We start from the raw sequence: 50,944 nt of genomic DNA, 5'->3' as shown, positions 1-50,944 counted from the left end.
GCCCGCGCCGCCCAGCCAGGACCATAGCGTGCGCGCGAACACCACGACCTCGTGCCGGAACTCTGTCTCGTCCTCCAGCACGGACAGCACCAGCGACGCGGGCCGCGCGCCGGCCTCCCAGTTCACGGCGTAGGTGGCGCCCATGTACGCGCGCCCGCCGCGCTCCACCATCTCGAACTGCCAGCGGCCGGTCTCCAGGCGGCGGCGGAACGGCGCGTCGATGCCCACGGTGGAGGAGGAGCGCCATTCCTCGTTGCGATCCACGTTGAAGATGCTGGCGTAGAGGCCGGAGCCGGGCAGCGTCAGCCGGGGCTCGGCGAAGCCCGCCGGCATCACCAGCGCGCCGGTCGCGTCGACTTCCGCGCGCGCCAGCAGCAGGTACACGGTGCCTTGCAGGCGGCCGTAGTGCACGGCCCGCACGCTGTCGGCATGCGCGCGCTGCACCGCGATGCCGGCGCCGGCCATGAAGAACAGCAGCACCACCGCGGCGCCGAGGAGCAGGCGGGCGCGGAGCGAATAGCCGGGCGTCATCCCAGCGTGAAACGGTAGCCGCGCCCGCGCAGGGTTTCGATGGGCGCGAGGCTGCCTTCTGGATCGAGCTTGCGGCGCAGGCGCCCGACCAGCACTTCCAGCACGTTGCTGTCGCGGTCGTCGCCGTGCGGATAGAGGTAATCCGACAGCTCCTGCTTGGTCACGACCCGGGCGCGTTCGCGCACCAGGTATTCCAGCAGGCGGTATTCGTAGGCGGTCAGTTCCAGCGCGTGTCCGTCCAGCTTCACCGCCTGGCCGGCGAAATCGATGCTGACCGGTCCCAGCGTCAGTACGTCGGTCGTCGCCTTGAGCGAGCGACGCAGCAGCGCCTTCACGCGGGCGGCCAGTTCGGGGTATTCGAAGGGCTTGACCAGGTAGTCGTCGGCGCCGGCTTCCAGGCCCACCACCTTGTCCTGCCAGGTGCTGCGCGCCGTCAGGATCAGGATCGGCGTCGCGCGCCCTTCGGAGCGCAGCTTCTGCACGATGGCCAGGCCGCCGAGCTTGGGCAGGCCGAGGTCGACGATGGCGAGGTCGAAGGGGTATTCCTGGGCCAGGAAGAGGCCCTCCTCGCCGTCGACGGCCACGTCCACGCGGTAGCCGTCGGCTTCGAGCTGGCGCTGGAGTGTCAGCCGCAGCGCGGCCTCGTCCTCGATCAGCAGCAGGCGCATGGCAGGCCTCCCCGCGTCAGAGGGGGCGGCCGGTCGCCATGTCGATCAGGACGACGCGCACGTCGCCGGCGGGCGTCACCACCTTGACGCGCCAGACGGGGCGGTTGCCCGCCTCCGACCGCTCCACGGCCAGCACCCGCCCCTGGCTCACGCGCTGCGCGATCGCGGCCGCGTCGTCCCGGCTGACGTCTGCCCAGGCGGGCAGGACGGCGGCCAGTGCGGCAGTGAGGATCAGCTTGCGGGCGAGGTGCATGGCGGGTGGCTGGAAAGGGTCGTCAACGTCGATGGTAATCCGGCTCGACCGGCGTCACGGACACGCGCACCGGGATCGTCGCGCCGGGCTGCTCGCGCAGGACCGTGCTGGCTTCCACGCCCCGGTAATCGTAGACGACACGATAGCCGGTCAGCCGGTTCTGCGCGTCGTAGACGGTGTGGCAGGAGCGCACCTCGCGCGCCTCCGGCGCCGGCGCGGCGACGGCGCCGTTGTTGGCGATGCGGTCGCCGGCGATCGCGCCGACAACGGCGCCGGCCGCGGTCGCCGCCTCCTTGCCATGGCCCTTGCCGACCTGGTTGCCCAGCAGGCCACCCGCCACGCCGCCGATGATGACGCCGCCGTAGCCGCCCATGGGGGCGGCCGCGCGCGGGGCGTCCTGCACCCACTGGCTGGTGCACTCCTGGCGCGGCACCTGGACGGTTTCGTACTGCGGTTCGACCGCCCGCACGCGGGCCTGGTCATTGAAGCTCTGGGCGTGCCCGGTGCCGGCCACGGTGGCCAGCAGGAGGGCGGTAGCAAGAGCGCTGCGGTTCATGGGGACTCCTTGAGAATCGTTGTGCTTGCAGCTTAGGGGGGCCTGCCTGAACGCAATATGAACGGACGTCAACTTGGGTGAACGGCGGGCGATCCCGACGCGGTGGCGCAACGGAAGCACGAACGGCTTCACTGTTACGCCTGCTCACGTGGGGTCGCCCGGCGCCCGCGGCGCGGGATCAGCGGCGCCAGCCGTAGGGACGCCCGTAGCCCTCGCCATAGTGGCCTTGCACGTCGAACTGCCAGGAGCGGCGCGCGAGGTTGCCGGCGCGGTCGCGCACCAGCACTTCCGCCACGTGGCGTCCGGGCGCCAGGTCGCTGTCGACGCGGATGTGGAGCGGGTCGATCCTGGCGTACCCGGTCACGTCCCGGCCGTCGAGGAGCAGGCGCACCGTGGAGAGGTCGATGCCGCTCATGGGGTCGGTGAAGCTGGCCGACACGCGCGTGGCGCGACGGTCGCCCATGAGCGCGCCGGGTTGCGGGGTCAGGTCGTCGATGATCGGGCCCTGCGCGTCGCGGCGCCAGCCGTTGCGCCAGCCGCGGTCGTGGTCGTCGTCGCGCACGTAGACCGTGGCCGGGGTGGCGGCCGGTTGCAGCACCACGTAGCGCTGCTCGCGGGCGAGGGCCGGCTGGGCCAGCAGGGCGGCGGCGGAAGACAGCAGCAAGGCTGCGGCGAGGGGCTTGCGGAGCGTGGATTGCATGGTGACCTCCTGGGGTTGACGGGCCAGTTCCTTTCCTGGCATGGAGGGCAGTTTGCGGGCGCGACGATGAATGCATCCTGAACCGATCGCACTTTCCCGGGTCCCTCGCGGCCGTGCTTGTCGGACGCCGCTGGCAGGCGCAGCCGGTCCCGGCTCGCACAGGCGTCCTCCTAGAATTTTTCGAATCACCTCCAGCCAAACATGCAAGGGAGAGACCCGATGAAGAAGCTCACGCTCGCCGCCACGGCCCTCGCGGTGGCCGCCGTCCTCACCGGCTGCGGACGCCACGACGACGACGCCGCCACGACCGCATCGACCTCCTCGTCCCCGTCGACGAGCGCGCCCTCGTCGAGCGACAACAACGCCAGCCTCGCCACCGCGCCGTCCTCCAGCGACAGCAGCAGCGCCAACGTGGCGAGCACGCCGTCCACGACCGGGTCCTCGGGCAGCCTGGCGTCGTCTTCGTCCGCCACCGGGTCCTCCATGGACGCCGGAGCGAGCAACACCGCCGCGATGGGCGCGGGCGGCAGCGGCCAGACGGTGTACAGCAGCACCTGCGCCATGTGCCACGCCGCCGGGGTGACCGGGGCGCCCAAGCCGGGCGACAAGGACGACTGGAAGCCGCGCATCGCGCAGGGCAAGGACACCCTCTACAAGCACGCCCTCGGCGGCTTCCAGGGCAAGAAGGGCACGATGCCGCCCAAGGGCGGCAACACCTCGCTGCCCGACGCCGACGTGAAGGCGGCGGTCGACTTCATGGTCGACCAGTCGAAGTAGGCGCCGGCCGCCACGCCGGCGGAGCGCATGCGGGACATGCACTCTGGCGGGCTGCGCCCCGCCTTATCATGGTCGCCCCCTCCCGGCGGCCGCGGGGCGCGGCCCGAACACCATGTCCAGACCCAGGCGCATCGGCATCCTCACCGGCGGCGGCGACAGCCCCGGCCTCAACGCGGTGATCCGCGCAGTCGCCAAGAGCCTGATGCAGGATGCCGGCGCCGAGGTGGTCGGCTTCGTCGACGGCTTCGCCGGCATGATCGAGCGGCAGTCGCGCGCGCTCGCCTACCGCGACGTGTCGGGCATCCTCACGCTCGGCGGCACCATTCTCGGCACCAGCAACAAGGCCAATCCCTTCGCCTACCACGCGCGCGGCAACGCGGACGTGTCGGCGCAGGTCGTGGCCTATGTGCGCGACGAACTGAAGCTCGATGCCGTGGTGGCGATCGGCGGCGACGGCACCATGTCGATGGCGCACCGGATGCACCAGCTCGGCATCCCGATGGTGGGCGTGCCCAAGACCATCGACAACGACCTGATGTACACCGACCGGACCTTCGGCTTCGACACCGCGGTGGCCATCGCGACCGACGCCATGGACCGGCTGCACACGACGGCGCAGAGCCATCACCGGGTCATGATCCTGGAGACCATGGGCCGCTACGCCGGGTGGATCGCGCTCTATGCGGGCGTGGCCGGCGGCGCCGACATCATCCTGATCCCGGAGTTCGAGTACGAGATCGAGGAGATCGCGCGCATCTGCCGCGAGCGCCAGCAGGGCGGCCAGCGCTTCACGCTGATCTGCGTGGCCGAGGGCGCCAAGGCCAAGGGCGGGGAATTGGCCGTGCGGCAGGTGGTCGCCGACAGCCCCGATCCGCTGCGCCTGGGCGGCGTCTGCAACGTGCTGGAGCACCACCTTTCGCAGAGGGTCGGCAGCGAGGTGCGCACCGCGATCCTGGGCCACGTGCAGCGCGGTGGCACGCCGACCGCCTTCGACCGGACGCTCGCCACCGCCTTCGGCGCCTATGCCGCCGCGCTGGTGGCCGACGAGCAGTACGGCCGCATGGCGGCCACGCAGCAGGGCCGCCTCACCAGCGTGGCGATCGCCGACGTGGCGAATCGCCAGCGCACCGTGGCGCCGGACGCGCCGATGGTGGCGACGGCGATGGCGGTGGGCAGTTCGTTCGGGGTGCCGGGGATGAAGCTGCGCTTCGACGGGAGGACGCCGTCGGCGTTCATGACCTGATCGCCTCGCGGTCGATGTTCTGCGCGATGCGCCACAGGACGCCGCTGGGATCGATCAGCGTGAAGTCGCGCATGCCCCAGGGACGATCTTCGGGCAGGCCCACCTTCACGCCGGCCTGGCTCGCGACCCCCGAGGCCTGGACTTGCGCATGCCAGTCGTCCACGTCCTCGACGAGCAAGTGCATCTGGAAGTTCTGCGCGAAGGCGGGCTCGTCGAAGGCCTGCAGCAGGAAGCTCGTCGCGCCGTGGCGCACGTAGGCCAGGTCGTCCGACGTCCATGCAATCTCGAATCCCAGTGCCAGGTAGAACTGCCTGGAGCGTTCGAAGTCCGTCGCGGGGACGAAGGCCTTGATTTCGACGGCGTTCAGGTTCATTGCCAGCCCTCCAGGTCTTCCAGCGGAAACTCCGCCGGATAACTGTATAAAATACCAGTGCGCCGACGGATACCTGTTCGACGCAGTTGCACTTGCGGTCACGGGGCGAAGGTTCGCGCCGTGACCTTTTTTCGTGCGCAGCCGGCTACGGACGCCCGGCTTCCTTCAGCAACCACTTCCGGAAGACGGTCACCGCGGCCCGCTCCGGCTGCTCCGGCTGCACCAGGTAATAGGCCCGGCGCGCGATCGCACCACTCTCGCACGCCGGCACCAGCGTCTTCGCGGCCAGTTCGCCCTGGATCAGGAGCGTGGGCACCAGGGCCACGCCCATGCCGCAGCTGGCGGCGGCCACCTGCATCGAGAACAGCTCGTAGCGCGGCCCGGCCATCGCCTTGGGCGCCTCCACGCTTTGTGCCGTGAACCAGTCGCGCCACGCGTCGGGGCGGGTCGACTGCTGCAGCAGCGGCAGGTTCGCCAGCGCGCGCGGCGTGACCGGCTGCCCGCCCTTCAGCAGCGCGGGGCTGCACACGGGCGCGACTTCCTCCTGCAGCAGCAGCGTGGCATGCGTGCCGGCCCACTGTTCCAGCTGCTGCGGCGTGCCCGCATAGATGGCGCCGTCGAACTCGTTCTCCGCGAACAGGAAGGGCCGCGTGCGCGCCGCGATGTGCACGTTGAGGTCCGGCTGCTCGCGCGCCAGTCGCGCCAGCCGCGGGATCAGCCAGCGCGTGGCGAAGGTCGGCACCGCCGCCAGCGTGACCGACTCGCCCTGGCCCTGCCGCCCCATCAGGTCCAGCGCGTCGCGCTCGATCGCGTCCAGCCGCAGTTGCACCTTGCGGGCGTAGTCGTCGCCCGCCGGCGTGAGCGCGATGCCGTGCTGGGCGCGCTTGAACAGCTTCACGCCGAGGAATTCCTCCAGCTGGCCGAGCTGGCGCGACACGGCGCCCTGCGTCAGCGCGAGCTCCTGCGCGGCCCGCGTCAGGCTGCGGTGGCGCGCGGCCGCCTCGAAGCAGGCCAGGGTCTGGGTGGAAGGCAGCTTGCGGCGCATGGCCTCGCATCCTCGTCAGTCATGAAGCCCAAGCATAACTGCTGCAGAAACTTTCGCTTTCGTCAGCTTGGGCGCGTCCTTTAACATCGCACCATCCATCAGCTTTCTTACGACTATGAGCAACCGAACCACTTTCTCCTGGGCCGATCCCTTCCTGCTGGATTCGCAGCTCACCGACGACGAGCGCCAGGTCCGCGACGCGGCCCGCACCTATTGCCAGGAACGGCTGCTGCCCCGCGTGCAGGAAGCCTTCCGCCACGAGAAGACCGACGCGTCCATCTTCCGTGAGATGGGCGAACTGGGCCTGCTGGGCCCGACCATCCCCGAGCAGTACGGCGGCGCCGGCCTGAACTACGTCTGCTACGGCCTGGTCGCGCGCGAAGTCGAGCGCGTGGACTCGGGCTACCGCTCGATGATGAGCGTGCAGTCCTCGCTCGTGATGGTGCCGATCAACGAGTTCGGCAACGAGCAGACCAAGCAGAAGTACCTGCCCAAGCTCGCCACCGGCGAGTGGATCGGCTGCTTCGGCCTGACCGAGCCCAACCACGGCTCTGACCCGGCCAGCATGATCACGCGCGCCCGCAAGGTCGACGGCGGCTACCGCCTCAGCGGCAGCAAGATGTGGATCACCAACAGCCCGATCGCCGACGTGTTCGTGGTCTGGGCCAAGGACGACGGCGGCCAGATCCGCGGCTTCGTGCTGGAGAAGGGCTGGAAGGGCCTCAGCGCCCCGGCCGTGCACGGCAAGGTGGGCCTGCGCGCCTCCATCACCGGCGAGGTCGTGATGGACGAAGTGTTCTGCCCCGAGGAGAACGCCTTCCCCGAGGTGCGCGGCCTCAAGGGCCCGTTCACCTGCCTCAACTCCGCCCGCTACGGCATCGCCTGGGGCGCCATGGGCGCCGCGGAGGACTGCTTCCATCGTGCCCGCCAGTACGTGCTGGACCGCAAGCAGTTCGGCCGCCCGCTGGCCGCCAACCAGCTGGTGCAGAAGAAGCTGGCCGACATGCTCACCGAGATCTCGCTGGGCCTGCAGGGCTGCCTGCGCCTGGGGCACATGAAGGACGAGGGCAACGCCCCGGTGGAGGTCACCTCCATCCTCAAGCGCAACAACTGCGGCAAGGCGCTCGACATCGCCCGCATGGCGCGCGACATGATGGGTGGCAACGGCATCAGCGACGAATTCGGCGTGGCGCGCCACCTCGTCAACCTCGAGGTGGTGAACACCTACGAGGGCACGCACGACATCCACGCGCTGATCCTCGGCCGCGCCATCACCGGCATCCAGGCCTTCAACTGAGCCCCCGGGGGGAATTGTCGTCGCGCGGGCCGCCCCCGCCATGACAAGCCCCCCTGCCGGTGGCATCATCGTTGCCCCCACTCGACGAGGAGGCGGCGATGGACCTGTCCCGCGTGACGCATGCCGGCGCGTCCGAGATCGCGGCGGCGGTGCGCAGGCGCGAGATCACCGCCGTCGCGGTGATGCACGCCTTCCTCGATCGCATCGAGCGGCTGGAGCCGCGCCTCAACACCTTCGCCACCCTCACCGCCGATGCGGCGCTGCAGGCCGCCCACCACGTCGACCGGCTGATCGCGGGCGCGCGCGATCCCGGCCCGCTGGCGGGCGTGCCGGTCAGCGTCAAGGACCTGATCGCCGTCGGCGGCGTGCGCCAGACCTTCGGTTCCAGGCTGCTGGCCGACAACGTCGCGCCGCACGATGCGCCCTCGGTCGAGCGCCTGCGCCATGCCGGCGCCTGCATCGTCGGCAAGAGCACCACCAGCGAGCTCGGATCCAAGGCGGTCGGCGACTCGCCCTTGACCGGCATCACGCGCAACCCGTGGAACCTCGAGCGCACCCCCGGCGGCTCCAGCGCCGGCGCGGCGGCCCAGGTCGCTGCCCGCATGCTGCCGGTGGCCCTGGGCACCGACGGCGGCGGCTCCATCCGCATCCCGGCCAGCTTCTGCGGCGTGTTCGGCATCAAGGCGCGCTTCGGCCGGGTGCCCGTTTGGCCGCCCTCGGCGGCGCCGGCGCTGGCGCATGTCGGGCCGATCACGCACAGCGTGCATGATGCGGCGCTCGTGCTGTCGGTGATCGCCGGCCACGACGCACGCGACGAGGCTTCGCTGCGCTTGCCGGTGCCCGACTACCTGGCGAGCCTCGGCCTCGGCATCGCCGGCCTGCGCATCGGCTGGTGCCCGTCCTTCGGTTACGGGAGCGCCGATTCCGACGTGGTGGAGGCCTGCCGGCAGGCCGTCGCGCAACTCGAGGCGGAGGGCGCGCGCGTGCGGACCATGGACCCGCCGTTCGCGCGCGATCCCGCGCCGGCCTGGAGCCGCCTCTTCTACGGCCGCATCGGCCAGCGGCTGGCGGAACTCGCGCCCACCCCGGAGCGGCTGGCGCTGGTCGACCCGCCGCTGCGGCGCGCGGTGGCGGACCAGCAGGCCTTCGCGGCCCCGCGCGAGGAGGAGCTCACCGCGCTGCAGGAGGAAACGCGCGTCCAGGCCGACGCGGTGTTCCGCACGGTGGACGTGCTGGTCACGCCCACCCTGCCCGTCACGGCCCTCCCCGTGGGGATCGACGCCCCGTCGGGACACGCCGGGAGCAATGCGGTCGACTGGTCCTTCTTCACCTATCCCTTCAACCTCACCGGGCATCCCGCCGCCTCCTTCCCGGTGGGCCTCGACCGCCAGGGCCTGCCGATCGGACTGCAGATCGTCGGCCCGCCGGACGGCGAGGCCGTGATCCTGCGGGTGGCGAGCGCGCTCGAACGGCTGCTTCCCATCGCGCAGCCGCCGCTGGCCTGATGCGAGCCGGCCTGCCCGATTTCACGCGCGTCGACGCCGCCCTGCGGCAGCGCGTCGACGACGGGGAACTGCCCGGCGTCTCGTACGCGGTGCTGTGCGGCACCGAACTCGTCGCGCGCAATTGCCTGGGCTGGGCCGACCGCGAGGCGCAGGTCCCGCTGCGCGAGGACCACCTGTTCCGCGTCTTCTCCAACACCAAGCTGGTCACGAGCTGCGCCGCGCTGCGGCTGGTGGCGCAGGGCCGCATCGGCCTGGACGACCCGGTCGGCGAGTACATCCCCGCGCTGCGCGCGCTGCGGGCCTTGCGCCCGGGCGCGCTTGCGCTCGATGACACGCAGCCGTTGCCCGAGCCGGTGCGGCTGCGCCACCTGCTCACGCACACCGCGGGCTTCACCTACGCCTTCCTGCATCCCGATACGCCGCTCGCGAAGGCGTACATGGCGGCGGGCATGGCCGATCCGGGCTTGTCGCTCGCGCAGATGATGGAAGCGCTCGGCCAGCTGCCGCTGCTGTTCCGGCCCGGGGCGGACTGGAACTACTCGGTGGCCACGGACGTCTTGGGCCGGGTGATCGAGGTGGCCAGCGGGGAGCCGCTGGACCGGCACCTGCAGCGCCATGTGTTCGAGCCGCTGGATCTGCACGACACCTTCTTCTTCGTGCCGCCCGGCAAGCAGGCGCGGCTCGCGCGCATGTACATCGGCGACCTGCGCGAGCCCTCGCGGCGGGCCCTGCGCCCGGCCGACCACCTGCCTTACGACGGCGCCTACCTGCAGCCGGTGCCGCGGCTGAATGCGGGCGGCGGCCTGGTGGCCAGCCTCGGCGACTTCGCGAAGCTGCTCGGCGTGCTGGCGAATGGCGGCGCGCCGCTGCTCGCGCCCGAGTCGCTGCCCTCCGTCTTCGACAACCAGCTGGCGCCCGGCCTGTGGATCGGCTTCCCGAACATGCCGCGCACGATCGGCCGCGGCCACAGCTTCGCGGCCTCGGTCACGGTGGAAGCTTCCGGCGCGGACCCGACCAGCATGCCCGGCGACCTGCAGTGGGGCGGGCTCGCGGGGACGAAGTGGTGGATCTGGCCTTCGCGCCGCGTGGCCGTGGCCCTCATGACGCAGCGCTACATGGGATCCGACCTGCCCTTCTGGCCCGAGTTCAAGGCCCTGGTGCGCGAAGCGCTCGAGCGCGACATGGAGCCGATCGCCTGAGGGCGGAATTCACGCTGCAGGGCCGCGGCAGCGGCGCCGCCAAGGACGGGCAACTGCTGCCGGTGTTCGACCCGGCGCGCCGGGCGGGCGACTAGGCTCTCGAGAGCCGGGCCTCGTTCACCAGCCGCGCGACGCGCCGCGGGCCACCCTCCACGGACTCGACCAGGTCCAGTCGCGCGTAACGAAACGCATCGAGGACGGCGAGCATGTCGTCGCCGACGTCGGCGTCGAGCCCGCGCAGCGTGTGGAGCGGCAACGGCCGGTTGCTCCAGACGGCCGCGACGAAGACGAGGATGTCGCGGCCGTGGCGCGCGTCGTGCTCCTCCGCCCGGCGCAGCAGCCGGTCGAAGGCCGCCAGCCCCTGCTCCGTCGCCTCGTGCGAGCGGATCTCCTGGGCCAGCATGCGGGCGCGCTCCAGCAGCGTGCCTTCGTGGTCCACGCGCATGCGATCGCCGCGCCCGACGACGAGCTGCACGCGGTTGATCTGCTCTAGGCTGGCGCGGTGCCGCCGTTCGCGTTCGACGCTGCCCATGGCCGCTTCCCCTTTCCGGCGGCGCCTTGGCGCGGCCGCGGATCCTGGGCTCCTTCTACTGCAGGAGCCCGGCGACTGTTAAGAGGAAATTCGCGGGTCGACGTGCCGCCGCCGCCACACTCGGGGCGCCGCCTGGGAGCTGGAACTGGTCAGTGGGCGCCAGCTCATGTACTGTGCACCCCTGCGCACCCGGAGTACCCCATGGAGTTCCTCAGCAACCTGCATCCCGATGTCAAACTGCTGCTCGTTGCCGGCGCCCTGGCGCTGCTCGGGGCGCTGTTCAGCGGCACCAAGAAGAACGAGCACCGCTACATGGCGCTGTTCACGATCGTGATGCTGGCGGCCGGCTGGCGCTTCCACGTGCACGACCAGGAGTCCGAGGTGCAGGCAACCGGGGCCACCCACGTGGTCCATTCCAAGGCCGCCAGCGTGCGCACCGGCACGCGCTGAAGCTCGCCTCCGGTGCAACGTAAAGGGCAGCCCGCGCTGCCCGCGCTCACAGTCCGTGGTGGCAGTGCCCCGCGCCGGCCTTCACGACATCGGTGCCGCTGGAGGGCACTCCGTCGTCCATCGGCAGCGAAGTCTGCTCGACTGCGCCACCCCCGGTGGTGGTCCGCGAAGGGCTCTGGGCCGCGACGGGCAGCACGGCACCCGATTCCCGCGCGCCCTGCAACTGCGGCGCCATCGAAGGCGTGGTCACCAGGGCCGCCGCGACGGCCAGGCCGCCGAGCAGGGTGAGGGCGGCGGCGCCGGCCCAGCGCGGCCGCGTGGCGTCGAATCCCCGGGGTTGCTGCGCCACCCCCCCGGCTTCCGCTTCCGGCTGCTGTTGACGAACGAGGTAGCACATCGCAAGCTCCTTCGACATCGGGCCGCTAGTATGGACCCGCCCGCCCCGGATGCAAGGACCTAGCTGTTGCAAACCATGAACCTTCCCGACTACGACGCCGTGCTCGCCGCGGCCGAGCGCATCCGCGGCCACGCGCACCGCACGCCCGTCCTCGCCTCGCGCACGCTCGACGACGAACTGGGCGCGCGCGTGTACTTCAAGTGCGAGAACCTGCAGCGCATGGGCGCGTTCAAGTTCCGCGGCGCCTTCAACGCGCTGTCGCGCTTCGATGCGGCGCAGCGGCGCGCCGGCGTGGTGACCTTCTCGTCGGGCAACCATGCGCAGGCCATCGCGCTGTCGGCGCGCATCCTCGGCATGCCCGCCACGATCGTGATGCCGAACGATGCGCCGGCCGCGAAGGTGGCCGCCACGCGCGGCTACGGGGGCAACGTGGTGCTCTACGACCGCTACAAGGAGGACCGCGAGCAGATCGGCCGCGATCTCGCGCGCAAGCACGGCCTCACGCTGGTGCCGCCGTTCGACCATGCGGACGTGATCGCCGGACAGGGCACGGCCGCGAAGGAACTGCTGGAAGAGGTGGGGCCGCTCGACGCGCTGTTCGTTCCGCTCGGCGGCGGCGGCCTGCTCGCGGGCACGGCGCTCGCCACGCGCGCGCTGGCGCCGCAGTGCAGGCTCTACGGGGTCGAGCCGGAGGCGGGCAACGATGGCCAGCAGTCGTTCCGCAGCGGCGCCATCGTCCACATCGAGACGCCGCGCACCATCGCCGACGGCGCGCAGACGGCGCATCTCGGCGAGCTCACGTTCGCGATCATCCGCAACGCCGTGGACGACATCCTCACGGCTTCCGATGCGGAACTGGTGGAGTGCATGCGCTTCGCGGCGGAGCGCATGAAGCTGGTCTTCGAGCCGACGGGTTGCCTCGGGTTCGCGGCGGCGCGCGCGCGGCGGGAGGCATTGCGCGGCGCCCGCGTGGGCGTGATCGTCAGCGGCGGGAACGTCGATCTCGCCCGCTTCTGCCAGCTCCTCGTGCAGTGAGTCTCAGCGCAGTTGCGCGGGGCGCGTGCGCTGCACGCGCGGCTCCGGCGGGAAGGTGAGCGTGGTCAGCTCGGACATCCGCAGGTCGTCCGAGCGGCGGCGGTCGGCGATCTCCTGCAGCAGGCGGCGCAGGCCGGCGACCAGGGCGGCCAGGACCAGCAGCATCGCCAGCGCCAGCAGGGGGCTGTGAAGCAGCCGGCCCACGCCCATCGTCGCGGCGGCCCACAGGCAGGCGAGGAGGCCCAGGGCCACCAGGCTGGCGAGCAGCTTCAGGATCGCGATGTCGGGGGTATGTCTGCTGTGGAACATCTGTACGGCCTCCGTTTCTTTTGTACCGGTGACGCTCGTTGGTGACAAGATGCCATTGGTGCCGTTGTGTTGGCCATAGGGGATCGGCGCAACACGGAATGGACAGTCGGCGTGACCGAGTTCACACGCACCATTCTGGCGCTGGGGATAAATCCGGGGCTGGTCATTGCATTTCGGTCTGCCTTACATTCCGCATCAGCTGGGAGGAGTGACCATGGCCAAGACCCTCTGTGCCTTGCTGCTTGCCGCACTGGCGGGCTGCGCCGGACTTCCTGCCTACGAGAGACCGCCGTCGCCCTGCGACGGAGGCGAATCCTCCTACGCCTGCCAGGTCCAGCGTTACCACGACGTGGCGATCTGAGGAACGCCATGGCCCTCGCCGAACTGGCGCAGGCTTCGCGCACGATCGGCTGGGCCGCCGGCGAGATCGCCGCGGCCGTGCGCAAGGGCGCGATCTCCCCCGTCGACGTGGTGCGGCAGCACCTGGAGCAGATCGCGCGGCGCGATCCGCGCATCGGCGCCTTCCAGCGCGTCCGCGGCGAGGCGGCGCTGCGGGAGGCGGCCGTGCTCGCCGCCCACCCCGCCCGCGACGCGTTGCCGCTGGCCGGCGTGCCGGTGGCGATCAAGGACAACGTGCCGGTCGCCGGCGAACCCTTGCGGGAGGGCTCGACGGCCACTTCGGACCGCGCCAGCCCCGTGGACCACGAGGTGGTGCACCGGCTGCGAGCCGCCGGCGCGATCGTGCTGGGGCTCACCCGGGTCCCGGAACTGTGCCTCTGGCCCTTCACCGACGGTGCGCTGGGCACCGCCCGCAACCCATGGGACCTCGCGCGCACGGCGGGCGGGTCTTCCGGCGGCAGCGCCGCGGCCGTCGCCGCGGGGCTGGTCCCCATCGCGCACGGGAGCGACGGGCTCGGGTCCATCCGCGTGCCCGCCGCGGCCTGCGGCGTGGTCGGCTGGAAGCCGGGCGACGGAGTCGTGCCCGCGGACATCGGCCAGGGCTCCTGGTTCGGCCTGTCCTGCAACGGCGTGCTGGCCGCGAGCGCCGCCGACGCGGCGCTGATGGCGAGCGTGCTGGCGGGGCGTCCCGGGCTCGCCACCCCGGCGTCGCCACCCTCGCTGCGCATCGCGCTGGCCACCGCGAGCCCGGTGGCGGGAGCGCGCACCGAACCCGGCGTGGCCGCCGTGCTGGAGGAACTGGCGCAGGTGCTGCGCGGCCTCGGCCACCGCGTCGACAACTTCCGCCTGCGCGCGCCAACCGGCATGGCGCTGTCCGTGTTTGCGCACTGGTTCGCGGGCGCAGCCGCCGACGCCGCCGCTCTGAAGGATCCCGAGCGCCTGTTGCCGCGTACGCGCCGGCACGTGGCCGCGGGGCGCATCGTCCGCACGCTGGGGCTGGTGCGCCCCAGCGCGCGGACGCACTGGGGCGAACGGCTGGACGCGATGCTGGCAGGCTTCGACCTGCTGCTGACGCCGACGACGGCGACGACCGCCCCGGCGGCGGAGGGCTGGGCCGAGCGGGGCTGGCTGGCGAACCTGCGCGCGTCGCTCGCCTTCGCGCCGTTCACGGCCGTCGCCAATTTCGCGGGCCTGCCCGCGATCTCCGTGCCGGCCGGATCGCTCGCGGGACTGCCGGTAGGGGCCCACTTCGTCGGGCGTGCGGGCAGCGAAGGACTTTTGTTGGGGCTGGCCGCGCAGCTGGAGTTCGCGCGGCCCTGGATGCGGTGCGTTCCGGGTGACTAGGTTCGTCAGCGGGTGCGCACGGGCGAGCGCGTGCTGGAGGCGAAAAGTTCGGAGGGCGAGACGCTGGGCTCCAGCGCCGCGGGCGCGGTGGCGGAAATGTCCATCTGCTTCGGCAGGGCCGGGAAGGCGCGGCGCAGGCCGTACCTTGACAGCAGTTGGTGGGATTTGCAGCGCACGCAGAAATAATGGCGACGACCGGGGACGAACCGCATCCAGAAGGAGCGGTTCAGGCGGACCAGGTAGGCCACGCCGCAATCACAAAGGGTCAGTCGCATGTCACACTCCATTGAGTCTTGTGAGAAATAGTACGCAGACGCCTGGCCTTCCCCAAGGGACCAAAGTGCCGTTTACATCTTACGAACGGCACCATGGCGCAATTGGCGGTGGGTGCCGCGGCCTGGAATAGTCGGCCGGGCGGCATTTGGATGACAGGAGCTTCGGCATGGTGACGAAAGTGTTCACGACCGGCCGCATCCGCAAGGCGGACTACGATCCGGCGTCGCGCCAGTTGGAGCTCCACTGGGAAAACAAGACCGTGCTCGCGTACAAGCACGTCCCGGAGGAAGTGTTCCGCCGCCTGTGCAGTGCGCCGAATCCCACGACCTATTGGGAGGACCGCATCGCGGAGGAATATCCCAAGGGCGCCGCTCGTGGCTCCGGCGCGCCGGAGGGCGGCAAGACCCTGCGGGATCTGTTCGGAGACGGCGAGCAGGAGCCAGGCTCCCAGGACCCAGGCTCCCAGGAACCAAAGGCCTAGCCACCCTCCGGCGCGTTACAGCGGCCCAACGCGATTCACTTCGCGTTGCAGGGCCGGCGGCACTTTCGTTCGTTCTGCCCCAAGTTCCGGCCGGGTACGCTCGCCCGATTCAGGGAGAGTCCCATGTCAGAAAACCGACGTACCGCGGCGATCGCACTTGCATTCGCGTTCCTGCCGGCGTCAGGACGGGGCGACGGGCCGGCGGACGACCTGCCGGTCTGCTGCAACGTCGTGGTGGACAGCTACCGCAACTACACGCGGCAGGCCCTGGACCGGTGCCGCCGTTCGGTCCGGCTGCGCCCGCACGAGCGCGTCGAGACGGATGACAGCGCGAAGATGCGCAACTGCATCGCGGCCGGCACGCGGGAGAGCCGCGCCCGGCTGACCCCGGCCCTGCGCGCGCTGCGCACCCGCGGGGCCCGCGACGCCCTGAAGCACTACCACGACATCTTCGAGACCACGCTGGCGGGCGTCGAGCCCACGCTGGAGGAGCCAGTGGCCGCCTACGAGCAGCGCCAGTCCTCGCTGCGCCACAGCCTGGCGCACGCCTGGACGCGCTTCGAGCTCGAGGAGAGGTAGCTCCTCCCCGCGAGGGCCCATGCCCCTGCTCCGGGCTGGGCGTTGCGCCTTGGGTAGCATCCCGGCGGTTGTCGAACATGCGAGGAGAGCACGGTGCCTGAACCGGACATCGGTCTTGCCATCCTGCGCGACATGCGCTGGCTGGGGGCCGCGGTCTTTCTGCTGGCGCTGCTGCTGGCCTGGCTGCTGCCGACCCGGCGCAGCCACCGCATGGCCGCGCTGGCGGGCGTGCTGGTGCTTCCGTTGCTCGGGCTGGGCTGGGAGGGATGGCGGGAGCACCTCTTCCGGTCGGCGCAGGCGCAGGCCCGGACCCTGTTCGAGGCGCACTGCCGCAGCGCCGGCGTGCAGATCCACCGCGCGGTCGACGGCGTGGAAGGCGTGCTGCTGATGAGGCGGCGCGCCCCGGCCACCGCCGTCTACAAGCAGTACGCGATGACCGATCCCTATGGCGACGACCTGAACGGCGACGGCTACGCCCTCAGCTTCCTGTGGGGCCGCAACGGCTCGGGCCGGGTGGAGTCCACCGCGACGAGCGCGATGGGCTACCGCTATGTGGTGATGGCCAACGAGGATGGCGTCGGCTACACCCGCTTCGAGCTGGGCGGCGGCACGCGGGACGAGGGCGGCGTGCTGCCCGTGCTGCGCTCGCCCGCGACCGAACTGCCGCGCTACGGCATCACCTGGGAGGACCTCTCGTCCCGCGAGGACCGCGACCACTGGATCGCCGGCAGCCGCCTCATGGCGGTGGACACCGCCACCGGCGAGGTGATCGCCGAGCGCATCGGCTGGATGTGGGACGCGTCGCTGGACACCGAGCCGGATGCGCGCCACGCCTGGACCTTCGCGGCCGCGCACGCCTGCCCGCCCTTTCCCGTGCTGGGCGGCCAGCCCTACCGGATCGGCCAGACCCGCACCTTCGCCGAGCAGGTCCTCAAGCCGGACCACTAGCGGCTGCTGCGCACCAGTTCCAGCACGGCATCCGCGAACACGCGCGGCACCTCCTGCGGCATGTTGTGCCCGACGCCCGGAACGATGCGATGCGAGCGCGCCCCGGTGAAGCGGTGCGCGAACGCCTCGGCCGGGGCCGGCTCCCGCACGCCGTCGTCGCCGCCGTCGAAGCTGATGGTGGGCACCGCGATCGGCGGCTGCGCCGCGAGCTGCCGCTCGATCGCCGCATAGGCAGGATCGCCCGGCACGAGGCCGAAGCGGTGCCGGTACGAATGGATCACCACCTCGACGAAGTCGGGGTTGTCGAAGGCGGCGGCCGAGCGCTCGAAGCTGGCGTCGTCGAACCGCCAGGAGGGGGACCACAGCTGCCACAGCAGCCGCGTCAGGGCGCGCCGGTGCTGCGCCAGGCCCGCGCGGCCGCGCTCCGAATGGAAGTAGTACTGGTACCAGAGCCGGTGCTCGTTGGCCGGCGTGTCCGGCTCCATGGCGCGCGCGATGTGCTGGAGGTTGTAGCTGTTGTAGGAGACCAGCCCGGCGCAGCGATCGGGCCACAGCGCCGCCACCACGCAGGCGGCTCGCCCGCCCCAGTCGTAGCCCGCCAGCACGGCGCGCGGCACGCGCAGCGCGTCCAGCAGCGCCAGCAGGTCGGCGCCGAGCGCGGCCTGCTCGCCCGAGCGCGGCGTGGCCGGGCTCAGGAAGCGCGTGGGACCGAAGCCGCGCAGGTAGGGCACGACGACGCGGCAACCGGCCTGCGCCAGCAGCGGCGAGACCTCGGCGTAGGCGTGGATGTCGTAGGGGAAACCGTGCATCAGGAACACCGGCGGGCCGTCGGCCGGCCCGCTCTGGTGGATGGCGACCTCGAGGACGCCGGCGCGGAGGGTGTGGAGCGGTTCCATGGCGGGCAAGCTTGCCACCACGCGGGCGGCAGCGAAAGGCCTTGTCCCCGGGGCGCCTTCGCCGCCATCATCCACCCATGGTCCTCCACGTGGAATGCGAACCCGGTGTGGGCGGGGCTCCGGAGCCGCACGTCGTCTGGTTCGGCGCGCGCCGCGTGGAGGTGAGCGCGGTCGTCGACCGCTGGTACGGCGAGACCCAGCGCTGGTGGAAGGTCGACACCGCGGAAGGCCCTTACGTGCTGCGGCTCGACGAGCCCAGCGGCACCTGGGACCTGGCCGCCGTGGTGAGGACCTGACTCAGGCGCCCGCGAAGCTGGCCACGAGGTCGGCCGGATGCAGCATCGCCTCGCGCACGAGGCGCGCCGTGGCGTCCTGGTGCAGGGTGGCGCGCAGGCGCGGCGCGTGCAGGAGGGCGTCCCACACCGGCCGCAGCTCCTCGTCGTCCGTGGCCGCGCCCCGCGCGAGCCGCTGCGCGTAGGCGAGGCTCGCGGGCTCCGCCGCCAGCATGGCCTTGCTGGCCGCCGCCAGCAGTTGCGGTCGGGGCTCCGGCGGCGCCGTGCAGCAATAGACCACGTGCTCCGGCAGCGCGCCCGCGGCGGGCTGCAGCGCCCGCAGCGAGGCTCCGGCCAGGCGCGCCGTCCCGCCGCCCTCGATGGCGAAGGCGTAGTCACGGCCCGCCTCCGCCTGCGCCAGCCGCTGCAGGCCGCGATGCAGGCGCGCGAAGTCCGAGCTGGCGGCGGCCGGCGAGGCCTTCACTTCGGCGAGCAGGAGGAGGTCGGCGCTGCCTGCCGCCGCTTCGCACACGATGGCCACATCCCACTCGTCCTTGGCCTTGCCGCGCTCGCCGGGAAAGCCCGAGGGCGGGCGCAGGCTGCGCAGCACGCGGTACGCACCCGGCAACCGCGCCTGCAGCAGCCGCACGAGGATTTCGAAGGCCTCGACAGTGGCCCGCTCCGCGTCGTCGCCGGCCCGCGCGGCGCTGCGGCCCCGGGCCGCCGCGGCCGGGCTTCCGGCGCCGGGACCGCGCTGCGCGCACAAGGCCAGGTAGCGCCGCACGGCCTCGCCCTGCCGCAGCGCCTCGCCCCGCAGCAGGCGCTGCAGCGCCGGGCCGCGGGCGATCGCCTCGTGCGGTCCGGCGCGCAAGGCGTCGTCGAGCTCGGCCCAGGCGCCGGAGTCCGCCAGCGCGTGCAGCCGTTCCAGCGCCACCCGCGCGGAGCCGGGCGGGAGCCGCCGCGTCTTGCCCGGATGCGCGATCGCATCGGTCATGCTGCGTACGGCGCGGCGGTCGGCCGCGGACCCGGCAGAGAGCTGCGCGAACTCGCGCACCTCCGCGGCGCCGGCCTGCAGCACCAGCGCCTGGAAGGACGGGTCGCCGCCCTGCGGGGCCATCGCTTCCCGGATGAAGGCGGCGAGTGCCGAGGTGAAGAGATCGCGCACGGCCTCGGGCGCGCCGCGGCCACCGTGCTGGCCGAGGCGCCCGGCCTCGATCGCGAACGCCAGAGCGGCTTCCACGCCCGCGGCGCGCGCAGCCTCGACGCCGGCCGGCAGCGGCGGCAGGCGATAGCGGCGCGGCGCGTTGCGCAGGGCGGCCAGCAGGAGGGCTTGGGCGGCTTGCAAGCCTTCCAGTGTGGCACCGCCGGACCTGCGCTATAAGGACTGCGCAGCACGCGCTGCGGGAGGCCCGCGATGGACGACGCACCGATCCACTACATCGAGCGCACGCGCGACTGGTATCTCGCGCTCGGCTACGGCAACCCCTACCGCTACGCGCACTTCGAGGAGGTGCCCTTCCAGCCGCCGCGCAAGCCGCTGGCGGACATGGTGGTGACGCTGGTCACCACCGCCGCGCCCTACCAGCCGGGCAAGGGTCCGCAGGGCCCGGGCGCGCCCCTCAACGCCGCGGTCAAGTTCTTCGTGCCCTACGCCGGCGACACCGCGCAGGACCACGACCTGCGCATCGCCCACGTGGCGATCGACCGCAGGCACACCTCGATGGAGGACAGCCGCTGCTGGTTCCCGCTGCCGCTGCTGCGCGAGCTCGCGGGCGAGGGGCGCCTGCGCCTGGCGCGCCGCTTCCACGGCGCGCCCACCAACCGCAGCCAGCGGCGCACGCTGGAGGCCGACGTGCCGCTGATCGTGCAGCGCTGCCGGGAGGACGGCGTCGATGCGGCCCTGCTGGTGCCGAACTGCCCGGTGTGCCACCAGACGCTGGCGCTTGCGGCCCGCGGACTCGAAGCGGCGGGGATCGCCACGGTGGTGATGGGCTGCGCCAAGGACATCGTGGAGCACGTCGGCGTGCCGCGCTTCCTGTTCTCCGATTTTCCGCTCGGCAACGGTGCGGGCCGGCCGCACGACCCCGCCTCGCAGCGGCAGACGCTGGAGCTCGCGCTGGACCTGCTCACGGGCGCGACGCGCCCGCGCACCACGCTGCAGTCGCCCCTGCGCTGGAGCGAGAGCAGCGAGTGGAAGCGCGACTACTGCAACGCGGCGCGCGCGACGCCGGAGGAGATCGCCAGCGCCCGCGCCGAATTCGACGCGGTGAAGGCCGAGGCGCAGGCCCTCAAGGCGGCCGCGATCCCGTAGTTCAGGCCACGCGCCGCAGCGCGCGACGGTACCACTGCAGGTCGACGAAGCGCTCCGGCGGCGGCGGCTGGCCGCCCCACTGCCCTTCCATCTCGGCGCGGATCGCCAGCAGGCGCGCGAAGCCCGGCGCGTCGAAGGCGACGTCGCGCGCCAGCCCCGTGCCCAGCACCGCGTACGTGGCTTCGGCCAGCGGCCGCTCCAGCTGCAGGCGCTGGGCCAGCAGGGCGATCGCCGGCTCGCGATTCGCCGGGGCGAGGCCCCAGCGCGTGCCCTCGATCCAGGCCGCGAGGTAGCGCTCCACCACGCTGCCGTTCGCCTGCGCCCAGGGCCGCATCGCGAACGCGCCCGAAGCCTGGTAGGGGCCGAGCAGGTCCGAGACCTTGCCCAGGCTGCGCAGCCCGCTCGCCAGCGCCTGCAGCGAAAACGGGGGGTTCAGCATCGAGGCGGCGTTCGACTTGTCCTGCTGCATCGCGCGGATGCGCTGGAAGGTGCCGCCCACCTCCTTGACGACGTAGTCGCCGGGCAGAAGACCGCGGTCCTTCAGGATCTTGCGGGCCTGCAGCGCGTAGGCGGTGTTGGGCGCGTCGACGATCAGCGTCCTGCCGCGCAGCTGCGCAATGGACGTGATCTCGGGCTGCACGAACAGCTCGTTCATGCTGTTGTCGCCGCCGGAGACGATCACCACGTCCTGCCCGCCCGGGTCGCGCATGGCCACCGCGTTGTCCACCGCGGCATGCGCGATGTCGAAGGCGCCGGTGGCCAGTCCGGTGCGCAACTCCACCGAGTTCTGCGTGAACTGCAGGTCCACGTCGAGATGCCGGCGCGTGAAGAAACCCTGCTGCGCGGCGGCGAAGAGCCCGAGGTTCTGCGCGCCGGGGAAGACCTTCACCCGCACGCGCGCCTGCGGTTCGGGCGCCGCGGGCTGCTGCGCGCAGCCGGCCAGCGCGGCGGCGCCACCGAGGCCCAGCAGCAGCCGGCGGCGGGGACGGGAAGGCGGATCCGGCTGGTGCATGGTGTGCTCCCGCGAGGGAGGCCATTATGGGAAGGGGCCGGGGCGTGCCGGCGGGGGGTTTCCCGGGGAGGCGCAAGCGCCTAAGCTGTGCGCCTCGACTTTCCAGGAGGGGACCCATGGCCATCCAGAGGCTCGCGCACTTCACCGTGCGCACGACCGCTCTGCGCGACACCGTGCGTTTCTACACCGAGGTCCTCGGGCTGCGCGAGGGCTGGCGGCCGCCGTTCGACTTTCCCGGCGCCTGGCTCTATTGCGGCGGCGACACGCCGGAGCACGCGGCCGTCCACCTGATCGTCGGCGAGGCCGGGGACCACGGCGGCGCCGCGGTCGACCACGTGGCCTTCAATGCAAGCGACCTGTCCGGCGTGCGTTCGCGCCTGCGCGCCCACGGCCTGATCTACCGCGAGCAGGTGGTGCCGCAGCTGGGCCTGCACCAGCTGTTCTGCAAGGATCCCTGCGGGGTGACGATCGAGCTGACCTTCGCGGGGGTCGATGACGCCTGAATCCCGGCCGTTCAGTGGCGGGTGACGGCGTCTTCGATGCCGCGGAAGAGCTGGGTGTAGGCGTCCCTGGCCTTGCGGATGCGTTCCAGGTCGCTCAGCAGCGTTTCCAGCGCGGACTGGGCGCCCACGCCGCTGCGGCCGCGCGGGACGCGATAGTCGGGCGGCTTGACCTCGGGGTCGAGGAACAGGATGGGTTCTTCCATGGCGACGCTACCGCGGGGATCGTAGCAACGGCGCCAGCGCATCGCCAGCGGGGCGGCTACTCAGGTTGCCGTCACTTCCGTGACGCTGGCGCCGTGCTGCCGCGGCCGTCTCGGGGCGCGTGCCAGGCGGCCGGATGCAGGACATGCTCAGTGCACGCCGCGCGCGATCAGGAAGGGCGCGAAGCTCTTGTCCGACACCAGGATGTGGCGGGCCAGCCAGTCGCCCAGGAACTTGAGCGTGGCGATCACCACGGTGGGATCGTCGCCGGCGGACTTGAGCCGCTGCGCCAGCAGCTTGGCCTGCTCGGCCAGCTTGCCGTGCTCGGCGCGGTGCGCGGCCTCCTCCCGGTAGCCGGCTTCCTTCAGCAGCTTTTCCTCGAAGGCGAAGTGGTACGCGGTGTAGTCCACCACGCTGGTCAGCACCTTGTCGATCACTTCGCTGCCGTGACCCTGCTGCATGGCGTCATACAGCTCGTTGAAGAGGGCGAACAGCTTCTGGTGCTGCCGGTCGATCTCGGCGATATGCAGGCTGTACTTGTCTTCCCAGACGAACGCACTCATGAAATTGGCTCCTATCCGCCCGGAAAAGTACCGCCTCCCCGCCTGCCGGGTATTGCGAAAGCGCAAATGGAAGCGGCTTCGGCACCCCCGGGCGTGACGCTTTCCACGCCGGGGCTCAGGGCAGGGTGTCCCCGGGGACGCGCCGGTACTCCACCCGGACCCCGTGCACGTGGTCGACGCCGACGAAATCGTTGCGGGTCTGGAAGGCCACTTCGAAGGTCGCGAAAGGCGCCTTCAGGCGCGAGGGCGGCTCGCCATTCATCGACGTGTACTTTCGCTTGAGGTTGGTGCCGTCGTACAGCCAGGTGCCCTCGTGCTCCAGGCGCGTGACGCGCCCGGCGGGATCGGCGATGCGCACGCTCTCGTGGAAGGCGCCGCCCGGTTCGAGTTCGAGCACGCGGCGCACCTGCACGCCGTTTTCGCTGTACTCGCGCAGCCAGGTGCCGCGCAGCAGGTCCTGCCGCTCCAGGGCGGCGGGGGACAGCGTGGCCGTCGGCAGCCAGGTGTTCAGGGTCCAGGTGAGCGCGCCCAGCCCCACCAGGGGCACGATCCAGCGGCGCGCGGGGGTGGTGGGTTCCACCGCGCCACTATCCCAGAACGGCCCGCGCGCGTCGCGCGGGCGCGACGATCACCCTGGCAGCATGTTCCCGTTGGCCTCGTAGCGCTCGTGCCAGGCCAGCGCCTCGCGCAGGAGGTGGGGCGTGTGCAGGCCGGCGCGGCCGCTGCGGGCCAGCGCCTGGGCGCGCTCCTGGTAATCGGCCAGCGCGGCGCGGTAGCTCGGGTGGGCGCAGCGCTCGATGATCACCTTCGCGCGCTGGCGCGGGGCGAGCCCGCGCAGGTCCGCCAGGCCCTGCTCGGTGACGACCACCTGCACGTCGTGCTCGGTGTGGTCCACGTGGCTGGCCATCGGCACGATGCAGGAGATCGCGCCGTTCTTGGCCGTCGAGGCGGTCATGAAGATCGACAGGTAGGCGTTGCGCGCGAAGTCGCCGGAGCCCCCGATGCCGTTCATGATCCGCGTGCCCATCAGGTGGGTCGAGTTGACGTTGCCATAGATGTCGGCTTCGATCATCCCGTTCATGGAGATCACGCCCAGCCGCCGGATCACCTCGGGGTGGTTGGAGATCTCCTGCGGCCGCAGCAGGATGCGCTCGCGGTAGAAGTCGAGGTTGCCCAGGAACTCGCGCATGCCTTCGTCGCTGAGCGACAGCGCGGTGGACGAGGCAAAGCCGAGCGTGCCGGACTTGAGCATCTCCAGCATGCCGTCCTGCAGCACCTCGGTGTACGCGGTGAGGCCCTTGTAGGGGCCTTTGTCGAGGCCGCTCAGCACCGCGTTGGCGGTGTTGCCCACGCCGGACTGGATCGGCAGCAGTTCGCGCGGCAGGCGGCCCCGCGCCACTTCGTGGTCGATGAAGTCCAGGATGTGCTCGGCGATCCGCTCGGAAGCCTGGTCGGGCGCCGTGAAGGTGGGATTGCGGTCCGGCTCGTTGGTCTCGACGATGGCGACCACCTTGGCGGGGTCGACATGCAGGTAGGCATCGCCGATGCGGCTGCTGGGATGCAGCACGGGGATCGGGCGGCGGTGCGGCGGCAGCGCGGTGCCGTAGTAGATGTCGTGCATGCCCGCGAGGCCGAGCGGGTGCGCGCTGTTGACCTCCAGGATCACCTTGTCGGCCAGGTCCAGCCAGGTCTTGTTGTTGCCCAGCGAGGAAGCGGCGATCAGCCGCCCGTCTTCCAGCACGCCGGCGACTTCGACCAGGGCCACGTTGAGCTTGCCGAGGAAGCCGAACCACACGAACTGCGCCACATGGGACAGGTGGATGTCGATGTACTCCATGTCGCCGGCGTTGATGCGGGCGCGGCAGGTCGGGTCGGACTGGTAGGGCAGGCGCAGTTCGATGCCGCCCACCTTGGCCAGTGCGCCATCGAGCTCGGGCGCGGTGGACGCGCCGGTCCAGACGCCGATGCGGAAGGTCTCTCCGCCGGCGTTGGCGGCCTCGATCTGGCGGGCCAGGGCGGGAGGTACTGCCTTGGGATAGCCGGAGCTCGTGAAGCCGCTCATGCCGACGTGGTCGCCGTTCTGGATGAGGGCAGCCGCCTGTTCGGCGGACATGATCTTCTGGCGCAGGCCAGGGTGCAGGACGCGGGAAGACGGCACTTCTTTGTTCTCTCTCAGTTCGAGTGCCAGTCTAAATGGCTGGGAATGCCTTACGGATGAGGGACGTCAACTGGTGTTAACGCTGACGTGGGTCGAAAGCATCCCTTAAGCCGTCGCCGAGCAGGTTGAAGGCCAGTACCAGCAGGAAGATCGAAAGTCCCGGCCAGATCGCCATCCAGGGCGCGTTGTCCATGAAATTCTTGGCAGTATTGAGCATGCTGCCCCAACTCGGTGCGGGCGGTTGCTGCCCGAGGCCGAGGAAGGACAGGCTTGCTTCCGCGATCACCGCCGCGGCAATCGCCAGCGTGGCCTGCACCATCAGCGGCGCGGTGATGTTCGGCAGGATGTGGCGCAGCGCGATGCGCAGCGGCGGGTTGCCGACCGCCCGGGCCGCCTCCACGTAGTCTTCCACCTTGACGGCCAGCACCTGCCCGCGTGTGAGCCGCACGAAGATCGGTGCGGCGGAAATGCCGATCGCCACCATCGCATTGGTGAGGCTGGGGCCGAGGAAGGCCGCCAGCGCGATGGCGAGGATCAGGAAGGGGCAGGCGAGGAAGGCGTCGGTGATGCGGGAGATCACCCCGTCGACCCAGCCGCCGAGGAAGCCGGCGGCCATGCCGACCGGCACGCCGATCAGCAGCGAGATCGAGACCGACACCACGCCCGCCAGCAGCGAGGCGCGGGTGCCCCAGATGACGCGCGCCAGCACGTCGCGGCCGATCTCGTCGGTGCCGAACCAGTGCTCCGCCGAGGGCGGCTTGCGGATCGCGCCCCAGCTGGTGGCGATCGGGTCCTGCGGCGAGACCCAGGGCGCGAATACCGCCAGCAGGACGAAGCCGAACACCACGGCGAGCCCCAGCAGGGCGGCACGGCGGCGCAGCAGCCGCCGCCACGCGCGGCGCCAGGGGCCGGCGGGGGGCGCGACGGCTTCGGGAGTGGGGAGGGGGAGGACGGCCGCCACGCCGGGCCTCTAGTGCCGCAGGCGCGGGTTGACCGCGAAGTAGGCCAGGTCGGCGAGCAGGTTCAGCAGCATGTAGGCCGTGGCGGTGACCAGCACCACGCCCTGCACGACCGCGTAGTCGCGGTTGAACACCGCGTCGACGATCAGCTTGCCGAAGCCGGGGATCGTGAAGACCTGTTCCGTGAGCACGGCGCCCGAGAGCAGCGTGCCGAGTTCCAGCGCGCCGAGCGTGATCACCGGCGTGAGCGCGTTGCGCAGCGCGTGCTTCAGGACCACGGTTCGTTCGTCGAGGCCCTTGGCGCGGGCCGTGCGCACGTAGTCGGCGGAGAGCACCTGCAGCATCGCGCTGCGGGTATGCCGCATCAGCACGGCGGCGATCGCGTTGCCGAGGACGAAGGCCGGCATGACCATGGCCCGCAGGTTCGCCGCCAGGTCCTCGAAGGGGCTCACGTAGCCGGAGGCCGGCAGCCAGCCGAGGTTCACCGCGAACAGCAGGATCAGCAGGATGCCGAGCCAGAAGTTGGGCGTCGAGATGCCCCAGAGCGCGAAGATGTTGGCGGCCCAGTCCCAGGCGGTGCCGCGTCCCACCGCCGCCACGATGCCGGCGGGGACGCCGATCAGCAGCGCGATGCCCATCGCCATGGCGGCGAGCTGCAGCGTCACCGGCAGCTTCTGCGCGACCAGCGACAGCACCGGCTGCTGGTTGCGGATCGACTCCCCGAGGTCGCCGCGCAGCACGCCGCCGACCCAGTAGGCGTAGCGCACCGGCAGCGGCTCGTCCAGGTGCATCTTCTGGCGCAGGTAGGCCACCACGGCCGGGTCCTGCTCCTCGCCGGCGAGGATCTTGGCGGGATCGCCGGGAAGGAGCTGCTGCAGGCCGAAGATCAGCATCGACACCAGGACGAGCGTCGGCAGGAGGGTGGCGATGCGCTTGACCAGGTAGTCGAACATTCAGCGGCGATCCGCGGTCACTGGAGCACCTTCGTGCTGCGCACTCCGGTATTCGCGCTTGGGGCGGCCCGGCGCGCTCATGCCCCGTTGCCCATCTTCAGCCCCTGCACCCGCAGCAGCCCGTCCGGGATGCTGCGCACGCCGGCCAGCTTCGGGTTGTAGGCCCACAGCCACTTGCGGTGGTACACGTAGACGATCGGCCGCGCCTTCAGCACCCGCGCGGCGACCTGCTCGAACAGCTTCCTGCGCTCGTTCACGTCGCGCACCTCGCGCGAGGCCTTGATCAGCCGGTCGGTCTCGGCGTCGCAGTAGCCGGCGTAATTGAGCGGCTGGTTGCAGGCGTGGAAGCTGTAGAGATTGCCGTCCGGGTCGGGCCGCCCGCTCCACGCCAGCACGTAGGCCTCGAAGTCGCCCTTGTCGGCCATGTTCAGCGAAGTCGCGAATTCCGCCGCCTGGATCTTGACGTCGAAGCCGGCCTCGCGCGTCATCGCCTGCACCACCAGCGCGATGCGCTGCGCGTCGGAGGTAGTGGGCGTGAGCAGCGTGAAACTGGGATTGGGAACGCCGGCTTCCTTCAGCAGCGCCTTGGCGCGGTTGACGTCGCGCTTGGGGATCGCCATGTTCTTCGCATAGAAGCCGTTGGTGGGCGGCACCCACTGGTTGCCGACGATGGCCTCGTTGTCCATCACCACCTGCACCAGGCCCTGCCGGTCCAGCGCCAGCTCGAAGGCCTCGCGCACGCGCGGGTCGCGCCCCAGCGGGTTGTTCTTTGCCTTGTCGCTCTTGCCGACGTTGATGGTGATGCCCTGGTAGCCGATCTCCGTGATGCTGGCCGTCTTGAACTTCTTCTCCGTGACGATCTTCTCCATGTCGCTCGGCGCCACGCGCTCGATGAAATCGAGCTGCCCCGAGCGCAGGTTGGCCAGCCGCACGGTGGCGTCCGGGATCGGCACGTAGGTCACCCGGTCGATCGCGATCGTCCCCTTGTTCCAGTAGTTCGGATAGCGCTCCAGCACGATGCGGTCCTGCGGCACCCGCTCGACGAACTTGTAGGGGCCCGAGCACACCGGATGGCTGGCGAACTTGTCGCCCGCGGCCTGCGCCGCCTTGGGCGAGACCATCATGCCGGCCCGGTCGGTGAGCTGCGCGAGCAGCGGAGAGAAAGGCGCCGAGAGGTTCAGCCGCGCCGTCAGGGGATCGACCACGTCCACGCCGGAAACCGGCGCGAGCTCGCCGCGCCGGTTCGAGCCCGGGATGTTCTTGTGGCGCTCGATGTTGAACTTCACCGCCGCGGCGTCGAACTTCTCGCCGTCGTGGAAGGTGACGCCGGGGCGCAGCTTCAGCGTCAGCGCCTTGCCGTCGGCGGACCACTCGTAGCCGGTGGCGAGCTGCGGCACGATGTTCAGCTTCTCGTCGATGTCGAACAGCTTGTCGCACAGGGCGGCGAACACCACGCGCCCGACGAAGGTGCGCGCCAGCGAGGGATCGAGCGCGTCGGGGTCTTCGGCCAGGCCGACCCGCAGGGTCGTCTGGGCCTGCGCGGCCAGGGCGGCGGCGCCCAGCACGACGAGGGTCAGGGGCCGCAACAAGGATCGTGGGATGCAATGCATGGTGGGCTCTCCGAGGGTGGATCAGGAATTCGGCGCGAGGGTGTCCGGCGCGCGGAAGGCCGCCTGCAGCCGCTCCAGGCGCCGGTGGGCCGGCGCCCACGCGATCGCCTGCACGGGCGCAGGACGGCCCTGCAGTTCGCGCCAGAAGTGGCAGGCGGCGGCATGGCCGTCGGCGCTCGCTTCCAGCGCCGGAACCTGCTGTGCGCACACCGGCTGCGCGTGCGGGCAGCGGGTGTGGAAGTGGCAGCCCGCGGGCGGGTGCAGCGGGCTCGGCACGTCGCCGCCCGGCACGACGCGATCGCGCCGCGCCTGCGGCTCGGGCCGCGGGATGGCCGCGAGCAGCGCCTGCGTGTAGGGATGGCGGGGCGCGGCGAACAAGGCGTCCTTTTCCGCCGTCTCGACGACGCGCCCCAGGTACATCACCACCACGCGGGTGGCGATGTGCTTGACCACCGCGAGGTCGTGCGCGATGAAGACGTAGGCGAGGCCGAAACGCCGCTGCAGGTCCCGCAGCAGGTTCACGACCTGCGCCTGCACCGACACGTCGAGGGCCGAGACCGCCTCGTCGCAGACGATCAGCTTCGGCTCCACCGCGAGCGCCCGCGCGATGCCGATGCGCTGCCGCTGGCCGCCCGAGAACTCGTGCGGATAGCGCTGCGCGTGCCCGGGCGCGAGCCCCACGGTGCGCAGCAGCTGCGCGATGCGGTCCGCTTCGGCGCCCGCATGCAGGCCGTGCAGGCGCAGGGGCTCGGCGAGCGCCTGGCCCACGGTCATGCGCGGGTTGAGCGAGGAATAGGGGTCCTGGAAGACGATCTGCATGGCGCGTCGCTGCGAACGCAGTTGCGCGGCGGAGAGCCGCGCCATGTCCTGGCCGTCGAACAGCACGCGCCCGCCGGTGGGCTCGAGCAGGCGCAGCAGCAGCCGGCCGAGGGTGGACTTGCCGCATCCCGACTCGCCGACCACCCCCAGCGTCTCGCCGGCGGCGAGCCGCAGGTCCACGCCGTCCACCGCGCGGACCAGCCCGCTTACGCGCCCGAACAGGCCGCGACGCACCGGGAAGTGCTTCACGAGCCCCTCGGCCTGCAGCAGCGGCGGCGGCGCGTCGCTCATGTCGCGGCCACCGGTTCCGATGCCTCCGGCGCCAGCACGTCGGGATCGAGCGGCGCGCGCCAGCACGCGGACCGGTGCTGCGCCCCGACCTCCGCCAGCGGCGGCGCCTCCGCCTGGCAGCGCGCGATCGCGAAGGGACAGCGCGCGGCGAAGTGGCAGCCGCGCGGCCGTTGCTGCGGGTCGGGCACCTGGCCCTCGATGGAGGCCAGCCACTCGCGCGCCAGGTCCAGCCGCGGGATCGAGCCGAGCAGGCCGACGGTGTAGGGATGCTGCGGCTCCTCGAACAGCGTCCGCGCCGGCGCGCGCTCGACGATGCGGCCGGAATACATCACCGCGACCTCGTCGGCCACCTCCGCGACCACCCCGAGGTCGTGCGTGATCAGGATCAGCGCCATGCCGGTCTCGGCCTGCAGGCTCGCCATCAATTGCAGGATCTGCGCCTGGATCGTGACATCGAGCGCCGTGGTGGGCTCGTCCGCGATCAGCAGCCGCGGCTCGCACGAGAGCGCCATCGCGATCATCGCGCGCTGCCGCATGCCGCCGGACAGCTTGTGCGGGTATTCGTGGAAGCGCTGCTCCGCCGCCGGGATGCGGACCTGCCGCAGCACCTCGATCGCGCGGGCCTCGGCGGCGGCGCGCGGCATGGGGCGGTGCCGCTGCAGCGCCTCGACGATCTGCTCGCCGATGGTGAAGGCCGGATTCAGCGAGCTCATGGGCTCCTGGAAGATCATCGCCATGCCGTTGCCGCGCAGGTCCAGCAGCTCGCGCCTGGGCGCGCCGACCAGCTCGCGGCCCTCGAAGCGGATCGAGCCGCCCGCGATGCGGCCGGGCGGGTCCGGCACCAGGCCCATCAGCGACAGCGCCGTGACGCTCTTGCCGCAGCCCGATTCGCCCACGATGGCCAGCGTGCGGCCCGCGTCCACGCCGAAGGAGACGCCGTCCACGGCGGGGAAGCGGCCCTCGTCGGTGTCGAATTCGGTGCGCAGTTCGTGGACTTCCAGCAGCGCCATCAGGCCGTGCCTCCGCGCTCGCGCTGGAACTGCTCGATGCGCGCCTCGATCACGGCGCGGTCGAGGATGCCGGCGGGGTCGTGCCGGCCGGGGAGGCAGGCCCAGAAGGGCTGCGCGCGCTCCAGACTCTTGCGATAGAGCCGCTGCAGCTCCTGCACCGGCTCCTCGTGGTCGTCGACGCGGAGGTCCAGTTGCGCGTAGTCCTCGTCGGCGACGACGCGCAGCGCCGCGGCCTGCTTGCCGCGCTTGTCGCCGCCCGCGGCCTCGCCGGCCGCGAGGGCGGCGAGCAGGCGCTCGGCCAGGGGGAGTCCGCGGCGGTCGACGTAGGCTTCCGCAGTGGCCTCGATCACGCGCGGGCCGGCCAGCATGTTGCCGGCGACGCTGAAGTCCTCGCCCGCACGGTGCCCGCACCATTCGATGCAGGCCTCGCCGGTCCAGGCCGCCGGCCGCCCCTGGAGGGGGAGGATGTGCAGCTGGCGCTGGTCGCGGCCCGGATCGACCGAGGTCAGCATCGCGATCGCGTCGGCCGGGCTGCGGCCGGCGGCCAGCAGGTCCATGCCCTGCGGGCCGTAGAGCGGATTCATCAGGGCCTGGGTGGCCAGCGCGCCGACGCCGCGGCGGATGTGGACGGTGAGCGCGCCGACCGCGAAGAAGCGGCTGGCGATCGCCACCCCGAGGTACCCTGCCTCGTCGCGCGCCAGGATCGACCAGGTCATTCCCGCAAGCCTCCGCGGGCCGGATGGGCCCTGAGCAGGGCGCATTCTTGCGCCAAGCGGGGCGCCGGAATGCCCGGCGGAACCCTGAGCCGGCGGCCCGCGCGGCCGCGGCGGCAAAGGCGGGACGGACTGAGGCAGATCAACTGACGACCGCCGGCCCCCGCCCAGAATTCGGGTCCAACCGCAGGCGCGGTTCGCCTGCCCTCAAGGAGATTCCGTGTTCCGTCCCCTCGTCACCGTCGCCGCTGTCCTGGTCCTGCTGGGCTGCTCGAAGCAAGAAGCCCCGCCCGCCGCCCCGGCCGCGCCCGCTCCTGCCGCCGCGCCGGCGGCGGCCGCTCCGGTGACCGCCCCCGCGGAAGCGCCCGCCGCTGCCGCCGCGCCCGCGCCCACCGCGCCCGCTGCCCCGGTGGCGGAAAAGACGGCCGCCGCGCCCGCTCCCGCCGCTCCGGCCGCCAAGGGCCAGTCCGTCGACATCTTCGGCGGCAGCTCCGGCCCGGCCGGCGCGCCCAGCCCGTCGCATAACCGCGGCAAGGTGCTGGAGCTGGCCAACGGCGGCGGCTACACCTACGCGCAGGTCCAGATGGCGTCCGGCCAGAAGGTCTGGATCGCCGGCTCGCAGATCGACGTCAAGCCGGGCGCCGAAGTGGAGTGGGGCAACTACGGCCTGATGCGCGACTTCCAGGCCAAGTCGCTGGGCCGCACCTTCCAGGAGATCCTGTTCGTGGACCGCTGGGCGCCGGTGGGCCAGGCCGCGGTGGCCGTGGCGCCGCACGGCAAGTTTCCGAACGGCCAGCCGGCGCTGAGCGCCGACGAGATGGCCGCCGCCGCAGCGGGCGCCGGTCCCGCGGCTGCGGGCGACCCGTCCGCGCGCGGCACGGTCAAGACCGTGACCAACGCCGGCGGCTACAGCTACATCGAGGTGGACCAGGGCGGCGGCAAGACCGTCTGGGTGGCCGCCATGGAAACGCCCATGAAGGCCGGGGACAAGGTGCAGTGGTCGGGCGGCACGCAGATGAGCAACTTCACGGCGAAGTCGCTGAACCGGACCTTCGACAAGATCATCTTCGCGCAGGCCGTGTCCATCGGGAAGTAAAAGGTTCTCCTGCCTCTGGGGTGAGTGTGGGTTGGGGGCGCTGCGGCGCCCCTTTTTCATTGGAGCCTGTCCCGATTGACGCTGGCTCGCGCGCCCCTGTAGCCTGCCGGCTTCCCTAAACAGGAGCCGCGATGCGTCTGATCTCGAGGTTGTTCACCGGGCTGGCCCTGCTGGGCTGCCTGTTCGCCCTGCCGGCCTCCGCCCAGTCCGACTACCCCAGCAAGCCCGTCAAGTTCATCGTGCCCTACCCGCCCGGTGGCACGACCGACCTGCTGGCGCGCCTGATGAGCCAGTGGCTGTCGCAGCACCTGAACCAGCAGGTGGTGGTGGAGAACAAGGCGGGCGGGGGCAACAACATCGGCACCGAGATGGCGGTGCGCTCCGCGCCCGACGGCTACACGATCTTCCTGGTCAACCCGGCCAACGCGATCAACGCGAGCCTCTATCCCAAGCTGCCCTTCAATTTCCTGGAGGACATGCAACCCGTGGCCGGGATCGTCCGCGTGCCCAACGTGATGACGGTCACGAAGAACTTCCCCGCCAGGACCGTCGCGGAATTCATCGAGTACGCGAAGAAGAACCCCGGCAAGGTCAACATGGCTTCGTCCGGCTCCGGCACTTCCGTGCACCTGTCGGGCGAGATGTTCAAGTTCATGACCGGCATCGACATGAAGCACGTGCCCTACAAGGGCGCGGGCCCGGCCACCACCGACCTGATCGGCGGCCAGGTGGACGTGCTGTTCGACAACATGCCCTCCATCATCGGCCACATCCGCGGCGGCTCCGTGCGTGCGCTGGCCGTGACCAGCGCCCAGCGCTCGCCCGCGCTCGACGTGCCCACGGTCGCCGAAACCGTGCCCGGCTACGAGGCCAGCGCCTGGTTCGGCATCGCCGTGCCCAAGGGCACGCCGGCCGCCGCGGTGCAGCGCCTCAACCGCGAAGTGAACGCGGCCCTGGCGGACCCGGGCATGAAGGCCAAGCTGGCCGACCTGGGCGGCGTACCCATCGCCGGCACGCCGGAGCAGTTCTGGGCCATCCACAAGATGGAAACGGAGAAGTGGGCCAAGATCGTCCAGTTCTCCGGCGCCAAGGCGGACTGAGGCGGGGTCCCGCGGGCGGGCCGGTCTAAGATCGGCCCCCTATGAGGATCCCTTCATGAACGGCGCCCAGAGCCTCGTCGCGACGCTGCTGGCTTCCGGCGTCGACACCTGCTTCGCCAATCCCGGCACCAGCGAGATGCACTTCGTGGCCGCGCTCGACCAGAGCGCCGGCATGCGCTGCGTGCTGGGCCTGCAGGAAAACGTGGTCACCGGCATGGCCGACGGCTACTGGCGCATCGCCGGCAAGCCCGCCTGCACGCTGCTGCATTGCGGCCCGGGCCTCGCCAACGGGCTGGCCAACCTGCACAACGCGCGGCGCGCCCGCAGCGGCATCGTCAACATCGTCGGCGACCAGGCCACCTGGCACCGGCCGCACGATCCGCCGCTCACGGCCGATACCGAAGCGCTGGCCCGTACCGTGTCGGGCTGGGTGCGCACCAGCACCACCTCGGCCGAGGTCGGCCGCGATGCGGCCGCGGCCGTGCAGGCCGCGCGCACCGCGCCCGGCCAGGTGGCGACGCTGATCCTGCCTTCGGACGCCTCGTGGGACGAGGGCGGCGTGGTGGCCGGCGCGCTGCCGGTGCCGTCGGCGCCCGCCGTCGACGGATTCGCGGTGGAGAACGCCGCGCGCGTGCTGCGCAGCGCCAAGCCGACGCTGATCCTGCTGGCCGGCGGCGGCGCGCGCGGCGAGTCGCAGGCGCTGGCCTGGCGCATCGCGCAGGCCACCGGCGCGCGGCTGATGGCCGACTACATGAGCTCGCACGTGGAGCGCGGCCGCGGCCGGCTGCAGCTGGAGCGCACGCCCTACAACACCGACCTCGCGATGGAGGCGTTGGGCCGCTTCGAGCACATCCTGCTGATCGGCGCCAGGCCGCCGGTGGCCTTCTTCGCCTATCCCGGCAAGCCCTCGACGCAGTCCCCGGCGCAGGCCCAGCTGCACGTGGTGACCCGCCCCGAGCAGGACGCAGTGGCCGCGTTGCGCGCGCTCGCCGAGGCCCTGGGCGCGCCCGAAGTCGCGCTGCCCGATCCGGGCCCGCGCCCGCAGCCCGCCAGCGGCGCGCCGGCGCCCGACAAGGTCGCGCAGACCATTGCCGCGCTGATGCCCGAACACGCCATCGTGTCGGACGAGAGCATCTCCTTCGGGCGTGGCTTCTACAAGAATTCCCATGCGGCGCCGGCGCACGACTGGCTGCATCTCGTCGGCGGTGCGATCGGCGCCGGCCTGCCGGTGGCGACGGGGGCCGCGATCGGCGCGGGCGGCCAGCGCCGCGTGATCAGCCTGCAGGCCGACGGCTCGGCGATGTACTCCCTGCAGGCGCTCTGGACGCAGGCCCGCGAGAAGCTTCCCTGCACGACGATCCTGCTCAACAACCGCAAGTACGCCATCCTGCAGGGCGAATACCGCGGCGTCGGGGCGACGCCGGGCCCGACCGCCTTGCGGATGCTGGACCTGGGAGATCCGGACCTGGGCTGGCTTCAGCTTGCGGCTGGGATGGGCGTGGAGGCCGCCCGCGCAAGCACCATGGAGGAATGTGCCGAACTGCTGGAGCGCAGTTTCCGGCACCCGGGGCCCTTCCTCATCGAACTGATGGTGTGAACCCCGGCGGAAGGGCGCACCGCACGGTGCGGGCCCTCCCTGGTGGGGCTCAGTGCATCGTTTCGACGGCCGGGTAGGTCAGCTCGCGGCCGATCATCGCCCGGGCGTAGAAGTAGTTGTTGCGCGCACGCTCGCTCATGTGGTCGAGGTCGACGTGGCCTTGCGGGTCGCACGGGAAGGCGAAGCCCCGGCCGCTGTCGAACAGGGAACGGAAGCACAGCTGGAATTGGGAGGTGCCGGAATCCATCATTTCGCTTCTCCTCGGAGAGTCTTGGTACGCATCGCCTTTCGGCATGGATCCACTATCGGCGACGGCCCGCGTTCCCGCGATCAGCCAAGACTGAATCAGAGGCTCGGCGTTCTCCGATTTCCGGCCGGGGTGCGCGCCGAGGGGGGATAGGAGCCGTCCTATGCCGCGACAGTGAACAGCGCATGGGCCAGCGGGCTGCCCGCTTCTGTCGGGTTGCCGAAAAGCCCTGCGCCGGTGCGGTATTGGGCGTCCGGCGGCTAAAGGGGAAGAGGAGGAAGGAAGCCGGCGGGGCCGCAACAGCCGTGCGGCCCCGCGGCCCTCAGGCGCTGGCCGCGGCGTCGTCCCGCGCGACCACGTGCACCGTGGGCGCAAGCTCGCAGTCGCCCGTGAGCGAGTTCGTCACCAGGCACGCCCGCTTGGCGCTGCGCAGCACGGCGCCCGCCAGGGTTTCGCTGGTGCCGGGTGCGATCGCCAGGCGCGGCGAGATCGTGAACCGGGTGAAGTGCGTCATGCCCTCCGACTTCTCGAGCACGCCTTCGACGTCCACCGCGAGGGACAGCCAGGGGAGGCTGGAAGCCCGGGCCGAGGCCCGGAACGACAGGATGTAGCAATCCGCGATGGCGGCGATCAGCAGCGCCTCCGGAGACCAGTAGCCCTCGGGCCCGCCGAACTCGGGTGGGGCGTGGGTCTCGATCTCCGGCAGGCCCTCGGCGCCGACCAGGACGCTCCCGTTGCCGGCCGCCCGCGCCCGGGCGCGGTAATGATGGGGCAAGGGCTGCATCGCCGCTGCGTCCGGTTCAGTTGCGCGTCTTGCAGGTGCTGATGCCCAGCATGGCGTAGGGCGGGCACCAGCCGACCACGCCGGTGGCCAGCGGCACGAGCCCCAGCCAGCCCCACAGGCCGATGCTGCCGGTGGCGGCCAGGCCGATCAGGACCAGGCCGACGAGGATGCGGACGATGCGATCGGTGCTGCCGACATTCGCTTTCATTGGGGCTTCTCCTTGGGTGAGGGGCCCCCATTGCAGCAGCGCGGCGGGGCGCGTGTCTGTGACCTGGGTTACCCAGCCTCCGCCAGGCGGCGGAGCGCGGCGCCGTCGCGGATGCGGATGCGCTCGCGGGCGAGTTCGATCCAGCCCTCGCGCTCGAAGCGCCGCAGCAGGCGCGTGACGATTTCGCGCACGGTGCCCAGCACGTTCGCCAGTTCCTGGTGCGTGACCGAGAGCTCGGGCCCGCGACCGAGCAGCGCTGCGGCGAGCCGGCGGTCCAGGCGCTGGAAGGCCACTTCGTCGATCAGCCCCGTGAGGTCCGCCATGCGCTCGGCGAACAGGCCCAGCACGAAGTCGCGGAACGCTGGCTGCGCCAGCCAGCCGCGGAAGATGGCGGCCGGCACCGGCAGCAGGCGCGTGGCGCGCGTGGCGACGGCCTGCGCGGCCAGCGGCTGCGAGCGGAACAGGCCGGCGCTGGAAGCGAGGCACAGCTCCCCGGGGACCAGCCGGTACAACTCCAGCGAGCGCCCGTCGACGGAGTTGCGGCTCACGCGCACCTCGCCTTCCAGCAGCAGCGGAAAACCCTTGCACGGATCGTTCTCGCTGAAGAGGACCGTGCCCGCGGCCACGGCGAGCGCCTGCGGCGCCAGCGCCGCGACCTCCGCCTCCAGCCCGTGCAACGCGGGATACAACCCAAGCAGTTCGACGACGGTGTCCCCCATGCTGCGATGCTCGGGCGTCGCAGCCGAGTCCGGCTTGATGGTCATCAAGCACCCGTCTGTGACTGCGCGTAAGGAAGTCTTGCGATCCTGTTACGCCAGTCGCTGGCGGCCAACAGCAACGCGGGGGAATTCCCGATGCGGCCGTTCTCGGGCTTGATCCCGCCCGCATCGCTCGCCTAAGCTGCGGCGCAAGGAGGTACCCCATCATGTGGGAGCAGTCGAAGTACTTCGATGATTTCGAGAACGCGGCCAACTACGTCAACGGCCGCTTCGACCCCAAGGCCGCGCAGGCGCTGAGGGCGAGCCAGCAGAAGAAGCTGGAGGAACAGGCGAGGGTGCACCGCGAGGTGCGCACGATCGCGCAGCAGCACCGGCCGCAGTCCGCGCGCAAGGCCTGAGGCCTGCCGGCGGCGGGAAGGGGCGGTGCTAGCATCCGCGCGATGCTGAATCTGGAGCACCGCATCCCGCCCCCCGTCGTCGGCCTCGCCATCGCAGCGGCGATGTGGGCGGTGGGGCAAATGCCGCCCGCTTTCGCGCTGGCGTCCTGGGTCCGGGACGCGCTGGTGGTGGTGCTGGTCGCCGCGGGGCTGGCCTTCGACCTGGCCGGCCTCGTCGCCTTCCGGCGCCTGCGCACCACGGTCAATCCGCTGCGGCCGCAGAACGCGTCGGCGCTCGTCACCGGCGGCGTCTACCGCGTCACGCGCAACCCCATGTACGTGGGCATGGCGCTGCTGCTCACCGCGTGGGCGGTGCAACTGTCTTCGGCCTGGCCCTTCTTCGGGCCGCTGGCCTTCGTGCTCTTCATCGACCGCTTCCAGGTCGTGCCGGAGGAGAAGGCGATGCGCGAACGGTTCGGCGAATCCTGGGCGGCGTATGCTGCGCGGGTGCGTCGCTGGCTCTGATCATGCGAACCCAGTACTACACCGCCTCCAGCCTCGACGGCTTCCTCGCCACCGAGGACCATTCGCTCGAGTGGCTGTTCCCGCTCGGCGACATCAACGACACCGGCTACCCCGAGTTCATCCGCGAGGTGGGCGCGCTGGCGATGGGCTCGTCCACCTACGAATGGATGCTGCGCCACGTGATCCGGCCCGGCTCGGAGAAGCCCGGGGCCTGGCCCTACGCGCAGCCCACCTGGGTGTTCAGTTCGCGGGCGCAGTCGCCCGTGCCCGGCGCCTCGATCCGCTTCGTGCGGGGCGACGTGCGCCCGGTGCACGCGGAGATGCGCGCCGCGGCGGGCGGCAAGAACCTCTGGCTGGTCGGCGGCGGCGACCTCGTCGGCCAATTCCACGACGCCGGGCTGCTGGACGAGATCATCGTGCAGGTCGGCTCGGTGACGCTGGGCAAGGGCAAGCCGCTGCTGCCGCGGCGCATCACCTCGCCTTCGCTGAAGCTGGTGGAGGCGAGGCGGATCGGCGACGGCTTCGCCGAACTGCGCTACGAGGTGCCGCCGCGGCGCTGAAGGGAGGGCGCATGCTGATCTGCGGACGCTGCCACTGCGGCAACATCGCCTTCCAGCTGCGCTGGGAGCCCGAGCCCGCGCACATCCCGGCGCGTGCCTGCACCTGCGCGTTCTGCCGCAAGCACGGCGGCGTGTGGACCTCCTGCCCCACCGGCACGCTGCGCGTGCGCGTGCAGGACGACGATGCCGTCCACCGCTATGCCTTCGGCACCAGGACCGCCGTGTTCCACGTCTGCTCCCGCTGCGGCGTGGTGCCGGTGGTGACCTGCGAGCTGGACGGGCGCACCTACGGCGTGGTGAGCGTCAACGCCTTCGAGGACGTGGACCCGGCCCTGCTGCAGCGCGACGAGGTCAGCTTCGACGGCGAGGGCGTGGACGACCGGCTCGCGCGCCGCAGGCGCAACTGGATCCCCGACGTCGCCTTCAGTCCAGCGCGTTCGTGAGGTTTCCCATGCGCGGGCGCACGCCCGGCAGCGGCTCCAGCCCGAAGCGCTCGGTGATGAACTTCAGGATCGAGGTGGTGTCGTAGGGCGTCGAGTCGACGAAGCCGCGCTTCACCGTGGGGCCGACCAGGATGGTGGGAATGCGCGAGCCGGGGCCGAAGCGGTCGCCGGCGGGCGGCGGCACGTGGTCCCAGAAGCCGCCGTTCTCGTCGTAGGTGACGATCACCAGCATGTCCTTCCACTGCGGGCTGGCGCGCAGCTTGTCGAGCAGTCCGGCGATGTGCGCGTCGCCGGTCATGATGTCGGCGTAGCCGGGGTGCTGCGTGTTCACGCCCACCGGCTTGTAGAAGCTCACCGGGGGCAGCGTGCCGGTCTCGATCGCGCGGACGAAGTCGCTGCCGTCCTTCAGGTGCCGCGCGCGGTCCGGCGTGCCGGGGGCGAAGCGCGCGTAGTAGTTGAAGGGCTGGTGGTGCGGCTGGAAGTTGTCCGCGTTCGCGGCCCGGGTGTAGATCACGCTGCGGCGCACCTGCGGCGGCTGCATGCCGTCCTTCAGCGCATCGTTCCAGCCGCCCGAATACCAGGCCCAGTCCACGCCCTTCGCGCTCAGCGTGTCGCCGATGGTGCGCGCCGTCTGCGGCGGCAGCGGCAGCCGGGAACCCGGGGTGCCGGCCGCATCGGCGTGCGTCGCCGGACCGGCGGCCGCCGGCGGAATGCCGCTGGGCTGCCAGGGCGGCTGCGTGGTGTTGACGGACCAGCCGTCCGGCGTCACCTGCACGCCGCCGCCGCTGAACAACTGCACCGCGCCCTCGTGCGCGGAGGGCGAGCCGGGCCGCTTTTCCAGCTTGCCGCCCGCGTCGAGGCGGATGCGCATGGGTTCGGGCGCATCGGGATGGCGCGGCGTGCAGGCGCAGATCAGCCAATGGTGGTTCAGGTAGGAGCCGCCGAAGGCGCCCATGAAGAAGTTGTCGGCCAGCGTGTACTCCTGCGCCCATCTCCACAGCCGCATCACGCTGCCGTCGTAGTGGCCCATGGTCCAGCCGCCGGTGTTCGACATGGCCGCGAACATGTCGTTGCGGCCGCCGTTGATCTGCTCGATGTTGTGGAAGAAGGCGTGGATCGGGTTGAGCACCACCTCCGTCGGCGGCCTGGAGATGGGCGGGGCATCGATGCGGAACGGCCGGTTGGGCATCCTGGGGAAGCGCGGGTCGGGCTTGCCGTCGCTGCCGAAGATCACCAGCTCCGGCAGGGGCCGGCCGTCGTGGTCGCGCTGCGTGCTCTGCTCCGGCGTGGCGCGCGCGATGCCGTTGGCGCCCGGGAACAGGCCGTACATGTTGTCGAAGCTGTGGTTTTCCGCGTAGATCACGACCACGTGCTGGATGCGGGCCAGCTTGCCGGCATCGCCGGTGGGACGCTGCGCGCAGGCGGCCAGCAGGGCGCCGGCGACAAGGGCGAGCACGACATGGCGGCGCGGAAGGGGGCGACGGGACACGGCAGCTCCAGCAGTCACGAAGAGGGCCGCAGGTTAGCCGGGTTCGCCGACCGCCGCGCAGCTCCGGGCCGGCGCCGCGGGAAAACCCGGGGCCGGATCGTCGAGAATACCGGCCCATGAGCGAAACCCCCCGTCCGCCCCTTCCCGATCACCTGTCCGTCGACCCGCGCAGCCCGCACCACGACGCCGCCGCCTGCGAGCACGACATCGGCATCCGCTTCAACGGCAAGGAGCGGCACGACGTCGAGGAGTACTGCATCAGCGAGGGCTGGATCCGCGTGCCGGCCGGCAAGACGCTGGACCGCAAGGGCCGGCCGCTGCTGATCAAGCTGAAGGGCGCCGTGGAGGCGTTCTACAAGGACTAGGTTTTCCGTCGCGGATCCTGCGCGCCCATGGCGCTGGCCAGCGGGTCGATGATGGCCGCCGGCTGCACGTGCTGGAAGGTCTCGACCACCTTGCGCACGATCTGCTTCTGGTCCTCCCCCCACCTCGCCAGCCGCTCCGAGCCGAGCACGCCCTCCAGGGCGGTGACCAGGTGCAGCTGGAGCTGGGCCGGGTTGGGGTGCGTGGCCACCAGCGAGGTGAGGACCACGTAGGAGGCGGTGTGCATCGCGATCAGGTGCCGCACTTCCTGGCGCAGGGCTTCGATGTCTTCGTCCATGGGGGCAACCATACGGCATCCGGCGCCCTGTGGCAGACTGGCTGGCCATGACGCCCTGGAGCGACTCCACCCTCGCCGACGCGGGCCTGCTGCGCGCCTTGCTCGAAAGCCTGCCCGATGCGCTGGTCGTCGCCGACACCGGCGGCACGATCCGGTTCTGGAACGCGGCGGCCGAGCGCTTGTTCGGCCACAGCCGCGAGGAAGCGGTCGGCCAGGGCCTCGACCTCCTGATCCCCGAACGCTTCCGCCCCGCCCACGACGCCGGCTTCACGCGCGCCGTGGCGACGGGGCAACTGCGCACGGGCACGCGCGTGCTGCGCACCCGCTCCAACCACAAGGACGGGCGCCGGCTCTACGTCGATTTCACCTTCGCCCTGCTGAAGGCGCCCGACGGCGGCGTCGTGGCGGTGTACGCGCTGGCGCGCGACGCGACCGAGGCCCATGTGCAGCAGCAGGCTGCCACCCAAGGAAACAAGGCATGAAGCTCGTCACCCTCTCGCACGCCGGCGCGGAAGCCGTCGGCGCGGTCGAACAGCAGGACGTGGTGGTCCTGCCGCCGCCGCCCTCCGGTCACGGCATCGTCGGCTGGCTGCAGCAGCCGGCGCAGCAGCTCGCGCAGGCCGCCGCGCAAGCGCGCGCCAACCCGGCGAGCGTGCTGCGCCTGTCCGAGGCGAAGCTGTTGCCCGCCGTGCCCCGCCCCGGCAAGATCGTGTGCCTGGGCCTCAACTACGCCGACCACGCGGCGGAGGGCGGCCACAAGAAGCCCGAGTACCCCAGCTTCTTCCTCCGGGTGCCGAGCTCGCTGGCCGCGCACGGCCAGCCGCTGCTGCGCCCGCGCGTGTCGGACCGCTTCGACTACGAAGCGGAACTCGCGGTCGTCATCGGCCGGCGCGGCCGCCACCTCGACGAAGGCAACGCGCTGGAGATCGTCGCCGGCTACACCTGCTTCAACGACGGCAGCCTGCGCGACTACCAGCGCAAGACCACGCAGTGGACCATCGGCAAGAACTTCGACCGCACCGGCCCGCTGGGGCCCTGGGTCGTGCCTGCGTCCGAATTGCCGCCCGGCGCCGCCGGCCTGAAGATCGAGTCGCGCCTGAACGGCCAGGCGATGCAGAGCTCGAACACCTCCAACATGCTGTTCCCGGTGGTCGAGACCCTGTGCCTGCTGACCGAGGTGATGACGCTGGAGCCCGGCGACGTGATCGCCATGGGCACGCCCTCGGGCGTCGGCTATGCGCGCAATCCCCCGGTGTTCATGAAGGCGGGCGACCGCATCGAGATCGACATCGAGAAGATCGGGGTCTTGTCGAACCCCATCGTCGACGAGGAAGCGTAGAATTTTTTTCGGCGGGGACGAGGGCAGTCTCCCCGCCTCCCAAGACGCTCGCGCGTCCAAGCGCTGCTCCTGTTTATCCGGGCTCCGGGCCCGGCAGGAGGCCCGCTTGCAGAGATCCCCGTTCCCCCTCCGCGACGCCACGCGCCTGATGCTCGCGCGCGGCGTGCGCGCCTTCGGCGACGGCTTCGTCAGCCTGCTGCTGCCGCTGTACCTGCTGGCGCTCGGCTTCACGCCCTTCCAGGTCGGCCTGGTCGCTACCACCACGCTGTTCGGTTCCGGCCTGCTGACGCTGCTGGCCGGCCTGCATGCCTGGCGCTTCCGGCTGCGCGTGTTGCTGCTCGCGGCCTGCGTGCTGATGGCGGCGACGGGCGTCGGGCTGGCGACCCTGCACGCCTTCTGGCCGCTGATGCTGGTCGCCTTCGTGGGCACGGTGAATCCCTCGGGCGGCGACGTCAGCGTGTTCCTGCCGCTGGAGCACTCGCTGCTGTCGCGCTCGGTGCACGACAGCCAGCGCACGGCCGTGTTCGCGCGCTACAGCATGGCGGGCACCTTGTGCGCGGCGGTGGGTGCGCTGGGCGCGGGCCTGCCCGCATGGCTGGGGCCGCCCCTCGGCCTGTCGCCGCTGGGCGCGCTCCAGGCCATGTTCCTGCTGTACGCCGGCCTCGCAGGGCTCGCCGCGCTCGTGTACCGCACCCTGCGGCCGGAGCCCAAGCCCGTCGGCGACGAACCGCGTTCGGCACTGGGGCCGTCGCGCCGCCGCGTTTACCTGCTGGCCGCATTGTTCAGCCTGGATGCCTTCGGCGGCGGCTTCGTGGTGCAGTCGCTGGTGGCGCTGTGGCTGTACCAGCGCTTCGGCCTGCCGCTGGCCGTCGCCGGCTCGGTCTTCTTCTGGATGGGGCTGCTGACCGCGCTCTCCTACCTCGCGGCCGCGCGGCTCTCGAAGCGCATCGGCCTGGTCCGCACGATGGTCTACACGCACCTGCCGTCCAGCCTCTGCCTGCTGGCGATCCCGTTCTGCGATGCGCTGTGGCAGGCGGTGGCGCTGCTGTTCGTGCGCGCCGCGCTGTCGCAGATGGACGTGCCCACCCGCAGCTCCTACGTGACGGGGATCGTGACGCCGGCGGAGCGCGCGGCGGCGGCGAGCGTCACGGCGGTGCCGCGCAGCCTCGCCGCCGCGGCGAGCCCGGCGCTCGCCGGCTGGCTGCTGGGCGTGTCCAGCTTCGGCTGGCCCCTCATCGCCGCTGGCGCGACGAAGATCGTCTACGACCTCCTGCTGCTCGCGATGTTCAGGCGCGTGCGCCCGCCCGAGGAAGCGCCGCCTCGTCGAGACGGATCCACACCGGCGCATGGTCGCTCGGCTTCTCGCGGCCCCGGTGCTCCGCGTCCACTTCCGCCTGCCTGAGCGCCGGCACCAGGGAGGGCGAAAGCCTCCAGGCGCCGGGGCAATCGCCTCAGAGCGTGAAGGGCTGACCCGTCACCGGCGTGCTGGGCACGGCCATTTCCTGCTTGGCCATGACGCCGGCCTCGTATGCCAGCCGGCCCGACTCCACGCCGAGGCGGAAGGCCTGCGCCATCTTGACCGGGTCCTTGGCCTGCGACACGGCGGTGTTCACCAGCACGGCGTCGTAGCCCAGTTCCATGGCCTGCACGGCGTCGCGCGGCGAGCCGATGCCGGCATCGACCACCAGCGTCACGTCCGGCAGGCGGGCGCGCAGCGTGCGCAGTGCGGTGGGATTGAGCAGGCCCTGGCCGGAACCGATGGGCGCGCCCCAGGGCATCAGGATCTTGCAGCCGGCGTCCAGCAGGCGCTGGCAGGCCACCAGGTCGTCGGTGCAATAGGGCAGCACCTCGAAGCCGTCCTTCACCAGCGTGCGGGCGGCCTCCACCAGCTCGAAGGGATCGGGCTGCAGCGTGTATTCGTCGCCGATCACCTCCAGCTTGATCCAGTTCGTCTCGAACATCTCCCGCGCCATCTTCGACATGTTGACCGCATCGCGCGCGGTCCGGCAGCCGGCGGTGTTGGGCAGCAGGCGCGCGCCGCTTTCGCGGATCAACTTGAAGAAGTCGTTGGGCGTCCCGGCGTTGGCCAGCTGGCGCTTGAGGCTCAGCGTGACCACCTGCGTGCCCGACGCGGCGATCGCCTCGCGCAGCACCTGGGGCGACGGGTAGCCCGCCGTGCCCAGGAAGAAGCGGCTGGCGAGTTCCGTGTCTCCGATGCGAAGTCCCATGGTGTTCATCCTCCGGTGATGGGTTGGAAAGTGAAGACGGCGTCGCCCTCGCGCAGCCGCACGGCGGCGCGCTCCGAGCGCGGCACGAACTCGCCGTTGACGGCGGTGGCGAGCGCGGCGGGCGGCTGGCCGAGCGCCGCGACCAGGTCGGCCAGCGTCGCGGTGTCGTCCACGCGGCGCGGCTCGCCGTTGACGGTGATCTGGTTCATGGCTTCAGCTCCTGCAGGGCCTGCTCCACCAGCGCCGGCGCGATGAGCCAGCCGTGGCGGAACAGCCCGTTGATGCGGGTCAGGCCGCGCTGCGACTGCAGCAGCGGCAGGTTGTCGGGCAGGGCCGGGCGCAGGTTGGATTCGCTGTGCACGATCCGCGCCTCGGCCAGTTCGGGCAGCACGCTATGCGCGGCGGCCAGCAGTTCCACGGTGCTGCGCAGCGACACCGGCGAGCGGTCCTCGCTCTCGATCTCGCTGGCGCCGACCACCACGAGCTCGCCCTCGCGCGGCACGAGGTAGACGCGGTGGCGCGGGTGCAGCAACCGCACGGGGCGCCGCAGGTCGACGCCCGGCGCGTGCAGCCAGAAGATCTCGCCGCGCACGCCGCGCACCGCCAACTGCGGCCGCGCGCCAGTGCCGCGCACGTCGAACACGTGGTCGAAGCGAGGGGTGCCCCCGCTCGTGTGCAGTTCGCCCGGGTGGACCGCGTCGACGGCGCGGCCCCAGTGCCACTGCACGCCGGACGCCGCGGCGGCCAGCGCCTGCATCGCCTGCACGGGATGGATGCGCCCTTCGCCGGGGATGAGCCAGGCGTGCGCGGGTCCGCGGATGGCGGGCTCCAGCTCGCGCAGCTCCTGCGGTTCCAGCCGGCGCATGCCCTCATTCCCGCGCAGGCGGGAATCCAGCGCGCCCATCTTTTCCTCGAGCACCTCGACGACCCGGCGCGCAGCGCCCTCATCCCCGCGGTGCGCGACCAGCAGGCTCCCTTCGCGCCGGAATTCCACCGGGACCTGCAACTGCCCCAGCAGTTCCGGCCACAAGGCGATCGACCGCACCCCCAGCGCGAACACTCCCTCGTCCGCGCACTCCAGCTCCGCCACCGGGCTCAGCATGCCCGCGGCCGTCCACCCCGCCGCCCCGCGCGCTTCCGCGTGGGCGGCCGGGTCGAACACGTGCACCTCGTGCCCGGCGCGCCCCAGCTGGAACGCGAGCAGGCGACCGAGCAGGCCGGCGCCGGCGATGCCGATCTTCATCGGCGCGGCCCGGGGCAACGGAGGAAACGGGAAAGAAAATTCATGCGGCCATCCCTTCTGCGATCAAGCGGTGCTCCGGAGGGGATGGCGGGAACTGCGCCCTTGAGGGAGGGCCTGGCCCGACAAGCTCTTCTTACGCCGGTACGAACCGGTTCAAGTTCACGGGTTTGGTGTGGCCATCTCAGCGAAGGCGGCCTGCGGCCGTTCGCACCCCGGAGCGAGGGAAAGTATACCCCCGGGCAAAAAACCTTAGAGTGCCGGCAAGGAGACAGCAGGCATGGGCAAAACCGGTTTCTTGCTGCGCGTCAACGGCAGCGAACAGGTCGTGCAGGCGGAGGACCAGACTCCCTTGCTGGACGTCCTGCGCAACACCCTGGGCCTCGTCGGAACCCGCTTCGGCTGCGGCAGCGGCGAGTGCGGCGCCTGCCACGTGCTGCTCGATGGCGTGTCGGTGCCGGCCTGCGACACGCCCGTGGGCGCGGTGCGAGGCCGCGCGATCGTCACCGTCGAAGGGCTGGCGCGCAACGGGCGGCCCGGCGCGCTGCAGCAGGCCTTCCTCGACGAGCAGGCCGGCCAGTGCGGCTACTGCCTCTCCGGCATCCTCGCCAGCGCCACCGAACTGCTGGCGCGCGTGCCGCAGCCGAGCGAGGCGCAGGTGCGCGAGGCCCTGGACAAGCACCTGTGCCGCTGCGGCGCGCACAACCGCATCGTGCGCGCGGTGCTGCGGGCGGCGCAGGCGGGAGCGCCGGCATGAGCGGGCTGCCCCCCAGCCTGAAGGCGAATCCGCGACTGTCGCAGTGGCTGGCGATCCGGCCCGAGGGCCGCGTCGAGGTCTGCAGCGGCAAGGTCGAACTGGGCCAGGGCATCGCCACGGCGCTGGCCGCCATCGTGGCCGGGGAACTGGACGTCGCCGTCGGCCGGATCGCGATGGTTCGGGCCAGCACCGCCGGTGCGCCCAACGAGGGCTTCACGGCCGGCAGCCTCTCGGTGCAGGACTCCGGCGGCGCGCTGCGCCAGGTCTGCGCCGAGACGCGGGCGATCTACCTGGACGCGGCGGCGCAGCGGCTGGAAGTTGCCGCCGGCGACCTCGAGGTGCGCGATGGCGAGATCCGGGTGCGCGGCGTGCCCGCCCTGCGCACGAGCTACTGGGAGCTGGCGGATCCCGCGCTGCTCGCTTGCGCGGCCGAGGGTCGCGCCGCGCCCAAGGCGCCGGGCGCCGAGCGCGAAGGGGAGCTTCCGCTGCGCCTGGACCTTCCCGACAAGGTGATGGGCCGGCCCGCCTTCCTGCACGACATGGTCCTGCCCGGCATGCTGTACGCGCGCATCGCCCATCCGCCTTCGCCCGGCGCGACGCTGCAGGCGGTGGACGTCGCCGCGGTCGAAGCGCTGCCCGGCGTCGTGCGCGTGGTGCGCGACGGCAGCTTCCTCGGCGTGATCGCCGAGGGCGAAGCCGAGGCGAACCGGGCCCTGCGCAAACTCAAGGCGGTGGCGCAGTGGAACGAGCGGGAGACCCTGCCGGACATGGACGACCTGCCCGCCTTCCTGCGCGCGCAGCCGGTCGAAACCAGCGTGGTCGACGAGAAGGAGCCCGCGAGCGCGGCAACCGCACCGACCCGTTCCTTCCAGGCGAGCTATGCGCGCCCCTACCTCGCGCACGCCTCCATCGGCCCGTCGTGCGGGCTGGCCCGCTGGGACGACGGCGGGCGCGTCGAGGTGTGGACGCACGCGCAGGGCGTCTATCCGCTGCTGAAGGACCTGGCGCTGCTGCTGCGCATCGCGCCCCAGGACATCACCGTCACGCACGTGCCAGGCGCCGGCTGCTACGGTCACAACGGCGCCGACGATGCCGCCGTGGACGCGGCGCTCCTGGCGCGGGCGGTGCCGGGCCGTCCGGTGCAGGTGCTGTGGACGCGCGAGGACGAACTGGCGTGCGCACCCTTCGGCGCCGCGATGGCGGTGGACCTGCAGGCCAGTGTGGACGCTGACGGCCGCATCGTCGACTGGCAGCACGCGGTCTGGTCCAACGGTCACAGCATGCGGCCCGGGCGCATGGCGGTGCCGGTGTTCCATGCCGCACCGCTGCTGGCGGACGGTTTCGCGCCGCAGGTCTCGATCAACGTGCCGCTGGCCACCGGTGCCGGTGCCGAACGCAATTCGATCCCGGGCTACACCTTTGCGCGGCACCGGGTCGTCAACCACCGCCTGCTGGCGATGCCGCTGCGCACGTCCTCGCTGCGTTCGCTCGGCGCGCACTGCAACGTGTTCGCCGCCGAGTGCTTCATGGACGAGATCGCGCTCGCGCTGGGCGTCGACCCGCTGGACTTCCGCCTGCGCCACCTGGACGACGCCCGCGGCCGGGCCGTGCTGGAGCACGTCGCGCGCATGGCGGGCTGGCGGCAGCGCGCGAAGCGCGAAGGGGTGGGCCAGGGACTCGGCTTCGCCCGCTACAAGAACAACGGCGCCTGGTGCGCGGCCATCGCCGAGGTGGAAACGCAGCAGGACATCCGCGTGCGACGCCTGTGGCTGGCGGTGGACGTCGGTCGCGTGGTGCACCTCGATGGGGTGAAGAACCAGCTCGAGGGCGGCGCGATCCAGACGGTGAGCTGGGTCCTGAAGGAAGCCGTGCAGTTCGACCGCACGCGCGTGACCAGCGAGCGCTGGGGCGCGTACCCGATCCTGCGTTTTTCGGAGGTGCCGGCGATCGAGATCGCGGTGCTGGACCGGCCGCAGGAGCCATCGCTGGGCGCGGGCGAACCGACGCACGGCCCGGTGGCGGCCGCGATCGGCAACGCGCTGTTCGATGCGCTCGGGGTGCGGGTGCGCGAGATGCCGTTGACGCGGGAGCGGGTGCAGCGGGCCGCGCTGGCGGCGTGAGGCGCGAACGCTGGGGTTGCGCTTCGCTTCCCCCCAGCCTGCTCGTCAGCCAGGCGACGCGGTCAGCCAGGCGACCGCCTCTGCCTCGTCGGTGAACGCCATCAGGTTCATGCCTTCCTGCTGGGCCGTCTTCTCGCCGGCGCGGGTGATGCGATGCGGCTCGAGCAGGGCGGCCACCCGCTGCAGGTGCGCCAGCTGCCGGGCGGCCTCGCCGCCGATGGAGTAGTGCTCCGTGAAGGTGGTCAGCGTCTCGATTCCCCGCAGGTCGAACAGCACGCGCCTGACCTGCCAGCCGGCGGTCTCCACACCGATCAGGTGCAGGAAGGAAAGGAACTGCCCGAGGGAAGGGGCCCCTTCCACGCGGACGACCGAGTAGCCGTCCCTGTGCTCGACGTCGAAGCGCAGGCTCATGGGGTGCAGCATAAAACGGCCCCGGCACAGGTGGCAATTGCCCTCACGGTCGGGCACCGCGGGATGGCGTCCGACAGCGAAGGCGGCCGGCACTGCGTTCAAAAAAGGGAGTGAACCATCGCAAGGGGGACGGCCATGAAACTCTCGGCCTTCGTGATCACGCTGGCGCTGGCGTTCAGCAGCAGCGCCTTTGCCGCCGACAACAGCCGGGACGACGGCTCGGCAACTGCTTCCGCCAGGGCGACCGCGCATCGCCTCGCGGACGACGCGAAGCTCGCGCTGCACAAGCTCGGCCTGGCGACGCGCCATGCGCTGCACCGCGCGGACGCGGCCCTGCACCGCGACCGCCGCGACGAGCGCGAGCGGAACTCCTGAGCCGCTCAGGAGCGAGGGAAGTTCGCGGCGTCCAGCCGCACCGGCACGGGCGGCTCCACGGCGACCCAGCCGTGCTGGCGGATCACGTCGTTGCTCTCCCTCGCTTCGCGTCCTTCCGCCAGCGACCAGGTGATGTGGTAGGTGCCGCCGTCCGGGCGCACGGTGCTGCCGTCTATCCTCAGCACCATTGCTTCCACGCCCGCGCCATCGTCGCTGCGGCCGACGATCTCTCCCACTGTGGAGGGCGGCAGGCCGGCTTGTTCGCTCACGCGCGAACGCAGCGTGACGTGGTCCGCGATCGCCTTCGGATGGCGCGCGGGAAAGCGCGCCAGCAGCGCTTCGCGTTCAGCGCGGTCCAGCTTCCACCCGATCACGCTGTCGCCGGGGGAGGCCTGCTGGTGGGCCTCGGAGGCAGTGGGCATGGCGCGAGTATGGCGCCCCGCGCGCGCCGGATAGCACGGCTTCGGCCCTTCCTACGTGCGCATCGGCAAGGCGACGACCTGAAAGCCCCGTGTGGCGCCCCCACCGTATGTACGTGCCGGCGTCGGCCGGCGCACCCCTTCACACAGCAAGAGACAGGCAGGATCGGAATGAAATCAACTTCTCGAACCCTCTCGGCCCTGGTCGCAGCGGCGGCCCTGGCTTTCGGCGGCGCGGCCGTCGCGCAAGGCGGCGGAACAGGAACAGGGGGTGGCAATGGTCCGGGCGTCGGCGACCCCACGAGCATGGGCGCGGGCAACTCCACGAGCATGGGCGCCGGCACCACGGCGGGCACGTCGACCGGCACCGGCCTGGGCGCGGGCACCAGCACCGGCATGGGCGCGGGTGGCTCCACCAGCATGGGCGCCGGCACCACGGCGGGCGGCGCGTCCACCGGCACGGGCGCGGGCGTGACCACCAGCGGCACCGCCACGACGGCGGGCAGCACGCCCGCGGCGAGCGACACCACCATGGGCACGACCGGGGGCGCAACGCAGGCCGGCATGAGCGGGCACGACCACGACAAGGCCAAGGGCACCAAGGTCGCCAAGGCGAAGACGAACAACACCAAGGCGATGAAGAAGGACCGCAACTGACGCAGAGTCCCGAGGTGAGGACCGTCGCCAGCGCCAACGCGCTGGCTTTTTTGTTCCCGATCTGCGGGGTGAAATCGCGTTCGGCGGAGAGCGCACTGGGGTTTGAATTGGCGCGGTCAGCCGCGGGCTCGCATCGTTGCCAGTAGGCCCGCCCTGGTCCTGCGCAGCGCGCGGATTCGGCAGCTTCCCTCGCGCACCTGCATCGCGCGGCGCACGGCTTGGGCACGCGCCAACGAAGCCGCTGCACACGAACCTGGCGCGGCGCAGGACCAGAGCGGGGCTGTCCGGCTCGGCGACATAGAGACACCATTGTGGTTGTCAAGTCGGTGTGGCAAGCGACCTGGCCGGGTCGAACGGCTTTCCGGACTTCAGCACGCCATAGGCGATGGCCAGCAGCTTGTGCATGCACGCCACGACGATGACC

At 71.5% G+C, this 50,944-nt stretch carries 65 protein-coding genes and 1 riboswitch (1 of these 66 cut by a window edge); of the genes, 30 read left to right on the top strand and 35 right to left on the bottom strand.

The features are described from left to right. The 5 genes from JJ685_RS29260 to JJ685_RS29240 all read right to left on the bottom strand — a co-directional run. Window positions 1-531: the beginning of an ATP-binding protein gene (locus JJ685_RS29260; protein ID WP_201677927.1), read on the bottom strand. 801 nt of this gene lie to the left of the window's left edge; the window shows 531 of its 1,332 coding nt (coding positions 1-531); its start codon is at window positions 529-531; the stop codon falls past the left edge of the window. Then, window positions 528-1,199 carry a response regulator transcription factor gene (locus tag JJ685_RS29255; protein ID WP_201677926.1) on the bottom strand — a complete coding sequence of 224 codons (672 nt, stop codon included), beginning with the start codon at window positions 1,197-1,199 and terminating at the stop codon, window positions 528-530. Before JJ685_RS29255 ends, JJ685_RS29260 begins: the two co-directional genes overlap by 4 nt. A gap of 16 nt (window positions 1,200-1,215) precedes the next feature. Beyond that, entirely contained in the window at window positions 1,216-1,452 is a 237-nt protein-coding gene (locus JJ685_RS29250; protein WP_201677925.1) for a PepSY domain-containing protein, read from the bottom strand. 22 nt (window positions 1,453-1,474) lie between these two features. Continuing rightward, window positions 1,475-2,008: a glycine zipper 2TM domain-containing protein gene (locus JJ685_RS29245; protein WP_201677924.1), complete on the bottom strand. Its 534-nt coding sequence runs from the start codon at window positions 2,006-2,008 to the stop codon at window positions 1,475-1,477. A 178-nt stretch (window positions 2,009-2,186) separates the two neighbouring features. After that, window positions 2,187-2,708 carry a hypothetical protein gene (locus tag JJ685_RS29240; protein WP_201677923.1) on the bottom strand — a complete coding sequence of 174 codons (522 nt, stop codon included), beginning with the start codon at window positions 2,706-2,708 and terminating at the stop codon, window positions 2,187-2,189. 219 nt (window positions 2,709-2,927) lie between these two features. On the opposite strand from JJ685_RS29240, the gene JJ685_RS30350 reads away from it, so the two are divergent. After that, entirely contained in the window at window positions 2,928-3,485 is a 558-nt protein-coding gene (locus JJ685_RS30350; RefSeq protein ID WP_201677922.1) for a c-type cytochrome, read from the top strand. Window positions 3,486-3,597: 112 nt separating this feature from the next. Next, the gene (locus JJ685_RS29230; protein ID WP_201677921.1) at window positions 3,598-4,728 is read left to right on the top strand and encodes a 6-phosphofructokinase; all 1,131 of its coding nucleotides are present in this window, start codon (window positions 3,598-3,600) and stop codon (window positions 4,726-4,728) included. Here JJ685_RS29230 and JJ685_RS29225 read toward each other — a convergent pair. Both JJ685_RS29225 and JJ685_RS29220 read right to left on the bottom strand, forming a co-directional pair. Then, complete coding sequence (locus tag JJ685_RS29225) at window positions 4,718-5,101, bottom strand: VOC family protein (RefSeq protein WP_201677920.1); 384 nt, start codon at window positions 5,099-5,101, stop codon at window positions 4,718-4,720. The two genes, JJ685_RS29230 and JJ685_RS29225, sit on opposite strands and share 11 nt — an antisense overlap. 145 nt (window positions 5,102-5,246) lie before the next feature. Further along, complete coding sequence (locus tag JJ685_RS29220) at window positions 5,247-6,146, bottom strand: LysR substrate-binding domain-containing protein (protein ID WP_201677919.1); 900 nt, start codon at window positions 6,144-6,146, stop codon at window positions 5,247-5,249. Window positions 6,147-6,261: 115 nt separating this feature from the next. Between JJ685_RS29220 and JJ685_RS29215 the strand changes: the two genes are divergently transcribed. From JJ685_RS29215 to JJ685_RS29205, 3 genes are all read left to right on the top strand, one after another. Then, the gene (locus tag JJ685_RS29215) at window positions 6,262-7,443 is read left to right on the top strand and encodes an acyl-CoA dehydrogenase (RefSeq protein ID WP_201677918.1); all 1,182 of its coding nucleotides are present in this window, start codon (window positions 6,262-6,264) and stop codon (window positions 7,441-7,443) included. A 98-nt stretch (window positions 7,444-7,541) separates the two neighbouring features. Beyond that, window positions 7,542-8,948, top strand: a complete 1,407-nt coding sequence (locus JJ685_RS29210) for an amidase (protein WP_201677917.1) — start codon at window positions 7,542-7,544, stop codon at window positions 8,946-8,948. Next, a complete protein-coding gene (locus tag JJ685_RS29205) occupies window positions 8,948-10,147 on the top strand; it encodes a serine hydrolase domain-containing protein (RefSeq protein WP_201677916.1) in 1,200 nt (399 codons plus the stop codon). Before JJ685_RS29210 ends, JJ685_RS29205 begins: the two co-directional genes overlap by 1 nt. Window positions 10,148-10,238: 91 nt before the next feature. Here the strand turns inward: JJ685_RS29205 and JJ685_RS29200 are convergent, their stop codons facing one another. Next, window positions 10,239-10,679 (bottom strand): DUF7673 family protein, encoded by a 441-nt coding sequence (locus tag JJ685_RS29200; protein ID WP_201677915.1) that lies wholly within the window; start codon window positions 10,677-10,679, stop codon window positions 10,239-10,241. Window positions 10,680-10,880: 201 nt separating this feature from the next. On the opposite strand from JJ685_RS29200, the gene JJ685_RS29195 reads away from it, so the two are divergent. Next, window positions 10,881-11,129 (top strand): hypothetical protein, encoded by a 249-nt coding sequence (locus JJ685_RS29195; RefSeq protein WP_201677914.1) that lies wholly within the window; start codon window positions 10,881-10,883, stop codon window positions 11,127-11,129. 46 nt (window positions 11,130-11,175) lie between these two features. Here JJ685_RS29195 and JJ685_RS29190 read toward each other — a convergent pair whose 3' ends face one another. Next, a complete protein-coding gene (locus JJ685_RS29190) occupies window positions 11,176-11,526 on the bottom strand; it encodes a hypothetical protein (RefSeq protein WP_201677913.1) in 351 nt (116 codons plus the stop codon). A gap of 75 nt (window positions 11,527-11,601) precedes the next feature. Between JJ685_RS29190 and JJ685_RS29185 the strand changes: the two genes are divergently transcribed. After that, the gene (locus JJ685_RS29185; RefSeq protein ID WP_408015508.1) at window positions 11,602-12,561 is read left to right on the top strand and encodes a threo-3-hydroxy-L-aspartate ammonia-lyase; all 960 of its coding nucleotides are present in this window, start codon (window positions 11,602-11,604) and stop codon (window positions 12,559-12,561) included. Window positions 12,562-12,564: 3 nt separating this feature from the next. Here JJ685_RS29185 and JJ685_RS29180 read toward each other — a convergent pair whose 3' ends face one another. Then, complete coding sequence (locus JJ685_RS29180) at window positions 12,565-12,870, bottom strand: hypothetical protein (protein ID WP_201677911.1); 306 nt, start codon at window positions 12,868-12,870, stop codon at window positions 12,565-12,567. 214 nt (window positions 12,871-13,084) lie between these two features. On the opposite strand from JJ685_RS29180, the gene JJ685_RS29175 reads away from it, so the two are divergent. Then, window positions 13,085-13,231, top strand: a complete 147-nt coding sequence (locus JJ685_RS29175; RefSeq protein WP_201677910.1) for a hypothetical protein — start codon at window positions 13,085-13,087, stop codon at window positions 13,229-13,231. Between the two features lie 8 nt (window positions 13,232-13,239). Continuing rightward, the gene (locus JJ685_RS29170) at window positions 13,240-14,613 is read left to right on the top strand and encodes an amidase (protein WP_201677909.1); all 1,374 of its coding nucleotides are present in this window, start codon (window positions 13,240-13,242) and stop codon (window positions 14,611-14,613) included. A 5-nt stretch (window positions 14,614-14,618) separates the two neighbouring features. On the opposite strand, the gene JJ685_RS29165 is transcribed toward JJ685_RS29170, so the two are convergent. Beyond that, entirely contained in the window at window positions 14,619-14,888 is a 270-nt protein-coding gene (locus JJ685_RS29165; RefSeq protein ID WP_201677908.1) for a hypothetical protein, read from the bottom strand. A gap of 167 nt (window positions 14,889-15,055) precedes the next feature. Here JJ685_RS29165 and JJ685_RS29160 point away from each other — a divergent pair, with 167 nt between their 5' ends. The 3 genes from JJ685_RS29160 to JJ685_RS29150 all read left to right on the top strand — a co-directional run bounded on the left by JJ685_RS29160 (window position 15,056) and on the right by JJ685_RS29150 (window position 16,897). Then, a complete protein-coding gene (locus tag JJ685_RS29160; RefSeq protein ID WP_201677907.1) occupies window positions 15,056-15,370 on the top strand; it encodes a KTSC domain-containing protein in 315 nt (104 codons plus the stop codon). Between the two features lie 123 nt (window positions 15,371-15,493). Then, complete coding sequence (locus JJ685_RS29155; RefSeq protein WP_201677906.1) at window positions 15,494-15,949, top strand: hypothetical protein; 456 nt, start codon at window positions 15,494-15,496, stop codon at window positions 15,947-15,949. Between the two features lie 93 nt (window positions 15,950-16,042). Further along, window positions 16,043-16,897 carry a hypothetical protein gene (locus JJ685_RS29150; protein WP_201677905.1) on the top strand — a complete coding sequence of 285 codons (855 nt, stop codon included), beginning with the start codon at window positions 16,043-16,045 and terminating at the stop codon, window positions 16,895-16,897. Here the strand turns inward: JJ685_RS29150 and JJ685_RS29145 are convergent. Beyond that, window positions 16,894-17,802, bottom strand: coding sequence for an alpha/beta fold hydrolase (locus tag JJ685_RS29145; RefSeq protein ID WP_201677904.1), 909 nt, complete (start codon window positions 17,800-17,802; stop codon window positions 16,894-16,896). The two genes, JJ685_RS29150 and JJ685_RS29145, sit on opposite strands and share 4 nt — an antisense overlap. A gap of 68 nt (window positions 17,803-17,870) precedes the next feature. On the opposite strand from JJ685_RS29145, the gene JJ685_RS29140 reads away from it, so the two are divergent. After that, window positions 17,871-18,089 (top strand): hypothetical protein, encoded by a 219-nt coding sequence (locus JJ685_RS29140; protein WP_201677903.1) that lies wholly within the window; start codon window positions 17,871-17,873, stop codon window positions 18,087-18,089. Window position 18,090: 1 nt separating this feature from the next. On the opposite strand, the gene JJ685_RS29135 is transcribed toward JJ685_RS29140, so the two are convergent. Next, complete coding sequence (locus JJ685_RS29135) at window positions 18,091-19,410, bottom strand: hypothetical protein (RefSeq protein WP_236599381.1); 1,320 nt, start codon at window positions 19,408-19,410, stop codon at window positions 18,091-18,093. 69 nt (window positions 19,411-19,479) lie between these two features. Here JJ685_RS29135 and JJ685_RS29130 point away from each other — a divergent pair, with 69 nt between their 5' ends. Further along, complete coding sequence (locus JJ685_RS29130; protein ID WP_201677902.1) at window positions 19,480-20,376, top strand: reductase; 897 nt, start codon at window positions 19,480-19,482, stop codon at window positions 20,374-20,376. Between the two features lies 1 nt (window position 20,377). Here the strand turns inward: JJ685_RS29130 and JJ685_RS29125 are convergent, their stop codons facing one another. Continuing rightward, window positions 20,378-21,388, bottom strand: coding sequence for an ABC transporter substrate-binding protein (locus JJ685_RS29125; protein ID WP_201677901.1), 1,011 nt, complete (start codon window positions 21,386-21,388; stop codon window positions 20,378-20,380). Window positions 21,389-21,504: 116 nt separating this feature from the next. Between JJ685_RS29125 and JJ685_RS29120 the strand changes: the two genes are divergently transcribed. Then, complete coding sequence (locus JJ685_RS29120; RefSeq protein ID WP_201677900.1) at window positions 21,505-21,891, top strand: VOC family protein; 387 nt, start codon at window positions 21,505-21,507, stop codon at window positions 21,889-21,891. Window positions 21,892-21,902: 11 nt separating this feature from the next. On the opposite strand, the gene JJ685_RS29115 is transcribed toward JJ685_RS29120, so the two are convergent. The 10 genes from JJ685_RS29115 to JJ685_RS30005 form a co-directional block, all read right to left on the bottom strand. After that, a complete protein-coding gene (locus JJ685_RS29115; RefSeq protein WP_201677899.1) occupies window positions 21,903-22,094 on the bottom strand; it encodes a hypothetical protein in 192 nt (63 codons plus the stop codon). 147 nt (window positions 22,095-22,241) lie between these two features. Then, window positions 22,242-22,655, bottom strand: coding sequence for a bacteriohemerythrin (locus JJ685_RS29110; protein ID WP_201677898.1), 414 nt, complete (start codon window positions 22,653-22,655; stop codon window positions 22,242-22,244). Window positions 22,656-22,770: 115 nt separating this feature from the next. Next, window positions 22,771-23,235, bottom strand: a complete 465-nt coding sequence (locus tag JJ685_RS29105) for a hypothetical protein (RefSeq protein ID WP_201677897.1) — start codon at window positions 23,233-23,235, stop codon at window positions 22,771-22,773. A gap of 48 nt (window positions 23,236-23,283) precedes the next feature. Next, window positions 23,284-24,813: an acetyl-CoA hydrolase/transferase family protein gene (locus JJ685_RS29100; protein WP_330901871.1), complete on the bottom strand. Its 1,530-nt coding sequence runs from the start codon at window positions 24,811-24,813 to the stop codon at window positions 23,284-23,286. A 76-nt stretch (window positions 24,814-24,889) separates the two neighbouring features. Next, on the bottom strand, window positions 24,890-25,774 hold the full coding sequence (locus tag JJ685_RS29095) for an ABC transporter permease (protein ID WP_201677895.1): 885 nt from the start codon (window positions 25,772-25,774) through the stop codon (window positions 24,890-24,892). 9 nt (window positions 25,775-25,783) lie between these two features. Further along, window positions 25,784-26,725, bottom strand: coding sequence for an ABC transporter permease (locus JJ685_RS29090; protein WP_201677894.1), 942 nt, complete (start codon window positions 26,723-26,725; stop codon window positions 25,784-25,786). Between the two features lie 77 nt (window positions 26,726-26,802). Further along, the gene (locus tag JJ685_RS29085) at window positions 26,803-28,311 is read right to left on the bottom strand and encodes an ABC transporter substrate-binding protein (RefSeq protein WP_236599380.1); all 1,509 of its coding nucleotides are present in this window, start codon (window positions 28,309-28,311) and stop codon (window positions 26,803-26,805) included. A gap of 45 nt (window positions 28,312-28,356) precedes the next feature. Beyond that, entirely contained in the window at window positions 28,357-29,445 is a 1,089-nt protein-coding gene (locus JJ685_RS29080) for an ABC transporter ATP-binding protein (protein ID WP_201677892.1), read from the bottom strand. Beyond that, on the bottom strand, window positions 29,442-30,455 hold the full coding sequence (locus tag JJ685_RS29075; protein ID WP_236599379.1) for an ABC transporter ATP-binding protein: 1,014 nt from the start codon (window positions 30,453-30,455) through the stop codon (window positions 29,442-29,444). The genes JJ685_RS29080 and JJ685_RS29075 overlap by 4 nt, the downstream gene beginning before the upstream one ends. Beyond that, window positions 30,455-31,171: a DUF1028 domain-containing protein gene (locus JJ685_RS30005; protein WP_236599378.1), complete on the bottom strand. Its 717-nt coding sequence runs from the start codon at window positions 31,169-31,171 to the stop codon at window positions 30,455-30,457. The genes JJ685_RS29075 and JJ685_RS30005 overlap by 1 nt, the downstream gene beginning before the upstream one ends. A gap of 217 nt (window positions 31,172-31,388) precedes the next feature. Between JJ685_RS30005 and JJ685_RS29070 the strand changes: the two genes are divergently transcribed. The 3 genes from JJ685_RS29070 to JJ685_RS29060 all read left to right on the top strand — a co-directional run bounded on the left by JJ685_RS29070 (window position 31,389) and on the right by JJ685_RS29060 (window position 34,961). After that, window positions 31,389-32,264: a hypothetical protein gene (locus JJ685_RS29070; RefSeq protein ID WP_201677890.1), complete on the top strand. Its 876-nt coding sequence runs from the start codon at window positions 31,389-31,391 to the stop codon at window positions 32,262-32,264. A 131-nt stretch (window positions 32,265-32,395) separates the two neighbouring features. Next, window positions 32,396-33,364 (top strand): Bug family tripartite tricarboxylate transporter substrate binding protein, encoded by a 969-nt coding sequence (locus tag JJ685_RS29065; protein WP_201677889.1) that lies wholly within the window; start codon window positions 32,396-32,398, stop codon window positions 33,362-33,364. A 55-nt stretch (window positions 33,365-33,419) separates the two neighbouring features. After that, entirely contained in the window at window positions 33,420-34,961 is a 1,542-nt protein-coding gene (locus JJ685_RS29060) for an acetolactate synthase large subunit (RefSeq protein ID WP_201677888.1), read from the top strand. A gap of 49 nt (window positions 34,962-35,010) precedes the next feature. Here the strand turns inward: JJ685_RS29060 and JJ685_RS29055 are convergent, their stop codons facing one another. The 4 genes from JJ685_RS29055 to JJ685_RS29040 all read right to left on the bottom strand — a co-directional run bounded on the left by JJ685_RS29055 (window position 35,011) and on the right by JJ685_RS29040 (window position 36,964). Beyond that, window positions 35,011-35,211 (bottom strand): hypothetical protein, encoded by a 201-nt coding sequence (locus tag JJ685_RS29055; protein ID WP_201677887.1) that lies wholly within the window; start codon window positions 35,209-35,211, stop codon window positions 35,011-35,013. Between the two features lie 319 nt (window positions 35,212-35,530). Next, window positions 35,531-35,992, bottom strand: a complete 462-nt coding sequence (locus JJ685_RS29050) for an OsmC family protein (RefSeq protein WP_201677886.1) — start codon at window positions 35,990-35,992, stop codon at window positions 35,531-35,533. A gap of 16 nt (window positions 35,993-36,008) precedes the next feature. After that, window positions 36,009-36,200, bottom strand: coding sequence for a YgaP family membrane protein (locus tag JJ685_RS29045; RefSeq protein ID WP_201677885.1), 192 nt, complete (start codon window positions 36,198-36,200; stop codon window positions 36,009-36,011). 68 nt (window positions 36,201-36,268) lie between these two features. Beyond that, the gene (locus JJ685_RS29040) at window positions 36,269-36,964 is read right to left on the bottom strand and encodes a Crp/Fnr family transcriptional regulator (protein WP_236599377.1); all 696 of its coding nucleotides are present in this window, start codon (window positions 36,962-36,964) and stop codon (window positions 36,269-36,271) included. Window positions 36,965-37,125: 161 nt separating this feature from the next. On the opposite strand from JJ685_RS29040, the gene JJ685_RS29035 reads away from it, so the two are divergent. The 4 genes from JJ685_RS29035 to JJ685_RS29020 are packed head-to-tail and all read left to right on the top strand — an operon-like array spanning window position 37,126 to window position 38,824. Beyond that, window positions 37,126-37,317 carry a hypothetical protein gene (locus JJ685_RS29035; protein ID WP_201677884.1) on the top strand — a complete coding sequence of 64 codons (192 nt, stop codon included), beginning with the start codon at window positions 37,126-37,128 and terminating at the stop codon, window positions 37,315-37,317. Between the two features lie 42 nt (window positions 37,318-37,359). After that, complete coding sequence (locus tag JJ685_RS29030; protein WP_201677883.1) at window positions 37,360-37,821, top strand: methyltransferase family protein; 462 nt, start codon at window positions 37,360-37,362, stop codon at window positions 37,819-37,821. A 2-nt stretch (window positions 37,822-37,823) separates the two neighbouring features. Next, window positions 37,824-38,381 carry a dihydrofolate reductase family protein gene (locus tag JJ685_RS29025; protein WP_201677882.1) on the top strand — a complete coding sequence of 186 codons (558 nt, stop codon included), beginning with the start codon at window positions 37,824-37,826 and terminating at the stop codon, window positions 38,379-38,381. Between the two features lie 11 nt (window positions 38,382-38,392). Continuing rightward, a complete protein-coding gene (locus JJ685_RS29020) occupies window positions 38,393-38,824 on the top strand; it encodes a GFA family protein (RefSeq protein WP_201677881.1) in 432 nt (143 codons plus the stop codon). Here JJ685_RS29020 and acpA read toward each other — a convergent pair. After that, the gene (gene acpA / locus JJ685_RS29015) at window positions 38,805-40,313 is read right to left on the bottom strand and encodes an acid phosphatase (RefSeq protein WP_201677880.1); all 1,509 of its coding nucleotides are present in this window, start codon (window positions 40,311-40,313) and stop codon (window positions 38,805-38,807) included. The two genes, JJ685_RS29020 and acpA, sit on opposite strands and share 20 nt — an antisense overlap. A 116-nt stretch (window positions 40,314-40,429) precedes the next feature. Between acpA and JJ685_RS29010 the strand changes: the two genes are divergently transcribed. Next, window positions 40,430-40,678, top strand: a complete 249-nt coding sequence (locus tag JJ685_RS29010) for a DUF3297 family protein (RefSeq protein WP_201677879.1) — start codon at window positions 40,430-40,432, stop codon at window positions 40,676-40,678. Here JJ685_RS29010 and JJ685_RS29005 read toward each other — a convergent pair. Next, window positions 40,675-40,974: a hypothetical protein gene (locus JJ685_RS29005; protein WP_201677878.1), complete on the bottom strand. Its 300-nt coding sequence runs from the start codon at window positions 40,972-40,974 to the stop codon at window positions 40,675-40,677. The two genes, JJ685_RS29010 and JJ685_RS29005, sit on opposite strands and share 4 nt — an antisense overlap. A 47-nt stretch (window positions 40,975-41,021) precedes the next feature. Between JJ685_RS29005 and JJ685_RS29000 the strand changes: the two genes are divergently transcribed. From JJ685_RS29000 to JJ685_RS28990, 3 genes are all read left to right on the top strand, one after another. Beyond that, window positions 41,022-41,456, top strand: a complete 435-nt coding sequence (locus tag JJ685_RS29000) for a PAS domain S-box protein (RefSeq protein WP_201677877.1) — start codon at window positions 41,022-41,024, stop codon at window positions 41,454-41,456. Continuing rightward, window positions 41,453-42,313 (top strand): fumarylacetoacetate hydrolase family protein, encoded by an 861-nt coding sequence (locus JJ685_RS28995; RefSeq protein WP_201677876.1) that lies wholly within the window; start codon window positions 41,453-41,455, stop codon window positions 42,311-42,313. Before JJ685_RS29000 ends, JJ685_RS28995 begins: the two co-directional genes overlap by 4 nt. 106 nt (window positions 42,314-42,419) lie before the next feature. Beyond that, window positions 42,420-43,715, top strand: coding sequence for an MFS transporter (locus JJ685_RS28990; protein ID WP_236599376.1), 1,296 nt, complete (start codon window positions 42,420-42,422; stop codon window positions 43,713-43,715). 49 nt (window positions 43,716-43,764) lie between these two features. Here JJ685_RS28990 and JJ685_RS28985 read toward each other — a convergent pair whose 3' ends face one another. Genes JJ685_RS28985 through JJ685_RS28975 form a run of 3 tightly spaced genes read right to left on the bottom strand, consistent with a single transcriptional unit; the run spans window position 43,765 to window position 45,784 of the window. Further along, on the bottom strand, window positions 43,765-44,541 hold the full coding sequence (locus JJ685_RS28985) for a thiazole synthase (protein ID WP_201677875.1): 777 nt from the start codon (window positions 44,539-44,541) through the stop codon (window positions 43,765-43,767). Between the two features lie 5 nt (window positions 44,542-44,546). Next, window positions 44,547-44,750, bottom strand: a complete 204-nt coding sequence (gene thiS, locus JJ685_RS28980; RefSeq protein ID WP_201677874.1) for a sulfur carrier protein ThiS — start codon at window positions 44,748-44,750, stop codon at window positions 44,547-44,549. Further along, window positions 44,747-45,784 carry an FAD-dependent oxidoreductase gene (locus JJ685_RS28975; protein WP_201677873.1) on the bottom strand — a complete coding sequence of 346 codons (1,038 nt, stop codon included), beginning with the start codon at window positions 45,782-45,784 and terminating at the stop codon, window positions 44,747-44,749. Before JJ685_RS28975 ends, thiS begins: the two co-directional genes overlap by 4 nt. 113 nt (window positions 45,785-45,897) lie before the next feature. Beyond that, a riboswitch (TPP riboswitch) is annotated at window positions 45,898-46,009 on the bottom strand. 52 nt (window positions 46,010-46,061) lie between these two features. On the opposite strand from JJ685_RS28975, the gene JJ685_RS28970 reads away from it, so the two are divergent. Next, window positions 46,062-46,538 carry a (2Fe-2S)-binding protein gene (locus JJ685_RS28970; protein ID WP_201677872.1) on the top strand — a complete coding sequence of 159 codons (477 nt, stop codon included), beginning with the start codon at window positions 46,062-46,064 and terminating at the stop codon, window positions 46,536-46,538. Then, on the top strand, window positions 46,535-48,658 hold the full coding sequence (locus tag JJ685_RS28965; RefSeq protein WP_236599375.1) for a xanthine dehydrogenase family protein molybdopterin-binding subunit: 2,124 nt from the start codon (window positions 46,535-46,537) through the stop codon (window positions 48,656-48,658). Before JJ685_RS28970 ends, JJ685_RS28965 begins: the two co-directional genes overlap by 4 nt. Before the next feature lie 45 nt (window positions 48,659-48,703). Here the strand turns inward: JJ685_RS28965 and JJ685_RS28960 are convergent, their stop codons facing one another. Then, window positions 48,704-49,069, bottom strand: a complete 366-nt coding sequence (locus JJ685_RS28960) for a hypothetical protein (RefSeq protein ID WP_201677870.1) — start codon at window positions 49,067-49,069, stop codon at window positions 48,704-48,706. Window positions 49,070-49,204: 135 nt separating this feature from the next. Here JJ685_RS28960 and JJ685_RS28955 point away from each other — a divergent pair, with 135 nt between their 5' ends. Beyond that, window positions 49,205-49,444, top strand: coding sequence for a hypothetical protein (locus JJ685_RS28955; RefSeq protein WP_201677869.1), 240 nt, complete (start codon window positions 49,205-49,207; stop codon window positions 49,442-49,444). A gap of 5 nt (window positions 49,445-49,449) precedes the next feature. Here the strand turns inward: JJ685_RS28955 and JJ685_RS28950 are convergent, their stop codons facing one another. Continuing rightward, a complete protein-coding gene (locus JJ685_RS28950; protein WP_201677868.1) occupies window positions 49,450-49,866 on the bottom strand; it encodes a hypothetical protein in 417 nt (138 codons plus the stop codon). 168 nt (window positions 49,867-50,034) lie between these two features. Between JJ685_RS28950 and JJ685_RS28945 the strand changes: the two genes are divergently transcribed. Then, the gene (locus JJ685_RS28945; protein ID WP_201677867.1) at window positions 50,035-50,520 is read left to right on the top strand and encodes a hypothetical protein; all 486 of its coding nucleotides are present in this window, start codon (window positions 50,035-50,037) and stop codon (window positions 50,518-50,520) included. Window positions 50,521-50,944 lie beyond the last annotated feature (424 nt).

This window comes from Ramlibacter monticola, assembly GCF_016722785.1.
Lineage (GTDB): Bacteria > Pseudomonadota > Gammaproteobacteria > Burkholderiales > Burkholderiaceae_C > Ramlibacter > Ramlibacter monticola.
This window is presented reverse-complemented; position numbering and strand designations above follow the sequence as displayed.

What these genes read in the sequence shown, in the direction of transcription:
- thiS (WP_201677874.1), bottom strand. Translation starts at nt 44,750, where the DNA reads ATGAACCAGATCACCGTCAACGGCGAGCCGCGCCGCGTGGACGACACC.
- JJ685_RS28965 (WP_236599375.1), top strand. Translation starts at nt 46,535, where the DNA reads ATGAGCGGGCTGCCCCCCAGCCTGAAGGCGAATCCGCGACTGTCGCAG.
- JJ685_RS28945 (WP_201677867.1), top strand. Translation starts at nt 50,035, where the DNA reads ATGAAATCAACTTCTCGAACCCTCTCGGCCCTGGTCGCAGCGGCGGCC.
- JJ685_RS29155 (WP_201677906.1), top strand. Translation starts at nt 15,494, where the DNA reads ATGTCAGAAAACCGACGTACCGCGGCGATCGCACTTGCATTCGCGTTC.
- JJ685_RS29140 (WP_201677903.1), top strand. Translation starts at nt 17,871, where the DNA reads ATGGTCCTCCACGTGGAATGCGAACCCGGTGTGGGCGGGGCTCCGGAG.
- JJ685_RS29035 (WP_201677884.1), top strand. Translation starts at nt 37,126, where the DNA reads ATGTGGGAGCAGTCGAAGTACTTCGATGATTTCGAGAACGCGGCCAAC.
- JJ685_RS30350 (WP_201677922.1), top strand. Translation starts at nt 2,928, where the DNA reads ATGAAGAAGCTCACGCTCGCCGCCACGGCCCTCGCGGTGGCCGCCGTC.
- JJ685_RS29245 (WP_201677924.1), bottom strand. Translation starts at nt 2,008, where the DNA reads ATGAACCGCAGCGCTCTTGCTACCGCCCTCCTGCTGGCCACCGTGGCC.
- JJ685_RS29215 (WP_201677918.1), top strand. Translation starts at nt 6,262, where the DNA reads ATGAGCAACCGAACCACTTTCTCCTGGGCCGATCCCTTCCTGCTGGAT.
- JJ685_RS29250 (WP_201677925.1), bottom strand. Translation starts at nt 1,452, where the DNA reads ATGCACCTCGCCCGCAAGCTGATCCTCACTGCCGCACTGGCCGCCGTC.
- JJ685_RS29020 (WP_201677881.1), top strand. Translation starts at nt 38,393, where the DNA reads ATGCTGATCTGCGGACGCTGCCACTGCGGCAACATCGCCTTCCAGCTG.
- JJ685_RS29090 (WP_201677894.1), bottom strand. Translation starts at nt 26,725, where the DNA reads ATGTTCGACTACCTGGTCAAGCGCATCGCCACCCTCCTGCCGACGCTC.
- JJ685_RS28995 (WP_201677876.1), top strand. Translation starts at nt 41,453, where the DNA reads ATGAAGCTCGTCACCCTCTCGCACGCCGGCGCGGAAGCCGTCGGCGCG.
- JJ685_RS29195 (WP_201677914.1), top strand. Translation starts at nt 10,881, where the DNA reads ATGGAGTTCCTCAGCAACCTGCATCCCGATGTCAAACTGCTGCTCGTT.
- JJ685_RS29175 (WP_201677910.1), top strand. Translation starts at nt 13,085, where the DNA reads ATGGCCAAGACCCTCTGTGCCTTGCTGCTTGCCGCACTGGCGGGCTGC.
- JJ685_RS29050 (WP_201677886.1), bottom strand. Translation starts at nt 35,992, where the DNA reads ATGCAGCCCTTGCCCCATCATTACCGCGCCCGGGCGCGGGCGGCCGGC.
- JJ685_RS29125 (WP_201677901.1), bottom strand. Translation starts at nt 21,388, where the DNA reads ATGCACCAGCCGGATCCGCCTTCCCGTCCCCGCCGCCGGCTGCTGCTG.
- JJ685_RS29165 (WP_201677908.1), bottom strand. Translation starts at nt 14,888, where the DNA reads ATGCGACTGACCCTTTGTGATTGCGGCGTGGCCTACCTGGTCCGCCTG.
- JJ685_RS30005 (WP_236599378.1), bottom strand. Translation starts at nt 31,171, where the DNA reads ATGACCTGGTCGATCCTGGCGCGCGACGAGGCAGGGTACCTCGGGGTG.
- JJ685_RS29200 (WP_201677915.1), bottom strand. Translation starts at nt 10,679, where the DNA reads ATGGGCAGCGTCGAACGCGAACGGCGGCACCGCGCCAGCCTAGAGCAG.
- JJ685_RS29205 (WP_201677916.1), top strand. Translation starts at nt 8,948, where the DNA reads ATGCGAGCCGGCCTGCCCGATTTCACGCGCGTCGACGCCGCCCTGCGG.
- JJ685_RS29230 (WP_201677921.1), top strand. Translation starts at nt 3,598, where the DNA reads ATGTCCAGACCCAGGCGCATCGGCATCCTCACCGGCGGCGGCGACAGC.
- JJ685_RS29065 (WP_201677889.1), top strand. Translation starts at nt 32,396, where the DNA reads ATGCGTCTGATCTCGAGGTTGTTCACCGGGCTGGCCCTGCTGGGCTGC.
- JJ685_RS29190 (WP_201677913.1), bottom strand. Translation starts at nt 11,526, where the DNA reads ATGTGCTACCTCGTTCGTCAACAGCAGCCGGAAGCGGAAGCCGGGGGG.
- JJ685_RS28950 (WP_201677868.1), bottom strand. Translation starts at nt 49,866, where the DNA reads ATGCCCACTGCCTCCGAGGCCCACCAGCAGGCCTCCCCCGGCGACAGC.
- JJ685_RS29000 (WP_201677877.1), top strand. Translation starts at nt 41,022, where the DNA reads ATGACGCCCTGGAGCGACTCCACCCTCGCCGACGCGGGCCTGCTGCGC.
- JJ685_RS28955 (WP_201677869.1), top strand. Translation starts at nt 49,205, where the DNA reads ATGAAACTCTCGGCCTTCGTGATCACGCTGGCGCTGGCGTTCAGCAGC.
- JJ685_RS29220 (WP_201677919.1), bottom strand. Translation starts at nt 6,146, where the DNA reads ATGCGCCGCAAGCTGCCTTCCACCCAGACCCTGGCCTGCTTCGAGGCG.
- JJ685_RS29255 (WP_201677926.1), bottom strand. Translation starts at nt 1,199, where the DNA reads ATGCGCCTGCTGCTGATCGAGGACGAGGCCGCGCTGCGGCTGACACTC.
- JJ685_RS29240 (WP_201677923.1), bottom strand. Translation starts at nt 2,708, where the DNA reads ATGCAATCCACGCTCCGCAAGCCCCTCGCCGCAGCCTTGCTGCTGTCT.
- JJ685_RS29115 (WP_201677899.1), bottom strand. Translation starts at nt 22,094, where the DNA reads ATGGAAGAACCCATCCTGTTCCTCGACCCCGAGGTCAAGCCGCCCGAC.
- JJ685_RS29030 (WP_201677883.1), top strand. Translation starts at nt 37,360, where the DNA reads ATGCTGAATCTGGAGCACCGCATCCCGCCCCCCGTCGTCGGCCTCGCC.
- JJ685_RS29040 (WP_236599377.1), bottom strand. Translation starts at nt 36,964, where the DNA reads ATGACCATCAAGCCGGACTCGGCTGCGACGCCCGAGCATCGCAGCATG.
- JJ685_RS29160 (WP_201677907.1), top strand. Translation starts at nt 15,056, where the DNA reads ATGGTGACGAAAGTGTTCACGACCGGCCGCATCCGCAAGGCGGACTAC.
- JJ685_RS29060 (WP_201677888.1), top strand. Translation starts at nt 33,420, where the DNA reads ATGAACGGCGCCCAGAGCCTCGTCGCGACGCTGCTGGCTTCCGGCGTC.
- JJ685_RS29025 (WP_201677882.1), top strand. Translation starts at nt 37,824, where the DNA reads ATGCGAACCCAGTACTACACCGCCTCCAGCCTCGACGGCTTCCTCGCC.
- JJ685_RS28970 (WP_201677872.1), top strand. Translation starts at nt 46,062, where the DNA reads ATGGGCAAAACCGGTTTCTTGCTGCGCGTCAACGGCAGCGAACAGGTC.
- JJ685_RS29130 (WP_201677902.1), top strand. Translation starts at nt 19,480, where the DNA reads ATGGACGACGCACCGATCCACTACATCGAGCGCACGCGCGACTGGTAT.
- JJ685_RS29120 (WP_201677900.1), top strand. Translation starts at nt 21,505, where the DNA reads ATGGCCATCCAGAGGCTCGCGCACTTCACCGTGCGCACGACCGCTCTG.
- JJ685_RS29055 (WP_201677887.1), bottom strand. Translation starts at nt 35,211, where the DNA reads ATGATGGATTCCGGCACCTCCCAATTCCAGCTGTGCTTCCGTTCCCTG.
- JJ685_RS29045 (WP_201677885.1), bottom strand. Translation starts at nt 36,200, where the DNA reads ATGAAAGCGAATGTCGGCAGCACCGATCGCATCGTCCGCATCCTCGTC.
- JJ685_RS28960 (WP_201677870.1), bottom strand. Translation starts at nt 49,069, where the DNA reads ATGAGCCTGCGCTTCGACGTCGAGCACAGGGACGGCTACTCGGTCGTC.
- JJ685_RS29170 (WP_201677909.1), top strand. Translation starts at nt 13,240, where the DNA reads ATGGCCCTCGCCGAACTGGCGCAGGCTTCGCGCACGATCGGCTGGGCC.
- JJ685_RS29005 (WP_201677878.1), bottom strand. Translation starts at nt 40,974, where the DNA reads ATGGACGAAGACATCGAAGCCCTGCGCCAGGAAGTGCGGCACCTGATC.
- JJ685_RS29075 (WP_236599379.1), bottom strand. Translation starts at nt 30,455, where the DNA reads ATGGCGCTGCTGGAAGTCCACGAACTGCGCACCGAATTCGACACCGAC.
- JJ685_RS29010 (WP_201677879.1), top strand. Translation starts at nt 40,430, where the DNA reads ATGAGCGAAACCCCCCGTCCGCCCCTTCCCGATCACCTGTCCGTCGAC.
- JJ685_RS28985 (WP_201677875.1), bottom strand. Translation starts at nt 44,541, where the DNA reads ATGGGACTTCGCATCGGAGACACGGAACTCGCCAGCCGCTTCTTCCTG.
- JJ685_RS29210 (WP_201677917.1), top strand. Translation starts at nt 7,542, where the DNA reads ATGGACCTGTCCCGCGTGACGCATGCCGGCGCGTCCGAGATCGCGGCG.
- JJ685_RS28975 (WP_201677873.1), bottom strand. Translation starts at nt 45,784, where the DNA reads ATGAAGATCGGCATCGCCGGCGCCGGCCTGCTCGGTCGCCTGCTCGCG.
- JJ685_RS29080 (WP_201677892.1), bottom strand. Translation starts at nt 29,445, where the DNA reads ATGAGCGACGCGCCGCCGCCGCTGCTGCAGGCCGAGGGGCTCGTGAAG.
- JJ685_RS29110 (WP_201677898.1), bottom strand. Translation starts at nt 22,655, where the DNA reads ATGAGTGCGTTCGTCTGGGAAGACAAGTACAGCCTGCATATCGCCGAG.
- JJ685_RS29225 (WP_201677920.1), bottom strand. Translation starts at nt 5,101, where the DNA reads ATGAACCTGAACGCCGTCGAAATCAAGGCCTTCGTCCCCGCGACGGAC.
- JJ685_RS29185 (WP_408015508.1), top strand. Translation starts at nt 11,602, where the DNA reads ATGAACCTTCCCGACTACGACGCCGTGCTCGCCGCGGCCGAGCGCATC.
- JJ685_RS29180 (WP_201677911.1), bottom strand. Translation starts at nt 12,870, where the DNA reads ATGTTCCACAGCAGACATACCCCCGACATCGCGATCCTGAAGCTGCTC.